48 protein-coding genes and 2 tRNA genes (2 of these 50 only partly in view) are annotated in these 57671 nt (G+C 50.6%); 30 read left to right on the forward strand and 20 right to left on the reverse strand.

Annotated elements, in window-relative coordinates; all coding sequences use genetic code 11:
• A protein-coding gene (locus ACJJIT_RS06410) for a Y-family DNA polymerase (RefSeq protein WP_444900347.1) crosses the window boundary here: on the forward strand, positions 1-1161 show its 3' portion. The gene continues 93 nt to the left of window position 1, outside the view; 1161 of the gene's 1254 nt are visible here — the last part of the coding sequence; the start codon falls outside the window, past its left edge; the stop codon is at positions 1159-1161.
• 463 nt (positions 1162-1624) lie between these two features.
• On the opposite strand, the gene ACJJIT_RS06415 is transcribed toward ACJJIT_RS06410, so the two are convergent.
• Positions 1625-2056, reverse strand: a complete 432-nt coding sequence (locus ACJJIT_RS06415; RefSeq protein ID WP_444900348.1) for a winged helix-turn-helix transcriptional regulator — start codon at positions 2054-2056, stop codon at positions 1625-1627.
• Between the two features lie 193 nt (positions 2057-2249).
• On the opposite strand from ACJJIT_RS06415, the gene ACJJIT_RS06420 reads away from it, so the two are divergent.
• The 3 genes from ACJJIT_RS06420 to ACJJIT_RS06430 all read left to right on the forward strand — a co-directional run bounded on the left by ACJJIT_RS06420 (position 2250) and on the right by ACJJIT_RS06430 (position 5222).
• The gene (locus tag ACJJIT_RS06420; protein ID WP_444900349.1) at positions 2250-2714 is read left to right on the forward strand and encodes a hypothetical protein; all 465 of its coding nucleotides are present in this window, start codon (positions 2250-2252) and stop codon (positions 2712-2714) included.
• Between the two features lie 10 nt (positions 2715-2724).
• On the forward strand, positions 2725-3105 hold the full coding sequence (locus ACJJIT_RS06425; RefSeq protein WP_444900350.1) for a hypothetical protein: 381 nt from the start codon (positions 2725-2727) through the stop codon (positions 3103-3105).
• A gap of 80 nt (positions 3106-3185) precedes the next feature.
• Entirely contained in the window at positions 3186-5222 is a 2037-nt protein-coding gene (locus ACJJIT_RS06430; RefSeq protein ID WP_444900351.1) for an acyl-CoA synthetase, read from the forward strand.
• Positions 5223-5326: 104 nt separating this feature from the next.
• Here the strand turns inward: ACJJIT_RS06430 and ACJJIT_RS06435 are convergent, their stop codons facing one another.
• From ACJJIT_RS06435 to ACJJIT_RS06460, 6 genes are all read right to left on the reverse strand, one after another.
• A complete protein-coding gene (locus ACJJIT_RS06435; RefSeq protein ID WP_444900352.1) occupies positions 5327-5731 on the reverse strand; it encodes an EamA family transporter in 405 nt (134 codons plus the stop codon).
• Positions 5732-6092: 361 nt separating this feature from the next.
• The gene (locus tag ACJJIT_RS06440) at positions 6093-7262 is read right to left on the reverse strand and encodes a patatin-like phospholipase family protein (RefSeq protein ID WP_252082251.1); all 1170 of its coding nucleotides are present in this window, start codon (positions 7260-7262) and stop codon (positions 6093-6095) included.
• 174 nt (positions 7263-7436) lie between these two features.
• Positions 7437-7513 (reverse strand) — tRNA-Arg (locus tag ACJJIT_RS06445).
• A gap of 276 nt (positions 7514-7789) precedes the next feature.
• Positions 7790-8647, reverse strand: a complete 858-nt coding sequence (locus tag ACJJIT_RS06450; protein WP_444886628.1) for a delta-class carbonic anhydrase — start codon at positions 8645-8647, stop codon at positions 7790-7792.
• 125 nt (positions 8648-8772) lie between these two features.
• On the reverse strand, positions 8773-9897 hold the full coding sequence (locus ACJJIT_RS06455; RefSeq protein ID WP_444900353.1) for an FG-GAP repeat domain-containing protein: 1125 nt from the start codon (positions 9895-9897) through the stop codon (positions 8773-8775).
• 999 nt (positions 9898-10896) lie between these two features.
• Positions 10897-11124 (reverse strand): hypothetical protein, encoded by a 228-nt coding sequence (locus ACJJIT_RS06460; protein ID WP_444900354.1) that lies wholly within the window; start codon positions 11122-11124, stop codon positions 10897-10899.
• Between the two features lie 583 nt (positions 11125-11707).
• Here ACJJIT_RS06460 and ACJJIT_RS06465 point away from each other — a divergent pair.
• The 3 genes from ACJJIT_RS06465 (at position 11708) to ACJJIT_RS06475 (ending at position 14086) form a co-directional block, all read left to right on the forward strand.
• Positions 11708-11890: a hypothetical protein gene (locus ACJJIT_RS06465; protein WP_444900355.1), complete on the forward strand. Its 183-nt coding sequence runs from the start codon at positions 11708-11710 to the stop codon at positions 11888-11890.
• Positions 11891-12187: 297 nt separating this feature from the next.
• Positions 12188-13063 (forward strand): RbmA family biofilm matrix protein, encoded by an 876-nt coding sequence (locus ACJJIT_RS06470; RefSeq protein WP_444884361.1) that lies wholly within the window; start codon positions 12188-12190, stop codon positions 13061-13063.
• Between the two features lie 315 nt (positions 13064-13378).
• Positions 13379-14086, forward strand: a complete 708-nt coding sequence (locus ACJJIT_RS06475; RefSeq protein ID WP_444900356.1) for an RbmA family biofilm matrix protein — start codon at positions 13379-13381, stop codon at positions 14084-14086.
• 1447 nt (positions 14087-15533) lie between these two features.
• Here ACJJIT_RS06475 and ACJJIT_RS06480 read toward each other — a convergent pair.
• Complete coding sequence (locus ACJJIT_RS06480) at positions 15534-15959, reverse strand: hypothetical protein (protein WP_444900357.1); 426 nt, start codon at positions 15957-15959, stop codon at positions 15534-15536.
• A 493-nt stretch (positions 15960-16452) separates the two neighbouring features.
• Between ACJJIT_RS06480 and ACJJIT_RS06485 the strand changes: the two genes are divergently transcribed.
• Complete coding sequence (locus ACJJIT_RS06485; RefSeq protein ID WP_444900358.1) at positions 16453-16827, forward strand: Y-family DNA polymerase; 375 nt, start codon at positions 16453-16455, stop codon at positions 16825-16827.
• Positions 16828-16908: 81 nt separating this feature from the next.
• Positions 16909-17013, forward strand: a complete 105-nt coding sequence (locus ACJJIT_RS06490; protein ID WP_444900900.1) for a DUF4113 domain-containing protein — start codon at positions 16909-16911, stop codon at positions 17011-17013.
• 230 nt (positions 17014-17243) lie between these two features.
• On the opposite strand, the gene ACJJIT_RS06495 is transcribed toward ACJJIT_RS06490, so the two are convergent.
• The 7 genes from ACJJIT_RS06495 to ACJJIT_RS06525 form a co-directional block, all read right to left on the reverse strand.
• Positions 17244-17582: a hypothetical protein gene (locus tag ACJJIT_RS06495; RefSeq protein ID WP_444900359.1), complete on the reverse strand. Its 339-nt coding sequence runs from the start codon at positions 17580-17582 to the stop codon at positions 17244-17246.
• Between the two features lie 469 nt (positions 17583-18051).
• A tRNA-Arg gene (locus ACJJIT_RS06500) sits at positions 18052-18128 on the reverse strand.
• Between the two features lie 106 nt (positions 18129-18234).
• A complete protein-coding gene (locus tag ACJJIT_RS06505; protein ID WP_444900360.1) occupies positions 18235-20454 on the reverse strand; it encodes an ATP-dependent helicase in 2220 nt (739 codons plus the stop codon).
• Positions 20455-20526: 72 nt separating this feature from the next.
• Positions 20527-22281, reverse strand: coding sequence for a SulP family inorganic anion transporter (locus ACJJIT_RS06510; protein WP_444900361.1), 1755 nt, complete (start codon positions 22279-22281; stop codon positions 20527-20529).
• A gap of 112 nt (positions 22282-22393) precedes the next feature.
• Positions 22394-22825, reverse strand: a complete 432-nt coding sequence (locus ACJJIT_RS06515; RefSeq protein ID WP_444900362.1) for a DUF6691 family protein — start codon at positions 22823-22825, stop codon at positions 22394-22396.
• 14 nt (positions 22826-22839) lie between these two features.
• Positions 22840-23271 (reverse strand): YeeE/YedE family protein, encoded by a 432-nt coding sequence (locus ACJJIT_RS06520; RefSeq protein WP_444900363.1) that lies wholly within the window; start codon positions 23269-23271, stop codon positions 22840-22842.
• Positions 23272-23275: 4 nt separating this feature from the next.
• Complete coding sequence (locus ACJJIT_RS06525; RefSeq protein WP_252082221.1) at positions 23276-23590, reverse strand: ArsR/SmtB family transcription factor; 315 nt, start codon at positions 23588-23590, stop codon at positions 23276-23278.
• A 97-nt stretch (positions 23591-23687) separates the two neighbouring features.
• Here ACJJIT_RS06525 and ACJJIT_RS06530 point away from each other — a divergent pair, with 97 nt between their 5' ends.
• The 6 genes from ACJJIT_RS06530 (at position 23688) to ACJJIT_RS06555 (ending at position 37357) form a co-directional block, all read left to right on the forward strand.
• A complete protein-coding gene (locus ACJJIT_RS06530) occupies positions 23688-24566 on the forward strand; it encodes an MBL fold metallo-hydrolase (protein WP_444900364.1) in 879 nt (292 codons plus the stop codon).
• Between the two features lie 65 nt (positions 24567-24631).
• Positions 24632-25045 carry a TIGR01244 family sulfur transferase gene (locus tag ACJJIT_RS06535; protein ID WP_444900365.1) on the forward strand — a complete coding sequence of 138 codons (414 nt, stop codon included), beginning with the start codon at positions 24632-24634 and terminating at the stop codon, positions 25043-25045.
• Between the two features lie 147 nt (positions 25046-25192).
• Positions 25193-26899, forward strand: a complete 1707-nt coding sequence (locus tag ACJJIT_RS06540) for a SulP family inorganic anion transporter (RefSeq protein ID WP_444900366.1) — start codon at positions 25193-25195, stop codon at positions 26897-26899.
• 813 nt (positions 26900-27712) lie between these two features.
• Complete coding sequence (locus ACJJIT_RS06545) at positions 27713-36193, forward strand: RHS repeat-associated core domain-containing protein (RefSeq protein ID WP_444900367.1); 8481 nt, start codon at positions 27713-27715, stop codon at positions 36191-36193.
• A gap of 21 nt (positions 36194-36214) precedes the next feature.
• Positions 36215-36496 (forward strand): hypothetical protein, encoded by a 282-nt coding sequence (locus tag ACJJIT_RS06550; protein WP_444900368.1) that lies wholly within the window; start codon positions 36215-36217, stop codon positions 36494-36496.
• Positions 36497-37030: 534 nt separating this feature from the next.
• On the forward strand, positions 37031-37357 hold the full coding sequence (locus tag ACJJIT_RS06555) for a hypothetical protein (protein WP_444900369.1): 327 nt from the start codon (positions 37031-37033) through the stop codon (positions 37355-37357).
• Between the two features lie 157 nt (positions 37358-37514).
• On the opposite strand, the gene ACJJIT_RS06560 is transcribed toward ACJJIT_RS06555, so the two are convergent.
• Positions 37515-37775: a hypothetical protein gene (locus tag ACJJIT_RS06560; RefSeq protein WP_444900370.1), complete on the reverse strand. Its 261-nt coding sequence runs from the start codon at positions 37773-37775 to the stop codon at positions 37515-37517.
• 274 nt (positions 37776-38049) lie between these two features.
• A complete protein-coding gene (gene csrA, locus ACJJIT_RS06565) occupies positions 38050-38238 on the reverse strand; it encodes a carbon storage regulator CsrA (RefSeq protein WP_444889909.1) in 189 nt (62 codons plus the stop codon).
• Positions 38239-38972: 734 nt separating this feature from the next.
• Between csrA and ACJJIT_RS06570 the strand changes: the two genes are divergently transcribed.
• From ACJJIT_RS06570 to ACJJIT_RS06585, 4 genes are all read left to right on the forward strand, one after another.
• Positions 38973-41795 (forward strand): RHS repeat domain-containing protein, encoded by a 2823-nt coding sequence (locus tag ACJJIT_RS06570; protein WP_444900371.1) that lies wholly within the window; start codon positions 38973-38975, stop codon positions 41793-41795.
• Between the two features lies 1 nt (position 41796).
• The gene (locus tag ACJJIT_RS06575) at positions 41797-42279 is read left to right on the forward strand and encodes a hypothetical protein (RefSeq protein ID WP_444900372.1); all 483 of its coding nucleotides are present in this window, start codon (positions 41797-41799) and stop codon (positions 42277-42279) included.
• Between the two features lie 216 nt (positions 42280-42495).
• Positions 42496-43047 carry a hypothetical protein gene (locus ACJJIT_RS06580; protein WP_444900373.1) on the forward strand — a complete coding sequence of 184 codons (552 nt, stop codon included), beginning with the start codon at positions 42496-42498 and terminating at the stop codon, positions 43045-43047.
• Positions 43044-43484 (forward strand): hypothetical protein, encoded by a 441-nt coding sequence (locus ACJJIT_RS06585; protein ID WP_444900374.1) that lies wholly within the window; start codon positions 43044-43046, stop codon positions 43482-43484. The genes ACJJIT_RS06580 and ACJJIT_RS06585 overlap by 4 nt, the downstream gene beginning before the upstream one ends.
• Before the next feature lie 67 nt (positions 43485-43551).
• Here the strand turns inward: ACJJIT_RS06585 and ACJJIT_RS06590 are convergent, their stop codons facing one another.
• Positions 43552-43941 carry a helix-turn-helix domain-containing protein gene (locus ACJJIT_RS06590; RefSeq protein WP_413662600.1) on the reverse strand — a complete coding sequence of 130 codons (390 nt, stop codon included), beginning with the start codon at positions 43939-43941 and terminating at the stop codon, positions 43552-43554.
• Between the two features lie 90 nt (positions 43942-44031).
• Between ACJJIT_RS06590 and ACJJIT_RS06595 the strand changes: the two genes are divergently transcribed.
• Together ACJJIT_RS06595 and xerC (ACJJIT_RS06600) are read left to right on the forward strand one after the other, a co-directional pair.
• The gene (locus ACJJIT_RS06595; RefSeq protein WP_444900375.1) at positions 44032-47121 is read left to right on the forward strand and encodes a CHC2 zinc finger domain-containing protein; all 3090 of its coding nucleotides are present in this window, start codon (positions 44032-44034) and stop codon (positions 47119-47121) included.
• Positions 47122-47123: 2 nt separating this feature from the next.
• Complete coding sequence (xerC, locus tag ACJJIT_RS06600) at positions 47124-48152, forward strand: site-specific tyrosine recombinase XerC (protein WP_444900376.1); 1029 nt, start codon at positions 47124-47126, stop codon at positions 48150-48152.
• Positions 48153-48168: 16 nt separating this feature from the next.
• Here the strand turns inward: xerC (ACJJIT_RS06600) and ACJJIT_RS06605 are convergent, their stop codons facing one another.
• Positions 48169-48825 carry a hypothetical protein gene (locus ACJJIT_RS06605; protein WP_444900377.1) on the reverse strand — a complete coding sequence of 219 codons (657 nt, stop codon included), beginning with the start codon at positions 48823-48825 and terminating at the stop codon, positions 48169-48171.
• Between ACJJIT_RS06605 and ACJJIT_RS06610 the strand changes: the two genes are divergently transcribed.
• From ACJJIT_RS06610 to ACJJIT_RS06630, 5 genes are all read left to right on the forward strand, one after another.
• A complete protein-coding gene (locus ACJJIT_RS06610; protein WP_444900378.1) occupies positions 48819-49109 on the forward strand; it encodes a hypothetical protein in 291 nt (96 codons plus the stop codon). The genes ACJJIT_RS06605 and ACJJIT_RS06610 overlap by 7 nt on opposite strands.
• A gap of 248 nt (positions 49110-49357) precedes the next feature.
• Positions 49358-49732 carry a type II toxin-antitoxin system RelE/ParE family toxin gene (locus tag ACJJIT_RS06615; protein ID WP_444900379.1) on the forward strand — a complete coding sequence of 125 codons (375 nt, stop codon included), beginning with the start codon at positions 49358-49360 and terminating at the stop codon, positions 49730-49732.
• A complete protein-coding gene (locus tag ACJJIT_RS06620) occupies positions 49725-50030 on the forward strand; it encodes a helix-turn-helix domain-containing protein (RefSeq protein WP_444900380.1) in 306 nt (101 codons plus the stop codon). The genes ACJJIT_RS06615 and ACJJIT_RS06620 overlap by 8 nt, the downstream gene beginning before the upstream one ends.
• 294 nt (positions 50031-50324) lie before the next feature.
• Complete coding sequence (locus ACJJIT_RS06625; protein ID WP_444900381.1) at positions 50325-50879, forward strand: hypothetical protein; 555 nt, start codon at positions 50325-50327, stop codon at positions 50877-50879.
• Entirely contained in the window at positions 50866-51261 is a 396-nt protein-coding gene (locus ACJJIT_RS06630) for a hypothetical protein (protein WP_444900382.1), read from the forward strand. Before ACJJIT_RS06625 ends, ACJJIT_RS06630 begins: the two co-directional genes overlap by 14 nt.
• A gap of 182 nt (positions 51262-51443) precedes the next feature.
• Here the strand turns inward: ACJJIT_RS06630 and ACJJIT_RS06635 are convergent, their stop codons facing one another.
• The gene (locus ACJJIT_RS06635) at positions 51444-51833 is read right to left on the reverse strand and encodes a helix-turn-helix domain-containing protein (protein WP_413662600.1); all 390 of its coding nucleotides are present in this window, start codon (positions 51831-51833) and stop codon (positions 51444-51446) included.
• A gap of 90 nt (positions 51834-51923) precedes the next feature.
• Between ACJJIT_RS06635 and ACJJIT_RS06640 the strand changes: the two genes are divergently transcribed.
• The 4 genes from ACJJIT_RS06640 to ACJJIT_RS06655 form a co-directional block, all read left to right on the forward strand.
• The gene (locus tag ACJJIT_RS06640; RefSeq protein ID WP_444900383.1) at positions 51924-54989 is read left to right on the forward strand and encodes a CHC2 zinc finger domain-containing protein; all 3066 of its coding nucleotides are present in this window, start codon (positions 51924-51926) and stop codon (positions 54987-54989) included.
• A gap of 2 nt (positions 54990-54991) precedes the next feature.
• Positions 54992-56026, forward strand: a complete 1035-nt coding sequence (gene xerC, locus ACJJIT_RS06645; protein WP_444900384.1) for a site-specific tyrosine recombinase XerC — start codon at positions 54992-54994, stop codon at positions 56024-56026.
• A gap of 771 nt (positions 56027-56797) precedes the next feature.
• Complete coding sequence (locus tag ACJJIT_RS06650) at positions 56798-57088, forward strand: hypothetical protein (protein ID WP_020415410.1); 291 nt, start codon at positions 56798-56800, stop codon at positions 57086-57088.
• Positions 57089-57336: 248 nt separating this feature from the next.
• A protein-coding gene (locus tag ACJJIT_RS06655) for a type II toxin-antitoxin system RelE/ParE family toxin (RefSeq protein ID WP_444900385.1) crosses the window boundary here: on the forward strand, positions 57337-57671 show its 5' portion. The gene runs 40 nt beyond the window's last position; the window shows 335 of its 375 coding nt (coding positions 1-335); it begins with the start codon at positions 57337-57339; the stop codon falls past the right edge of the window.

Genomic DNA, 57671 nt, shown 5'->3' on the forward strand with positions numbered 1-57671 from the left:
AATAATGATGGTTTTGTGGTGGCGCGCTCAAAAGAGGCCAAGGCACTGGGAATTGGGGATTTGCAGCCCTTCTTCAAGATTGAACATCTGTTGCGGCGGCACAATGTGGCCATCTTCTCCAGCAACTATCCACTGTACGGCGATATTTCCCACCGGGTTATGGAGACCCTGAAGGGCTTTAGCCCAGAGGTGGAGGTGTACAGTATCGATGAGATGTTTCTGAATCTGTATGGTTTACAGGAGGAGTGGTTGGATTACGGCCAGCGGATTCGCACAACCTTATGGCGCGATGTGCGTATGCCGGTGAGTGTGGGGATTGCTCCGAGTAAGACCCTGGCCAAGCTCGCCAATCGGGCAGCGAAAAAAATTGCCAAGTGCAACGGGGTTTGTGCCCTGGATACTCCACAGAAATGGCAATGGCTGCAGAAACGCATGGCGGTCGATAAAGTCTGGGGAGTCGGCAGGCGTCTTGCCAAGCGATTGGGGCGCTTGGGTATAGAGACCGCCTATGACCTGGCCCAGGCCAATCCTAAAATCTTGCGCCGACACACCAATATCAATATTGAACGAACCATTGAGGAATTAAATGGGGTGTCATGTCTGAATCTGGAGGAGCAGCCGCCGGCAAAAAAACAGATTTATTGCACGCGCTCTTTTGGCGAGAAATTGAGCGAACTACAGCCCATTCTGCAGGCAGTTAGTCTCTATGCCAGCCGGGCGGCAGAAAAGCTGCGCGGGCAGGAGTGCTTGGTGGCTTCGATACATGTCTTTCTGCACACCTCGCCCCACGAGCCCCACTATTACAGTCGCAGTACGCTGGTACAGTGTCCCTATGCCACTAATGACACCCGCTTGATTGCGAGCCTGGCCAAGGGGGCCATAACCGAGCTTTACCGCCCTGGTCATCGTTTTATGAAAGCCGGTGTGGGCTTGGTGGAGCTGGTGCCCAGCTCCCTGGGGCAGGGGGATATGTTTACCGCCGGCCAGCCGGCCCGTGCCGCGGAGATGATGCAGGCCCTCGATAGAGTCAACCAACGCTTTGGCCGCGGCACTCTTTTTCTAGGGGCTGAGGGGGTGCATAAGCACTGGAAGATGCGCCAAGCCTATCGCTCACCCGCCTACACCACACGCTGGGAGGCACTGCCATTAGTACATGTTTAAGAAGGTGTATTTTTAATAAGGGGCTCGCTGACCCTGTTTCGGAATATCGAGATTTAGTGCTCCGCAGCTGCCGCAGTTTTTGAAGAGAATTGGAATATTGTCCAGCTGAGCATTGCAAAAGAAACAGTGGCCGCTCTTTAAGGTCTTGTGGCCTGCGAATTGCTTCACCGCCATCATGGGGAGGCCAATGGTAGGTTTTAAAGTTTTGATCAGCTTTGCGCTAATTCTGCTATCGGGAAAAGCGTGGAGGATTTCCTGTATTGAAATAAGCGCTGAATCCTCGATATTCCAGAGTTGGCCGCAATGATCACAATAAAGTTGCATCGGGTGGTTAGGATTAGTTACCGATCGATAAATCTAGTCTAGCTATAAGCCGTGAGCGAGGGGAGGGAACGAGGGAGGGTAGCGAGATAAGTAAGTGTGGAGAGAGCAGGCCCCTCGGTGGGTCTTAACCCGCTGCTCTTTAGTATTTCAAATCCAGATCCAGCAGGGATACCGGCTTACCATCTTTACTCACCAAATCTATATGAACAGGCTCCCCGGTTCTTTTATCAATCACACGGGACCAGCGCACATTGGCTTTCTCAGACCAGTGTGCACTCCAGTCAATCAGAGAGACCAAAACGGGAACGAGCGCGAGGCATTTTGGGGTAGGGCTGTACAGCATACGCCGTGCTCCGGGCTTAATGGGCGCCTTAATCAGAATGCCGGCTTCTTCCAGGTTGGAGAGTCTTTGTGTAAGGATATTTCGGGAGATTTGTAAACTGTCCTGAAGTGAGTCGAACCGATTAACGCCTCTCAGTACATCGCGGACAACAAGCAGGCTCCAGCGGTCGCCGATTACAGAAAGTGCCTCTTCGATCCCACATTGAACAGCGGGTTTACTCTCGCTCATAGCAGTCCCAGGGTTGCTCAAGGCGCCATGGTCTCACAAGCCTGTTCCAAAACAAAACTTCCTGGAAGCCGCTTCGGGCCGTCATATTGCCATAGGTTATTGAGAGATCGGCCGATAGTCTGTCAATTTTAGTTGTATTTTGGAACTTAATGGCATTAAATTAGTTCCGAAATGAAACTTATTTGGAGGTGAAATGCATTTTAAACCTATTGTGTTATGCGCCCTGGTCGAGGGCTCGCAAGCAAGTTTCAGCAAGGCTGCGTTGGAGCAGGTGATACGGCAGGCTTACCGGGGTCATCTGGACCAGCCCGTCACTCCCAGGGTGGTGTGGATGGAGGTTCCGCCAGATCAGGCCTTTATGAAGGGAGAGAAATCTTCGGTGGCTACCCTGATGGCTCCCGTGCCTGATGGGACATCAAACGAACTGCGGCACCCGTTTTTATACGAACTGCTGGAGCAGTGGTGTGTCACCACTGGGATCAATAAAAACGAGGTCGTTATTACTGCACCTGACCAGTCTCTCAGCAGAGAATTTCTAAGTGCAAATCGCAAGCGTATGCCGCCGCTGCGGCAAATTGCCTACATAGCCAAAACACTGGTGCGTTTAGTGAGATCCAAAAGCACCACGGGGCACTTCAACACTCATATCAATCTATAAGAGGCCGCAAATGCCGCTTTACACGATTTCCACCCAGCGCCCACTATCCGGCTCCGAGCAGCAAGCTCTTGTCTCCGGGGTCACAGAAGCTCACTGCACAATAACTGGCGCGCCCGCGCAATTTGTACAGGTTGTATTTAGTCGAGGCATTCATTTGCGTTCAAAGAGTAGTCTTCATATTCTGGGTTCCATTCGCTCAGGCCGTAGCGATAAAATCAAGTCAGCTCTAGCTAATAGCTTTATAAAAATGGCCTCTCAGCTTTTGGGTTGTTCATCAGATCGTTGTGAGGTGGATCTTATTGATGTTCCCGCCAGTTGGGTGATTGAGGGCGGGGCAGTTATGCCGGAGCCCGGAGATGAGCAGGAGTGGCTCGTACAGCAATCCAGCTAGGTTCGCTTTGCTTTCTATATATCAAAATAAAAAATAATTTAATACAGCCACATTCTGATTGGCTATCAGGGAGTAATATTATGTCCACTTCAACTTTGAAAGATATTGAGGCTTTGGAAAATTACTTGCTAACGGGCAAGCAACCAGAGGGGGAAGATTTCTCCAACCTTAAAGCGCTTACTGAAAAGTTCAGCGGCAATACTTTTGAAGCAATAATGGCTGCGTGCAAGTGTTACTCCCAGCAAACAGCGATTTCTTTTTTTCTCTCAGGCAAAGATCATAGAAAACCAGTAAAGATCAGCTATCAAACACTGGCTGAACGTATTATTCAAACTGCTAATTTATTGAATAGTGTTGGCATTCAAGAACATGATACGGTTGCGTTTGTGTTGCCAAATTTACCAGAAACGCACTATATACTGTGGGGTGCAGAGGCGGCCGCTAAAGTATTGGCCATTAATCCGCTACTGGAGGCCAGGCAGATAGAAGAGCTGATTCGGCATAGCCAAACAAAGGCTATCGTTACCTTGAGCCCTTTCCCTGGTACCGATATCTGTGAAAAAATTGAAAGCATCTTGCCAAATTTGCCTGAGGTTAAAAATATCTTCCATGTGGACCCAGCTTATCATGCAGGTGGTTTTAAAGGTATTGCGGCTAGTGCGATACAGTATCAATATCGCAGACGGCTCCCCCCCCTGCAAGGTAAAAAGCGGATAGCCTACCAGTCGGCACTTAAGCAGCAACCATCTAGCCACTTGAATTTCAAACGCAGCATCCACAGTGATGATACCGCCTCTCTATTTTGTACCGGGGGCACAACAGGTCTACCAAAAATTGCTACCCATACACACGGGAATGAACTGGCTAATGCAAAAAGTATAGGTCTGGTAGCTGGCGACATTATGGGGCCAGGAAAAGTTATCTTGTGTGGCCTGCCACTTTTTCATGTGAATGCGGCAATTGTGACGGGGCTAGCAGCCTTTATTAATGGTTGCGAAGTGGTATTAATGACCCCTCAAGGTTACCGAGGTGAGGGTGTTTTCAGTAATTTCTGGAAAATTATTGAGTTCTACCGCGTGAACAGCTTCAGCGCTGTGCCCACAGTTTATTCCACTTTGCTGCAGCAGCCAGTAAATCAGTGCGATATCTCCTCCCTACAAATGGCTTTGTGCGGCGCGGCGCCTATGCCGGTTGAGGTTTTTAATGCTTTTGAGCGTATAACCGGTGTGCAAATCGTAGAGGGATATGGTTTAACGGAAGGTACTTGCGCTAGTAGTCTCACGCCACCACATGGCGTGAAGAAGGTGGGTTCTATCGGGCTGCGTTTACCGCTGCAAGAGATGAGAAGTGCCCAGCTGGATGAGCAAGGCAACTTCATTCGGTATAGCCAGGCCAATGAAATCGGTAATCTGCTGATTCATGGGAATAATGTATTTAATGGTTACCTTAACCCTGAGCATAACCAGGGGATATGGGTAGAAGATGCTCAAGGACGGCGCTGGTTTAACACCGGGGATTTGGGCAGGCAGGATGAAGATGGCTATTTTTGGCTCACAGGCCGAAAAAAAGAGTTGATAGTACGTGGAGGGCATAATATTGAACCCAAATTGATAGAAGAGGTGCTTTGCCAGCATCCTTCCGTTGCCATGGCCGCAGCGGTAGGTACACCAGATGCCCACGCGGGAGAGGTTCCTGTCGCCTACGTCAAGTTATCAGAGGAAGCGATTAGTCCCCTGATAATCAAAGGGCATGAGGTTGTAATGGATGATTTGGCCAAAGCCCTGCTTGAAGCAATTACTACCTATGCCAAAGAAAATATTACTGAGCGAGCGGCCATTCCCAGAAGAATTGTGCTCCGTGCCGAACTCCCTACTACAGCGGTTGGCAAGATTTTCAAGCCCGCTTTAGAAATGGAAGAGATCCGTTTGTGTGTTCAGGGGATTATTGATCAGTTGGTGAGGGGAACAGACATGGCCACTGCCAGCAACCAGGTAAAGGTGGAGCAGGATAAGGTACTTGGCACTATTGCCAGGGTTACCACAGGAGGGAACCCTAGCTTGGAGGGCGCCCTTGCGGAACAGCTTGCGCCCTACACCTTTAAATATGAAATTGTTTAATCTTTCTCTGAGGGTGCTCTCTTTGAGAGCATCGAGATCAAGTCTACTCAACCTTTGGGAGCCTGATCGGTTTGCCCAGGGGCTTTTCCAGCCCTAATAATCTATCATATAAGGAGTTGCATATAAGCCCAGCCATAATCAGCGCAAAGCCATATAATTTCTATGGTCTGTAACTTTTCGTCCAGGATAATACTAGAAGTGATAATACCTACTACTGGAATCAATAGAGCAAAAGGGGTAACCGCTGCAGCGGGATGCGATCTAAGGAGCCAGCTCCAAATTGCGAAAGCAATTAGGGTGGAGATGTAGCTGACAAAGGCAAGGGATAGCCAGGTTTTCTGATTGGCACTAATGATTAGAGTTAACGGGTCTTGGCTCTCCAGGAAATAGGAGAGAACAAAAAGTGGTATGGGAGGTATTAGGCATACCCAGATCATAAAGTGCAGTAGATTGACGCCCTGGATACGTTTCATATCTAGTAGGAATTGCCTGGGAAACTGCTCCTGCATGGTAAAGTGAAATTAAATAGTCAATCAAATAGTATTGATCTTGTGGAGCCGGGAGAGTTGGATTTGTCGGGGTGCCTTGTCTAAAAACTTAACAATACAACCTAGGATTATCTTTATCTGCCCAATCAGTCTAACAGTGAGACATTTCAAGGGGCAATGGCGTTGATGGTCGAGAAGGTCAACAAAAGGACAGGTAATATCATCATCGAGATAATCGTATTCTGTACAGTTTTTCTGAGTAACTAGGTAATCTTCAGGGCATAAAAACTGCAGGTGAACTATCGAAAGTTAAGGACAGGGGAAAATATTTAGTAATCAGCGAAAACATAGATGCTCAAATATTCGAACTTGTCATGAGCTTCTATTGAGAAGATGTTCCATCTGGCTGGCTGAGCCGCTCGATAATTCTTTGTATGTCCTGTTGATTTTCTTCAATCAAGCGGTCGGCATAAATTTTTAAATGGTGTAGCGAATCGTAGTCAAAGATATCGACGAATGGATCAGCAATTTCGATATTGAGATAATCGTATTCCAGGCGGTCGCTATCGGAGAAATGTTGGGCGAGATCAAGAGCGTATAATTGTTGAAGGTCCATATATCTCTGGATATTAGAAAAAGCATCTCGTATCCAGCGAATGCGCCCCCAGTTTTTTAGCTCGCTATAATCTACCTCGCTACTGGCCAATGGTGGTGAACCTGCCCCCAATATTAGAACGTAGTAGTTTTTATTTGGGAACTCTTTAAGGATATCAAGTAGCACCAGACTGGTGGGGTTATTCATGGCTAGACCTGCATCGGCAAAATAACGGTGCACTCTGGTTTGCTCTGGTGTTTTGAAGACTACCGGGGGAAAGGCGGTCTCGGCACTGACTGCTGCCGTGATAAGTTGGTATAAGCTGTCGGTAGGTAATTGTTTGATTGCGTCCCCACGATTTTTGAAAAGGTGTATTTCACCACTGTGAATGTCCAGTGCAGGAATAAGGACAAAGTTATTTAAGTCTGTAAAAGAAAGCGACTTTGTATAGTGGTTTTCCAGTACACGGTGGAGTCGTTCCCCCATGAAGGAGGGGGAAAAAAGCCCCCAGCCTGTCAATAGATCATGATACCAGGGTGAGGAAAACAAATAGTCACTTTCTTCTTTATAGAGTTGTATTAAGTACTCTGTGGCAGAATCATGCCCGGTGTAGTTTTTGGGAATAAATTTTTCAGGGATGTTGATGCCGCTGGCTACAATAGCACCGCTGGATACACCACTATAAACATCAAAAACTTCGCTAATAGGTTTGTTTAGTTTGTTCTCGATATAGTTGAGCACATATAAGGGGATGAGCCCCCGGACACCGCCGCCATCTACAATCAAGATTTTGATGGTGTCTTTTTCTTTGAGGTAATCCAGGCTTTCAGATCGTTCGGGCTCGGAGGGGGAGCTTTTGAAGGTGGCAGACTGAGTAAAGTGCTTGTTGTAGACGTAAGCGGCAACAATATAAATTACAAGGATACAGAGTAGGGCTAAAATCGCACGCTTAAGCATAAGACTGCAGGCCACTCTTACTTAAAGAGTTAGTGAATGCTGTCGGGCCGAAGCCGAGATTACCTTAGGCTAATGAGAAGTGTATGGTCGTATGCCTGCAATCGCTACTTGTGAATCTATCTACTGAAGAAATAAAAAAAGGGCTTGCATCCGGAGATGCAAGCCCTTTTGAAATGGCGCGCTCGGGAGGATTCGAACCTCCGACCGCCTGGTTCGTAGCCAGGTACTCTATCCAGCTGAGCTACGAGCGCGTCGTTGAGGGTGCGCACAATATAGATTTCTCCATGGGGCGTCAAGTACTTTTATGAAAAAGAGTACTTGAGGTTAAATATTGATCATCATGTAAAGGAGAGTAGTGGTCAATTCCTACTCCGGTTGACCAAGAAGCGGGGTGGTTTAGCTATGGCATTACTTGGCATCAATACATTAGTAGCCTTGAGCTGTTTGAGGGGTCGTTAGCCGCTTAGTGGCGTGTCCGTTGTTGTTGGATAGGATCACGCTGGTAGTTTTATTCTTGCCATGGGTGTTTAGTGTTTAATCTCGGAGAGAAGCTTGGGGTTCTGGATCAGATTCCTTACACCGTGAGCATGATCTTCATTAAAGATATTGTCCTTGCACCAGTTGCCCACAGAAGTAATGTTGACCTTGGCAACGTTGGGGCGGACACTCCAGGTGACTTGATAAGGGGAGCCTTGTTCATTGTAATCTGGACCAGTGGTGGAACCTGAATACTGAATTGGCTTTCCAGTATTGCTGGGAATGCCCAAGGCTTGTTGAAAACCACTTTTTTCATCATGGGCAGTTAGCTTTACAAAGTCTAAAGCAGTGGAATCATTCACCAAGACATAAACTTGCGTTTCTACACGCAATTGTGGATTCTTAATCTCTTCATTAAAGCAGGAACCCAAGGTTGGGCCCGGCTTGATTTTGGCGGATGAGTGGACGTAATGGACTTCAATGGTATCTCCCGGATAAAGACTCCCATGATCGCTTGGGCACACTTCTTGATTAAGTGGGGCTAACTCGGCCGCGGTAAGAGTGCCGGAATATTTATAGCCTGACAGAAAGCCACGTCCATCACCATTGCCCGCATACTGGGTAAATTCTCCACCTTTATGCTCAGCATTTTTATGAAAATGGATGTTGCACAAATTCATAACTGTATGAGCTGGTGCGGCAGCGAAGAAAATCGTATGGTTTCCGGAAATTGATTCAATATCTCGTGGAGATTGTGGGCCAAAGCTTTTCCCTGTGGTGCTTTTCTCTAAATTCGCTCGTTGATTTGCGATGGTCTCATCGGATACCGCGTCATTACTTTCTTGCGCAGAAGCGTTGACGGCTATAGTTGTCGTTGCAGCTAAAACAAAAAGAGATTTTATTTTCAAGGTGATAACCTTCTGCGGTTTGTTGTGGTTGAGAGGTTGGTTGTATTTATGTGGGTATGTTGCTCTGGTAATTAATTCCGGTACGCTGCAGGAGTAACTTTAGATTATATCCAATAGGGCATCTGTTACTCTATCCGGCTTATATACACAGCTGCTAAATTGCTGTTACCATCCGCAACAATAAAGTCACTTTTACCGTCTTTGTTTAAATCTAAAAGTCCGACTCCCCACGGATTGGGAGTGTTCGCATTCTTAAATTTGATCGACTTGATTGTCGAGCCTCCAATTAAAACGAGAATTTCACCTGACCAACTGCTGATTAGAGCGTCGTCAATGTCATCACCATTGATATCTCCTGTCGCAATCTGTTTGGCGCCATTAGATGCCTGGATTTCTACTTGTTTCTTTTTTAGAAAACTACCGCTACCATCTCCTGGGATTATAGTAATGATATTGCGATTGTTCGCTACAAGTAAATCCATGTTTCCGTCTCCGTTCATATCTGCCACCTCAACAGTAAATGGAGCTTCGGATTGTGCTAGGTTACTTAATCTGAAAGGATTCTTGCCCGATTTATTATTTATTAATATGCCTATATCATTCTGATTTGGAGTTACCAAATCGGAGTGTCCGTCTTTATTTAAGTCTTTGATGGCAAACCCCCGGTAGGGGTCTCCTCCCACTTTGATAGTCCTCCCTGGCAGCTTAAAATCACCATTCCCGTGTCCTTTGAGAACGAGTAAACCTTCGTGATTACGGTTGTCTACAATCAGGTCAACTTTGCTATCACCATCAAGGTCATTTAATCGGACGACATGTGGGTGAGGTGTTACGTGCACGTTTAATGGTGAATTCGGTGCAGGATAAAAACCTCCTTTGCCATTTCCTAATAGCATGGTGACGTATGAGGTTTCGTGGTTGGCTATAACAACATCAACGTTCCCATCGCCATTGATGTCAGAGGTCGATAGACCTGAAGGGCTGTCACCGGCGGGGAAATCACCCGCTAGTGTCAAAGTCCCATTGCCATTGGAAAGATAGGTTACTATGTTGTTGTCCGAATTGTTTGCAATAATTACATCTTGATTTCCGTCTGAATTAAGGTCAGTTACTGCAATTGCAGGTTGGCCGGCACCAACTTTAAGTATGGAAGCAGAGTAAGATATATTTTCTACTTTAATTGTGTCTGCGGAGCATAAAGCGCTAGACATAAAGCAGAGTGTTAGAAGAATATATTTAGCTAAGTTCATTTTCTTATGATTCTTTAAGGTTTATGTGATTGCATAATAAGTTTTAAGGGGATGCTCTGGTCTAGAGTTGACTAAGTTTAATTATCTCCGGCTTAGAACTTTATCTGGCTCTAGGCAATTAATCGAGATTGATTTGTTAACATCTGGTTGATTTGGCAGCATCTGAATTTTGTGTGGGGCTAAGTGGATGTTGTCATAACTTAATAACTTATCAATGTTATGTGCAGTGCAAAATACCCGTGACCGACCTTAAGCGTTATTCTGACTTTTCAGGGGAAATTCTTTTTTTGATGTCAGAGCTCTAAGGTGGAGGGTTTTTCAGGCTGTTCTTGATTGTGCTTGTGCAGTTAAAATAAAGCCTTGGGTTTTCCTGTATTATGGCTGCTTAAAAGAGTCAGGCTGCTCTTTGTTGGCGCTTGAAAATATCTTTTGGTCCCTAGTAGTCACTATTAACCATTTGTTGTCAAAATCTATTAAGTGCAGGCTCAGTGTACCAGGGTAGCTGCTGGTAAAGACCCCATACAGGTTGCGTGGCTCTTTTGTAAAAGAGATTTAATGTTATATTGTATTCATGTCTCCATTATGCCCGGAATTTTATGCCTGGATTGTTATAACAAATACTACCCTTGGCAATAGTAAAGGGGCCCATTGGTTGCAGGCTAGTTATTTTCAACATGGGTAAGCTGGGAATCTTACGGGAGCTGATGCCAACCAGTCGCCCTGAAAGAACGACATTAGTTGGAAGTACTCAATGGGCAGAACGAAAACACTAATTGTCTACTGAGGTACTTCCTCTTGAAAGAATTGTAAGCCGGCAAGATGCCTAAAAGTCGGGGGCGTTTATGTGTTTTTCTGGTAGGAGATCATCCCCTTACCTATAGATTGGCATGACCTAGGTTGCTAAAGCGGGCGGAAGCGGAGAGACGCAAAGCCCTAGAGCCTGCTATGGTGATACCCACTATATATGTGTAACCGGCATTAACCCGTTTTCCGTGTAAGTCACTCCGGCCTATTCAACAAATCAAACACCAGCCTGAAAACTGCTTGATCTTTTCTGGATCGGATAAAAGCTGCATTATCTGATTCTTGCTTGCACGCCTTAAAGCTATTTTCCATATTGGTGATGAGCACCGTATCACCCGCACGTTTGCTGCACTCAAACATTTCCTTGATCTGTTTATTGGCGGCTAGGGCAGATTTGCAGCGGACCTGCCAGCGCTCAACCACCGGCTTACAGATATTGTCAATCGCCGCATTGCTCTTACTCTTGATAAAAAAGGCCGCGCAGAACTGCTCTACTTCCGGCCTGGTAAAGATGCCCGCAGCTTGTCGAGCAAATCAAAAATCAGGTCCGGGTCGGTGACGTTGGCCAGCTAGTATTTCAATTGCTCGGAGTAGGGAGCTTGGGTGGCCGCGCTGTCTACGATCAAAGCCAGTTTTTTAGCGGTTATCGGTGAATGACCAGAGTGCTGACATCAACCCAGCCACGCTCACCATCCTAGGCATAGCCACTATCGCAGTCGGCTAGCTAAACAGCATCACCAGCCCAGGCCCGAAGGCACAAATCTGCGTGTTAGCAGGAATCAAACATCTTTAGCGACATACCCAATAGCGGCAAACCCTTCGCACAAGAGGACACCCTAGCGCCCGCCGTCAAGCCCGGGACACTATCGACGCACAACTGCAGCTAGAAGAGCAGGCCATACAAAACGATCCGCCGGGCACTGCCAGTAATGGCGAGCGCTACCTAGAGTCTTCAGGCAGCGGCGCCTGGGCCGACAAAGTCGACCAGCTTGCCCGCTATGTGGCAATGTCAGGCTACAGACAATTTTGCCTGGCAAAAGTGGCCCCGAATAAAGGGGACAAACTGCTGTATATGAAAGGCAACAGCGGCTGGCGTATCGCTTACCGCGGGGGCTCTGCCGAAGATCACTGGGAGTGCAAGCAGCGATTTGGCTGGGGTGCTGGGGTAGATGTTATCCGCGTTAAATAACAATTGCTGGGGTAACCAGGTTGTTTGATCGCTTTGCTTTTGACTGCTGGCTTAGTTGGTACGTATATAAAGGTGAAAATTTTGGGGCATGGGGAAAGAATGAAATAAAATACTTCGGACAGTTTTGGCCTAGTTGTTTTAGGGTTGTAGCTTTGTAAAGGTATTTTTTCACAATTTGGAGATGTCCAAGACTGCGATTAATACCGATTATCAAGCTGCAGGCCTTATTAGGGTTGGGCGTTAAAAAACTGTCCGAAGTATTTATTTGTTTCATAGTATATGTAATAGGTTGTAATTTTGGAAAAACTGGCTACAGAATCCGCTCTGCACAGGGCTGTGTTAAAAAATTCTATCGGTGGTATCACTTTTATCTGTGCATCGGCACTGGTTCATGCGGATACAATCAGTACAAAAATAGATCTAGGTGAGCCGTTTCCCTTTAGGATGGAAGATGGAGTTAGACATGAGGTGAATTTAGATATTGGTTATCAATTCGATAACATTAAGAAAATTTGCATCAATACTAAGGTTAAAAATGGAACTGCCGACGCAGCATTTTATATAACAGAAAGTGAACCTTCAGGGCCTTTCACTCTCCCTATTATTGATTCGATGGCGCAAATGCTGGTTAGGAGTATAGAGCTTCCAACACCGGAAAACCCTAACCCTGTACCACAGCTACAAGAAAGCATCAATTTCTGCGAGGAAGAAAATAGCGTATTAGCAAAAAATTTTCTTGATGGAGAAGGCAAGTTTACGTTCAATGTATCTGGTGGTTATGTAGATTTCTGGGACTTTGAGCTGGTTGTAGATGGGGATGTCTCTGATACTCAGTTGGCGATTGTGCTTGACGAACCTGTCGAATTTTCAGTTCCTGCCTATGGAGGAAGAGTCAATTACGATGCGAGTATTCGCAATTTAGATTCTTCACAATCATTGGTTACTCTTGAGCAATGGAGCGTGCTCACTCTTCCCAATGGGGATAATTACCCCATTCATAAATCACGTGATGTCGTGTTGAATTATTCTGAGGCAAAGGACTACACTCGAAATTATCTAACGATACCAGGGTGGTTTGAGGCTGGAGATTATGAGTTAACTTGGTATGTCACTGACCCAAGCACCGGGGTTCGGGTGAAAGACAGTCTGTATTTCACTAAAAGTGCTGACTAAGTTTTAAGCTTTCGACTGAGCTGGGGCGCTCTTGTATCCCAGCTCTTCCTTTATCAAACCAAGGGCTTTGCTTTTAAGGGCTGGGTTATAAAAAACTGTCCGAAGTATTGTTGTGCCTCATAATGTATGTAATGGAATATCGTTTTGAAAAAAATCACAAGTAAATTCCCTCAGTATAGGGCTGTATTAAAGAGTTCTATCGCTAGTTTCACTTTAATCTGCGCATCGACATTGGTTCAGGCAGATACGATCAGTACAAAAATAGATTTAGGTGAGCCGTTCCCCTTCAGGATGGAAGATAGAACTACACACTAGGTGGATTTAGATATTGGCTATCAATTCGATTCTATTGATAAAATTTGTATCAATACTGAAGTTAAAGATGGAGATGCTTTCTCGGTAGGTTATGGGGTTATAGAAGAATCTACCGGTGTAGGGCCTGACGATATTATTAGTGCTGTATATAAATTGGAGCTCATCAGTTATTCTGGGGACGTCTCAACTCCAGAAAATTCCAATCCTGTCCCACAGATAGCAAGCATCAGCTTTTGTGAAGGTGAAACCAGTATCTTGGCGAAAAATTTTCTCGATGGAGAAGGTAAATTTACGTTCAATGTGTCCGGTGGTTATATGGATTTCTGGGACTTTGAGCTGGTTGTTGAAGGGGACCTATCTGATATTCAGCTGGCGATTGAGCTTGATGAACCTGCCGATTTTTCAGTGCCTTCCTACGGGGGAAGAGTCAATTACGATGCAAGTATTCGCAATTTAGATTCTTCACAATCATTGGTTACTCTTGAGCAATGGAGCGTGCTCACTCTTCCCAATGGGGATAAATATCCCATTCATAAATCACGGGATGTTGTGTTGAACTATTCTGAGGCGAAGGATTACACTCGAAATTATTTAACGATACCAGAGTGGTTTGAGGCTGGAGATTACGAGCTAACTTGGTATGTCGCTGACCCAAGCACCGGGATTCGGGTGAAAGACAGTCTGCATTTCACAAAAAGTGCTGACTAAGCTTTAAACTTTCGACTGAGCTGGGATACTCTTGTGTCCCAGCTGTCCCATTCTAATCATATATGGCTCAGTCATCAAAATAAGTTTTGGATGTTAGACTGTCTTTCGATGTTAAAGCACTGTTATATATTTCTCTTACTTGCCGTAACAGCCACTTTAAACGGCTGCTACTAAACCGAGCCCGAGACTTATGATCACAAGCAGTGGCTTCCCCAGTGGTCCAATGCCGATGGTGGCTGTCAGAATACTCGCCAAGAGCTGCTGATTCACCTCTCCTTGATTCCGGTGAACCTCAGAAATGAAAAGGCCTGTACCGTTATGCCGCGCTTATGGGTGGCCCCCTATAGTTAGTGGCCAGTTTTTCCAAAAGGCTTCGGATCTGGATGTTGAGCATATAGTCCTGCTCGCTTGAATCCATAAGTATGGAGGTGCCAATTGGGCCTGCGAGCAGCGCCGCGCCTTCGGCAAAGACCCGGCCACCTGTGGCTGATGGAAGAGGGCCATAACCAGAGCAAGGGCGATAATGGCCCCGATGAGCGGCCCCCTCACTAGAACCATCTACAAGTGGCAGTTTGGGATAGTGGCTGGTAAGTATGGGCTGATGTAGCGCAAAGAAATTAGGCTCGATAAGTATGGCCTATTTTTTAGTTGCATGCTCATACCTGAGTTTGAAAAACCTTGCTCTTGCAGAAGGCTTTCAAGTTTTGTAAGCGCAGCAGCCTTGCTTCTGCGAGTGAAGGTGACGCCTACGGGTGTTCTGATTTCATAGCTAGTGGTCACAATGCCTGCGCCATCGACTTCCGTGATTTCATTAAGAGTGAAGTCGCTTTCTTGAAGTATATTGGTTTCGGTGTGTACTTCAATTTCCCTTTTTTTAGAGGTTTCAACATCTATATATTGACTACTTACTAGCCCTTTAATTCAACAAATTATTTATTAAGATAAATTTCCCTCGGTGTAATGCAGTTAATCGAAAAAATGAATTGGGAGATATACAATCATTGATCAACAACTGCTCGGTTTCGTGCGTGTATTGAGGAGGCGGACAATGCTAGGCAATAATTTGATCTGAATCGAATGCAAGCCCGATTTAATAGTTCGCAAACTCTGTGTTGAGAGGGCGAGAATAATCTAGAGAGCATTTCACTGATACTCATTGCCGGGATGACCTACAGCGAGATCATTGAAGGCATCCTGTGCATTTTGCTGGTACTCTTGCAGTGCCTAAAGTTCTCGCCTTGAGGGAGGACACCAAGGGTTCTCAAGTGTGGCAATACGCCCAGGAGGACAGACTGGTGCCGCTTCGGCCCGCCGTCCAAGGTGGTGAGGCTGGAAATTGATAGCAATATGCGGATGCGCTCTATTAAAACCCTAATGAAGGTCAGCAAGCGCCGCATACTGGAGTTTTGGCAAAACCGAAAACCGGGCTTTTAACTCTACATGGTGTTTAGTTAGTTGCGCTAGTCGACAGAGTGGAAAAGTGGTTATGTCCATCTTTGAAGATGCTTTTTGTGAGGGCGTTCAACTTCTTTTGTAGCCGCTTAAAATTTTCTTGGTCCTGAGTAAAAATTCCAATCGACTGCGAGGCAAGCTCAATTGATTTCCTCAGATCTTCAATCTGCGTTTGTACTTCTGGCTCGAAATGCGGCGCCAGTTTCCCCAGCCTTTTATCAGCTTTATTGAGGTGCGAGATGAAGGTTTTTTTGGATTTTGTAGCTTTGCAGCCTGGACCATCGTCTTTACTTATTTTCTCGAATTCAGCTAGAAGGCGGTTTAGTTTTGACTCCAGGCCACTTATCAAAAGCACGGCATTTTCGTATGCCTTCATCTTTTCATCGTAAAGGACTTTTTTCTCAGGAACTCTGTCTTCCAAGCTTTTTAGTGGCTTTATTACACGCCAGACTATAAAAGCGCTAATTAGGAAAAGGTTATCGTAACAACGGCAGTGCGAATGATCTTTGTTCCAAATTCGAGCTCGTCCATGATTTCTCCTGAGTCATTATTAAAAATAGTCATGCGATGCAGTAGCTTCTGAGTGGTTACTCCTCAGTCTTCACCGCAAATAAATCTGTCTGCTGTTTCCGTACTATCGAAAACTCCAGCCTGGTAATCAGTCGCCCTGTTGGTTGTTATGGGGCGCACCGTTATTGGGTATAAATTGATTTGCCCCATTTGTACCCCTTAACCTGCGAGAATGTAAACCAGAAATCTTTACACCTTAAAGCGGTCGCTGAAGGCTCCGGGCTTGGGGCCTGTAGGATAGCTGCTATGCCAGCAGTGTGCAGATATTCCGGCCGGACCTGCACGCCCACCGGGTGGTGATTTTCTCCAGCAATTATCCACTGTAAAGCGGTGCCTTCCAGCGGATGATGACCACCCTGCGCGAGTTCGGCCCGAATGTGGAAGCCTACAGCATTGATGAGGTGTTTATGGGCCTGCACGGGATGCAAGTGGATTGGCTGGGCTGCGGCCACAAAATCTGTAACACGCTCTGGCGCAATATCCGCATGCCTGTGGGAGTGGGTATCGACCCCAGTAAGACATTGGAGAAGCTCGCTAACCGCGGGGCCAAGCCCCCCCCCCCAAGTGCGATGGCGTCTGTGCGCTGGATACCCCACCGACAACATGTGGTGGCCGTACGGCTGGTGAGAGAGATCATTACAGATTTACACCGCACAGGCTGCAGCTTTATGAAGGCGAGCATCGGGCTAATCGAAATTAGTCCTCGTGTACTTCGTTAGGGTGATCTATTACCCCGGGGCAATCTGCTCAGGCAGTGTAGGCCATGCAGGCGATGGACCGGATCAATAAAAAGTTTGGCCGTGGGACTTGCTGAGGGCATCCAGAAGAAATGGAAGATACGGCAGGCGTTTACATCGCCTGCCTATTCTACGGGGTGGGGGGATTTGCCTAGGGTGGTGACTTGAGGTTTTACTTGCAGGCTTAAGTTTCAGAAGATTCGCATTCTCTGTTGAGTTGTTTGAAATTGTCTTGAAACCAACTGAGCGCTTCAAGGCTGACTTTGTTGTCTTGTTCGTTAATTTCAAAATCCGGCTTCGATTTTGGGTGCATTAATGAGTTTCTCAAATCAATAAATTTTCCTAGGCTTTCCCATCTGTGATCGCTCGTATTGGGGGAAAACTCTATATTGAATAGCTTAGCGAAACACTTGAATAAAAATAATATACTTGGCTGAAGCCTTTGGAATGAGTCCTTTTCTTGAATCTCGCCATTTTTTTTTAAGGATTACAGTTTTTTCCTTTAGAGCTAATATCTCACTAGGGCTATAAATGGTCGGATCATCTTCTAGGGCGGCAAGGCAAACCAGTCTTAACTGATATACAACACCTTCAATATAGGCGGCAGTAGTTCTATAGAGTGTTCTACAGGCGTAAGGTGTGGGCTTATTCAGGGCAAAATTTCTTGCTGCGCGAATATCTTCTAGTAGCAGAGTCTGAAATGTCACCATCCTTTCGTGGGCTTCTTGAACTCTCAAAATGCTTCCTCTCGCGTATATCTTGGTAGGCAATGATAACTTTTAGGGGGTGGAGTGAGTGAAGTCAGTTAGTTTCACCCACCACTTTGTATAGGCGTCAGTTGTTCTTTCAGGTAGTCATAGTGCTCATAGACTTGCCACTGGCCCAGCAATTTATACCGCGACATTATTTCAGTGATATTGGGCTCTGTCCTTTCGGAAAAATTTGCCCTTGCTATCTTGCGTAGATTATGCGCCGACCAGTGTTTCATTTTGTAGTCTTTGTGCCGGCGTAGCCACTGAATGACACTTTAAGGTACTGCCATCGATAGAGGATTGTGCTACCTCAGAAGTGGTTTAGGTGGAGCTGCTACCCCATAGAAGATACGCGGGTCATGAACTTACTATGGGGGTTGTTTTGGCGCTAGTTGATTACCAGCACCACAACAAAAAAAGGCTTACGCCCTGAGACGTAAGCCTTTGCTTTGTATGGCGCGCTCGGGAGGATTCGAACCTCCGACCGCCTGGTTCGTAGCCAGGTACTCTATCCAGCTGAGCTACGAGCGCGTTACGGGTGCGGATATTATAGAGACGCTTTACCCAAGTCAACTGTTTTCTTAAAAAATCGTTACAAATCATTGTCTTACCCCATACATATTGATCTTGCCAAGCGCTACACCAAATAGCGGGCCAGGGTGTCCCAGTCGAAGCGCCGTGTTTTGCCATCGCTGAACTGTACCTCCACACGCTGATCCTCCCATTTTAAAACCCGGCCTTGGCCGAGCTTGTTGTGGCGCAGGGCTTCGCCTTGGATGGGCTTGCGTATGGGGGCGGCGGGTGCGCTGAGTGTTGGGTTGTAGTCGCAGGCCTCTAGGTAGCGCAGGGCTTGGCGGGAGACCGGGATATCGGTATGGATATGCTCGGGGCGTTCGCGCAGGAATTGCGCCATCAGCTGGCTGAGGGGCAATTGCATTTCGTCGATAAACAGCGAGGGCTGTGCGGCCTCGGGGTCTTTGCGTTTGGCCTCCTCGGTGGGGGCCAGCAGAAACAGCTTGGACTTTGCCCGCGTCATGGCCACGTACATTAGGCGGCGCTCACTTTCCAGGGAGGCGGGAGTACTGAAATCCCGCTGGGACTGGTAGGGCATATTGTGCTGGGTGAGGGTGGGAATAATAACCTGGTCCCACTCCAGCCCTTTGGCCTGGTGCATGGTGGTAATTTGGATAGCCTCCGCCGCAGTCTGCTCGCCTTCGCGGTGTTGCCGTTGTAGTTCTTGCAGGTGCGCCAAGGCTTCTGCCGGAGGTTGCTTGAGGGTATCCAGATATTGGCAGAAGGCCAGAATAGTTTGCTGCCTCTCCTCACCCTGCTGGCGGGTGAAGGCGTCTTCGGCAATACCGCTGAGAAGTTCCAGCTCGCCAATATGCCGGCGCAGTAGCTCGCCGGCGTGGCCACGCCAGCTCTCTATTTGTATCAAAAGCTCCGCTCTTTGGCGCAGGCGCTTGGCCTGCGGTTTGCTCAGGGTCTCTGGCAGTTGCGCAAGCAGCTGTTTGCCCCAGCCTTTCTCTTGTGTGGCGAGGGTGGCACAGAGGGGTTCAAGTACTTTGCGCGGGATGCGCACATGCGGCGCGGTGAGCCATTCGTACAATCCTTGCTGGCGCCGTTTGGGAGAGAGTTCGCTAAAACGGCCCGAGGCGATATTCAGGCTCCAGAACAGTGGCCGCAGTTCACGGCGCGACAGCACTGTGTTGCGGCTGGCGGAATGGTAGGGGATGCTGTTGGCCAGCAGCGCCAGTTCCAGTGGTGCGGCAATGGACCAGAGGCGCACCAATATAGCGATACCGGCAAAAGATTGGCCCTGCTGTTGGCAGCGGCGCAAGTGTTCTACCAGCCAGTGGCCTTCCTTGTCGGTGTTTATTTGTTCAATTGGAGTTTGCCGCTCGCCATCTGCGGAAATACAAAAAATCTCGGCGCGGTCGCGGTTGTTCTCAATAAAGTGGTTAGCGGCCAGGGACAGCTGATGCCCGTAGCGAAAAGTACGGCTCAAGTGGTAAATGTGAGACGGTGGAAAATCTTGGTCGAATAATTTGAGCAGGAATTCCGGCTTGGAGCCGCGCCACTCATAAATGGTCTGGTCGGGGTCGCCAATGGCGATCACATTGCCATTGCCGCCGTGCAGCACTCGCAACAGAAAGTGCTGTATCTCATTGATGTCCTGGTACTCGTCCACCAGGATGTCTTCAAAATTTCCACCGTATTGTTGTGCCAGCTCCGGTTTTTCTTGGAGTAATTTTGCCGGGTCGTAAATTAAGTCGGCGTAGGTCACGGCTGCTTGGCTGTGGCGCCAGTCTTCAAAGGTGTGAAATACCTGTAAAAAATAACCGTATTCGTCGCCGAGTTTCAGCTCCTTGAGCGCGCTGTGTTCGCCGCAGAGAAGGGTTTTACTGTAGTCGATAAAAAACTCTGCGGCCTCGATTTCCGACTGTTTGCGCTCGCGGATTTCTTCCAGCTCATGGGTGGGAGCACACTCCTCAATGGCCTTCCAGATTTGTAGCTGTACACTGGATTGTGACAGGGGGCTGAGATTCGCTGCGGCGATATGGCCGCTGGCAATCATGCGCTGGTAGAGGCGGTAGCCGATGCTGTGAAAGGTGTGTACAGCCGGGGTATGGTTGCTGGTCAGCTGGCCCATACGGCGTTCGAAATCCTCCCGCGCGCTGCGGTTGTACATCAATACCAGCAGCTGGGCGGCAGGAGTGCCGGCATCCAGGCGATTTTTTACGTAGTGCAGCAGGGCGGTGGTTTTGCCGGAGCCGGCCACGGCAATAATTTTGGCATGGCCACCGGAGTGATCCGCAATGGCCTGCTGTTCCTGTGTCAGTGTATCGCCAGCCATGGTGTCCTTCGCCCAAATACTGGATATTTTGCCAGTGATTGGTGGTGGCAGACAAGTTTACCAAATTGTGGGTTAGCTGGGGTCGGCGGGGGAGGGTGGCGTGCTGGCTTGGCCGTCGTCATGGATATTGTGATGGCGCAGGGCCAGCTCGGCAATATAGGCGGAGAGAAAAACCCGGCCGGTTAATTCCTGTAGCAGCTTGGAGCGCCCCAACCGGTCCAGAACAGGGCCCTTTACCTCTGCCAGGTGCAGGCGGATATTGCGCTCGAGCAGATCTTGGTTGACTTGTTGCAAGCGCTCAATGGCGGTGCTGTCGATACGGTTGACCGAAGAAAGGATCAATACCAGGTCGTGCAGGCTTTTCTGCCGCTGTACTTCCGCAAACAGGCGGTCTTCAATCGCGCTGATATTGCTGAAAAACAAGTTTTCATCGATGCGCAGGAAGAGGGTATCTGGTTGGGTTTTTACCGTGTAACGCAGCACATTGCGAAAGTGCTCGGTGCCGGGAACGCGCCCCACCACGGCGATATGGGGGCGGCTAGCGCGCCAGATTAGGGTGGCGAAAGAGAGCCCCACACCCAGGCCGATACCGGCCTCAACACCAAACAATATAACGCCCAACAGGGTGCCACCCATGGCCAGACCATCGGTGCGGTCGTAGTGCCAGTGGTGCGCCAGCGCACGCAAATCGATCAGATTGGCTGCCGCGACAATAATCGTTGCAGCCAAAACGCACACCGGCAGTTCGGTGAATACCTTGGTGGCGTAAAGCAGTACCAGGGCAATAAATATTGCGGCGATAACGCCACTCAGTGGTGATCTCGCCCCAGCCTCGTCGTTCACCGCGGTGCGCGCAAAGCTGCCAGTTACCGCAAATCCACCGGAAAAAGCGCTGAGGAGATTGGCGGTGCCGAGGCCACGTAATTCTGCATTGGCGTCGAGCTTCTCCCCCCGCCGCAGGGCGATGGTATGGGCTACCGAGAGGCTTTCGACAAAGCCGATCAGGGCGATTATCAGCGCTGGCAGCAGCAGCTGATAAATCATGGTGGGGTTAAAAGCCGGCAGCGTGAAGTCCGGTAGCCCCGCGGGAATTTCGCCCACCACGGGTAAATCCTGCTCCCAGTGAAAGATGGCGGTAAGGGCGATGGAGAGCAGCACGACGAGCATGGGCGCCAGGCGCGATAGAAGCTTTGCCCGTGTGCGCTCAACGCCCAGTGTACGCAGTAACAGGGGGAGCCCGAGGCGGGCGATAACCAGGCTGAACAGGGCGATCAGCCCCATTAATGCTGCATCCGGGTCGCTCATGGGGCTGTTGTCTATGGTGCTCAGCAGTATTTCCAGGGCCGTGTGGCCCTCACTCTTGGTGCCGAGCAGGGGAGCTATTTGCCCTGCAATGATCAGCACTGCAGCGCCGGAGACGAAGCCGTTGACTACCGGCAGGCTCAGCAGGTTGGAGAGGCTGCCGAGGCCGAGAAAGCCCATCAGTAGCAGCATGATCCCGCTGAGCAGGGCCAGCAGTATGGCTCCGTTGATATATTCGGCACTGCCGGGTGTGGCGATGGGGGTGAGGGCGGATGCGGTCATCAGGGCTAGTATTGCCACGGGCCCTACAGAGAGTACCGAGCTGGAGCCAAACAGGGCATAGCCCACCAGGGGTAACAGGCCTGCGTAGAGGCCCAGGTAGGGGGGTAGGCCGGCCAGGGCCGCATAGGCCAGGGCCTGGGGAACCAGCATCATGCTGGCGAGGATTGCGGCCACGGCATCCCCTATCAGCCACTTGGGCTGGTAGTTTTTCAGCCAGGAGGGGATCAGCTGGTGCGCACGCATACCTTTATCTTTTGGGTATCGGCACCCGCTGTGCGAGCGCCCTGAAACAACAAGATAGACCGCTGCGGCGGCGCGGGTTATTCGTAGCAGTCGCCGCCCACAGTCTTTGGCCTTAACCTTGCCCCGGGACCATCTTGCGGGCACTGAGTCTGAAAATCCCCATACCGGCCAGCATAGCCAGGGTGAATATCAGAGCTTTTTCCTGCCCGGCACCACTCGCCACAATGGCCGGGCCGGGGCAGAAGCCCGCCAGCCCCCAGCCGGCACCAAACATCAGGCCGCCAAGCAGCAGGCGGCGATCAATATGATTATTTGTCGGCAGCTGTAGGGTTTGCTTCAACAGGGATTGGCTGCGGCCTTTAAATAATTGGAAGGCGGGCAGGCTCACGGCGATGGCACCAGCCATCACCAAAGCCAGGGAGGGGTCCCAAGCGCCGGCAATATCCAAAAATCCGAGGACTTTTTCCGGGTTGGCCATGCCGGATAACAGTAGCCCCAGGCCAAAGATCAAACCCGCCAGCAGTGCAGTCAAAGTGGTTTTCATAATTCGATCCTCGCTTAAGCGGCCAGCAGGTGGCGTACAACGTAAACAGTGACAAAACCCGCTGCCATAAATACCAGCGTGGCGACCAGAGAGCGCGGGGAGAGGCGGGAAAGACCGCAAACCCCGTGGCCGCTGGTGCAGCCGGAGCCCAAGCGGGTGCCAAAGCCCACCAGTAGACCGGCGGCGATCAGGGTGGGGTAGCCGGCTTCAATTTCTATGGGCGGCAGGGCAAAAAATAATTGCCAGGCCAGCGGCGCAGCCAACAATCCGATAACAAAAGCCAGGCGCCAACCGATACCGGGGTTGCCCTCCAGCAGGCCGCCCAAAACACCAGAGATACCGGCGATGCGGCCGTTAAACATCAGTAACAGAATGCTGGCTAGGCCGATAAGAGCGCCGCCGGCGAGTGCTGTGGCTGGGGTGAAAGCAGTCCAGTCGATGGTCATGGGATTACTCCGCGCAGTAGAGTTGGTAGAGGGTTTGTAAAAGGGCCATTACCCGTGGGTCGGCTACCCGGTAATAGACGTGTTTGCCCTCCCGACGGGTATCTACCAGCCCCTCGCGGCGCAGGACCCCCAACTGTTGGGAAAGACTGGGTTGGCGAAGCCCCAGACGCTCCTCAAGTTCGCCTACATTTAGTTCTTCCTGGCTGAGCTGGCACAGCAGCAGCAAGCGGTCTTGGTTGGCCAGGGAGCGCAGCATGGCCGCGGCTTGGCCGGCGGAATCACGCATCTTGTCTAAGTCGAGGTTTGTGGTATCGGGCATGAACTTGGCCTGGCAATAATTTACAGATCAATAATATATTGTTTTATATATTATCAAAATGTATATTGTTCTGGTAGTGAAATTTGGAGGGCATAAAATGTCGCAGTTAGAGCAAGGCACCCAGGTGCAGCCATTCCTGGACAAGGAGACCGAAACCTGGAGTTATGTGGTGTATGACAGGGACGGCGGCTCGGCCGCGGTGGTGGATGCCGTGCTTAACTTTAACGCGGCATCTGGGCGCACCAGCAGCAAGGGCGCTCAGGCGGTAGTGTCGTTTATCCGCGAAAAGAACCTCACCCTGGAATGGATACTGGAAACCCACGCCCATGCCGACCATCTCTCTGCGGCCCCTTTCCTACGGGAGCAATTGGGCGGGCGCATCGCCATTGGTGAGCAGATTTGCCAGGTACAGAAGATTTTTCGTGAGGTCTTTAATCTGGAGCGGGAGTTCCTTGCCGATGGCAGTCAGTTCGATCACCTATTCAAAGATGGTGAAACTTTTCAGGTGGGGGCACTAGAGGCGCGGGTGATTTATAGCCCCGGCCACACGCCGGCGGATATGGCCTGGCTGATCGGCGATGCCCTGTTTGTGGGGGACACCTTGTTTATGCCCGACGTGGGCAGTGCCCGCTGTGATTTTCCCGGTGGCGATGCCGCGCAGTTGTATTTGTCGGTGAAAAAAATATTATCCCTGCCGGACGAAACCCGCATGTTCATGTGTCACGATTATCCGCCGCAAGACGAGCGAGACTATCAGTGTGAAACCACGGTGGGTGCCCAGCGCCGCGAGAATATCCACCTGCGCGACGGCATTAGTGAAAGCGAATTTGTGGCAATCCGTAAAAAGCGCGATGCCAGTCTGCCTATGCCGCGGCTGATTATTCCCTCGGTGCAGGTCAACATCCGTGCAGGGCAACTTCCCCCGGCGGAATCCAATGGCACTGTTTATTTAAAGGTGCCGCTGAATCAGCTATAAAAAACCAGTTAATCCCAGCGCTGTAGTTCTATTTTAATGAGGACTGCTGTCATTTCGAGACGACTATGAATATTAAAAAGTTAGATGAACAGGTGAGTGTTTCTGAACATATTACCTGTGAGGCAATGGCACCGTTGGCACAGAGTGGTGTACAGGTGGTGGTTTGCAATTGCCCGGAGGGAGAGAGTGAAGTACATCCTAATTACAAAGCTATGGAGCGGGCCGCCCAGGACGCGGGCTTGCGTTTTATTGCGATCCCTTTTACCCGTGGGCGAATGACGCGGGAACACTGTGAGGCCTTTCTTGATGTATTGCAGGGTGGTGAAAAAATCCATGCATTTTGTCTTACTGGCAATCGTTCCAGCCAGGTGTGGGCTGGCGCCAAAGTTTTAATGGGCGCAGATAAAAAACATTTGTTCGGCCAAGCGCAGATGGCCGGTTTCGATGTTAGTGCCGCGCTGGTTGCTATTGAGCCCTAATAAAGACATTTCAATGGCTAGTTAGGTCATACCCAGAATTGCGGCACAGTTGTGAAAGTGTGCCGCAGTTAAATACCCGTGGTGTGCCGTGATAAAGCGGGAGATACCGGCGTTGTTAAACAACAGAGTGGAAGGTGAACCAAGGTTATGCAGCAACTCTCCCGATGGTTTCCCATCCTCACTACTTTTCAATCCTATAACCGCCGCACCTTAAACCGCGATCTGATTGCCGCCGCAATTGTTACAGTGCTACTGATTCCTCAATCTCTTGCCTATGCCCTATTGGCGGGTCTACCGGCGGAAGTCGGCCTCTATGCGAGCATGGTACCGCTGGTGGTTTACGGTATTTTTGGTTCCAGTAGTACGTTGTCTGTGGGGCCGGTCGCGGTGATCTCACTGATGAGCGCCGCCGCGCTGGGAGAGGTCACCGCCACGGGCGAGGTGGACTACCTGAGCGCCGCCGCTGCGCTGGCACTGCTTTCCGGGGGAATACTTTTTCTGTTGGGTACATTACGCCTCGGTATGCTGGCTAACTTTCTCTCCCACCCGGTGATCTCTGGTTTTATTACTGCTTCGGCCTTACTGATTGCTCTCAGCCAGTTGCGGCATTTATTGGGGGTGGCCGCCGAGGGTGATACCGCACCGGAGCTGCTGCTATCACTATGGCAGAGCCTGAACAGTATCAATAGCCTTGCTTTGATCACCGGGGTAGGGGTGCTGATTTTTCTCTACTGGAGTAGGGCCCTTGCTGCAAAATGGCTAGAGAAAATGGGCTTGTCTAGCAGCAATGCCGAACTGTTTGCCAAGGCGGCCCCAGTAGTGGGTGTACTGGTAACTATCGTCTTATCCATCTCCATAAATTTTGAAGCACATCAAGTGGCCTTGGTAGGCGCTATTCCTGCTGGGTTACCGCCCCTATCACTGCCGCACCTCTCACTGCCGCTGCTGCAATCTTTATTTGTGCCCGCACTAATGATTGCCATTATTGGCTATGTAGAATCTATATCGGTGGCCAAAACCTTGGCCGCCAAGCGCAGGCAAAGAATTGATAGCAACCAGGAATTGGTTGCCCTAGGGATGGCCAATATAAGCTCAGGCATTTCTGGCGGTTTCCCGGTGAGCGGTGGTTTCTCCCGCTCGGTGGTGAATGATGCAGCGGGGGCGCAGACACAATTTGCCAGCCTGTTTACCGCATTGGGTATCGCCCTGGCTGCACTCTTTTTAACTCCTTTTCTATATTACTTACCGAAAACCACATTAGCCGCCACCATTATTGTTGCGGTTCTCTCCTTGGTGGATTTCTCCATCCTGCGTAAAACCTGGCACTTTGCTAAAGCAGACTTTATTGCCGTTACCCTGACCATCGCCGTTACCCTGCTAATGGGCGTCGAACCCGGTGTGGCCTGTGGTGTTGGCGCATCCTTATTATTATTTATTTATCGTGCTTCCAAGCCCCATATCGCCGAAGTGGGCCTGGTGGAGGGTACCGAGCACTTCCGTAATATTCACCGGCACCAGGTAAAAACCGTTCCCGAGATTCTCACCTTCCGCGTAGATGGCCGCTTAATCTTCTCCAATATTGGCGTATTGGAAGAGCGCATTTATACAGGCCTTGCCAATAACTCACAGGTAAAACATGTCATTCTGATGTGCAGCGCAGTGAATGAAATAGATTGGAGTGCCTTGGAGGTTCTGGAGTCTATGAATGCGAACCTGGCTGATAGAGGGGTTCGTTTTCATCTCTCCGAAGTTAAAGGGCCGGTGATGGATTGTCTGGAGAGAAGTAGTTTTTTACAGAAGCTCTCCGGGGGGGTGTTTTTGAGTCAGTATCAGGCGTTTGTGCAATTGGGCTAGGGTATGATTCAGGTAAGATTATTGAGTGTGAAGCCGATGATTTAAGTTAACCCCTTTGAAGACTGATTTTCTCCTTGCCTCTTTGTAATGTATATGCCCGTGCAGGAAGTCAGCTCTGCAAATGTTCAAGGTTTGGATGGTTATCCCCTCATGGATAAGCGTCCGTAAGAGTTGGTTGTCTTTTAATCTGATACCGTTTGATTGCCCGCTTAGTCGGTGTGCTGACTTATTGCGAGAAAATCGCTCATTTGAATAAATTAATATAGAAAGCGATGGGTAAACTTTTACGAGTTAGGTTCCTGGGCAATTTATTGTAACCTGTCTTTTTAGTATCGAAAAAACCATATTTTTTAATGTGATTGGCTAAGTGTTAATGCATGGATATACTCGTGCGCTCTGCTTCTGGTGGCACAGGCAGTGAATCATTTTTTTTGTGGTTTTATATTGAGTTGAGGAATTTTAGTGCTCAGGTTTTTTGGATTGATTTTGGGGCTCTCGATTTCCTTGCAAACTTTGGCCTCGGTATCTGGACCCAGTACCAATTCCACAGGACAATTCACGGTCAACTATAGTGCGGCACCAAGCTCCCACAATCAGGCGGAGTTGCGGATAACACAAAACGGCATTGAAAAAAGGTCCTATAGCATAGGTACTTCTAAGGGAAGCAAAGTAGTTACTGTCAGTTCACCGGGGACTTATACCGTAACGCACTGGACCATGAAGGAAGCCGAATGCCTACAGCAGGGTAGGTTTGGGTGTACGGAACCAGGGTTCGGGGAGCCATGGGGAGCGAGGGGCGGTTTTTCTATAGTCGTGTCTATCCCAAAACCTGGAAATATTTCTCTTTCCACAAAAAATACAACGGGTAGTTACACCATTAGTTGGGGGGCAGCTTCAGGGGCTCCAAGTAAGTATCAACTTCAGCAGCGTAAAGATAGTGGAGGGTGGAGCACTATTTATGATGGTTCCGCACGTAGTAAATCCCTGTCTGCTCAAAGCACAGGTATCTATCGTTATCGTATTAGGGCTTGTTACACCGCTTGTAGTTATTACACAGCGGAGAAAGCTATCACAGTTGTTCGCACACCGGGGGCTATAACTGTCCCAAGCACCTCTACTAATGGCAGCATAGCTATTTCCTGGCCCTCTGTTTCTGGCGCGGCCAGTTATGTGGTACAGGAACAAAAAAATAGTGGATCCTGGTACCAGGTTTATGCGGGCACACAACGCAGCAAAACTATCACAGGGCGGGGAAACGGCGTTTATCGCTATCGGGTTGCCGCAGTAGAAAATGGTCATACCGGTAGTTATCGCAATTCGAGCAATGTCACTGTTTCCCGTGCGCCGTCTGTACCGAGTGGACTCTCTTTGCCGGCTACAACTACCAGTGGTTCTTATACTATCAGTTGGAAAAGTACACCCGGTGCACAAAAGTATGTGATAGAGGAAACGGGCACCAGAAGTGGTAGTTGGACGCTATCGGGAACTTCGAAGAGTTTTAGTAAGGCATTAAACGGCTCATATTTATATCGTGTACGCGCTTGTAGTACGTATCAGGGGGTTAATGCCTGTAGCGGCTACACGGCTAAGAAAACCGTGCAGGTAAGTCACCCACCTTTGAAAGTGAAATCCATCTCTCCATATGGATCGGTAAGCTTGTTATTTAATACCGGTTGGGGAAAGGCCGAATATTGTGAGCTCAAGCGGGGCAACACCACCCTCGCCCGAAACATTATGAATGACGGAGCTATTTTTGTTGACACGGTGATTGGTGGTGGAACCTATCGTTATGACTACCATTGCGAAGAATGCTTAATTGGTAGTTTCCCAGATTGTTCAGAACCGGAAACGGTTGGCTGGACAGGTGTTAGTGCAAATGTTGTTATTGTGCCCAGTCAGCCCCGCTTGTCAGTGAGTGGCAATACTCACTCCAAAAATGGTTCTGCTGCGTTTACTTCTGTAAGTACAGGCCCTATTCAAAAGGTGCGTTGGCAGAAGCGAGTTAGTAGCAGCGCTTGGCCTGCAGACACCAGCTTTACCGAATACGTGACAACGGATGGTAACTTCCAGGTAACCGGTCTGGCAGATGGAAACTGGGAAATCCGCAGTAAAAATTGCAATAGTGCCGGGTGTAGTGATAACTGGAGCAATGGTGCCATTGTATCGGTATTGCACAGCCCGCAGGCAAGTTTCAGTATTTCCTTTACCGGTGATTTTGATGAAGGAAGCTACAGTGTCAATTGGTCCCCTGCCAGCGGCACAGTTGACCACTATTACCTAAGAGAAAGTAAGAATGGTTTCTGGGGTGAATGGTTGGATAGGGGGACCTCTCAGAACTACAAGCCAGATCCGCAACCAGATGGCAGCTACGAGTATGAAGTCAAAGCGTGCAACAGCAGTGGCTGCAGTAATTCAGTTAGATCGGAAAAGCTGACCATCGAGCATCCGGCACCAGCCGCTCCGAGTAATCTTGTCGCTACGCGGGTCAATCAGGAAATACAGTTGGCTTGGGATAAGGTAACAGGTGGTTTTGATGATGAATATGAATTTCGTTTGAATGGGGAAGGCTGGCGCTCGGCAAATACTTCATTAACAGCTACCCAGCCTATAGGTAGCTACGGCCCTTATACTTTTGATGTTCGCGCATGTAACCATACCCCTGGTGATCGCAAGTGCTCTAGCTTTACAACCACCACTTATACGGTTCCCGACCCAGATCCTACTGCACCTGGTTGGGCCAAGACGATTGGCAGCCTGGCTCTGCTAGACGCTGGCTATTCCCCGGTACAGTTAAGTACACATCAAGAAACGCTGGGTGTAATCAAGGGTGCTGGTGGCTCATCTGGTGGGGCTGCTTCTTATCAGCTGCCCATCGAGTTGCCACCGGGCCGTGCTGGTATGCAGCCAGAAATCTCCCTAAGTTATTCTAGCCGTGCGGGGAATGGTGTGCTTGGTAAAGGCTGGTCACTCGCTGCCGGCTCTCAAATAACGCGCTGTCCACAAACTTTTGCGCAGGATGGTCAGGCGATACCTGTCCTTTACAAAAACACAGACCGGCTTTGTTTAGATGGCCAGAGGCTGGTTGTGATCTCTGGAAGCTATGGGGCTTCAGGGGCTGTCTATCAAACTGAGCAAGATACACAAACAAGGGTTAGGCAATACGGTGGCATTAATGGTGGGAGCACTTGGTTTGAAGTTGAGCTAAAAAATGGCCGAATTCGCCGGTATGGAGACAATGCGGATTCTCGCCATATTGCTCAGGGCGTAAACACCATTAAATCGTGGGGTATCTCTTTCGAGCAGGACCGCGCCGCTCCAAATAGCAATTCCATTAACTATGTATATAAGAATTTCGGGCGAGGGGAATATCACCTCTCCGATATCTATTACACTGGTGCCGCTCAGCAGAATGGTGATCGCCGTGTCAGTTTTGAGTATGGCAATGGCGTAAGACCAGATATTGAATCTGGTTATTTGGCTGGAGGACTAACACGCTTATCAAAGCGCCTTAGTGAGATAACTGTTTACTCTCAGGGTGATAAGGTGCGTGAATACCGTTTTGACTACCAATTGAGTGACGCTACAAAGAGTAGTTTGCTAAAAACCATAACTCTCTGTTCTGGGGATGGAATTTGTTTTGCCCCTACCGCTCTTGAGTGGGCTGATACCGAAGAGAGTAAGCAAACTGAAATTTTAGGGGCTGCCGCTTATAGTGGGGCCAACCACTTGAATACTGACAGAACGATTAGTGCGCTCTTCCCGGAGGCGAAGAGTATTGATCGACTAGCTCCGAGGGGAGACTTTAATGGGGATGGTGTTAGGGACTGGCCTGGGCATTTTATCAGCGCCGAAGGGCAGTTGACTGGCAGCTTTAATGCCAACACAGAGGGTTGTACGCCATATCCTGGGAGTCTTCGTTGCGTAGAGCTGGATGCAAACAATGACGGTAGAAGTGATACCTGGAGAATAGCTTCAGGAAAACTGCAAATTGGTATCAGTGATGGAGATGGTAGCTTTTCCTGGGTTGCAACTCCGATTGCCTTGCCCGGTTTGGACCACATCCTCGATGCCAGAGATTACAACGGAGATGGCTGGGTAGACTTGCAAATTCGCCGGGGTGAATCTCTAACAAATAATGAGCTGTACCTATACATTCATACAGGCAATGTTCAAGCTCCCTATAAAGATAGCGGCCAATATGTAACCTCATTTTTATATGATAAAACGAAATGGACCCATCGTAACTCCGTAGAGTTTGTAGGAGATATCACGGGTAATGGATTACCAGATATCTTGCTTTACAGCACTACCGTTCAAGTGGGTGATGTTGGTGAGGTTACATCACCCCAGCCTGTACCCTCCCTCTTTCTATTTGCTACTCGTAGCGGCAATGGGGTTAGCTTCGTACCATCTTTGACCAGTTTTTCAAAATATAGCTCTAATAATTTCCACTCTTATCATCTTCTAGATATCAATGGAGATGGTTTGCAAGATTGGGTGAGTTGGCAAGGGGACCAGCAAGGCTTCCACTACCGTTTAAATAAAGGTGGTATTTTTACAGATTGGGATTTTGCGTCATTGCAAGATTCTATTGCCACTAGAACTTATCGTTACAATTTGAAAGGTGATGGTGATAGAAGTTATCAGGATCTAACAGGCCTGAAATATGTCAATGCCTTCAAAAGATTTGATCGAGGATCTGATGGAAAAATTACCCTTATTTACCCCGGAAAGAGATTGGTAGAAAGCTGCATTAAGGCTCGAGACGGAGGTAGCTTAAGGCAGTTCTGTGGTGGTGAGCTCTACGGAGCTTACAATTCTATGACTCCAGGTAACCCCATTTATGAAAATTTTGATGTCTCCAAAGTAGATAATAGTCTCTACGCTTTTGAAGGTCTACAATTTGTTGAGCAGGCAGATGGCAGCTTCAAAGTAGAACAATTTGATCCAAATATCGTAGGCACAGCTTATAACTCTGCGGTCATAGATGCATTCGGCAATGGGTTGCAGGACTTTGTCTATTCCTACGGTTGTGTCAATTATCCTGATAGTTGCTCTGTCCCCAATGCCCAAGGGCATTCGGAAGGGGTATATATTCAAAGGAACCGGGGATCAGCACAAGCGAATGAGCTATATGAACCTACCGATATGCTGACCGCCGTAGAAAATGGATTCGGGGTTCGCGATGAATGGCACTACCGCCCCTTATCCTCCCGCGATGACCGCTATCACTCCAGCGCAAAACCTTTCTACGAGCGCGGAGGTTACCTTGATAGCTTATCCTCCTCTGTACAGGATGATCACTTTGAATTTACCTCCAGCATGTACGTGGTGGCAGAGCATCGCCAATCCAATGGTGTGGGCGGCCTAAACAAAAAGCAATACCGATATAAGGGAGCGGTATTTAATAATAAAGGCCGTGGTTTCCAGGGTTTCCATACCATTATTGAGGAAGACCTGGCCGCAGATATCGAAACCCAGTCTGACTTCCACCAAATATTCCCACTCGCCGGTAAGCTGCATAAACAGCGTAAATGGGAGCTGGGGGATCGCTCTTCTGATACCAGTGGTGTGAATGCCTTTGAAGAATCCAGTTTTCACTGGCAGTTCTGGGCGAAGGGTGGGCATTCATCACCGAAAGTGGTAGATGCCCTTACGGATTCGTGGAGTGTTTCAGCCAATGACCCCTATTTTGTTGGCCCTAAAAAGCAGAGTTCGATTCATCGGACTTTAAATAGGTCAGGCAATAGCCGCACGCATCTGTACACCCAGAGCCAAACCACAAGCTTTGATGCCTGGGGCAATGTGTTACTGGCGGAAAACCGCTATGAGGAGGCGAACAGTTCTCATATTGTGGTTTCCACTACCAACACCCAGTATGCCGCTGCGGATCAAACTAACTGGTGGATCAATAAACCCTCAAAGCAGACGGTGACCAAAAAATCCATCCAAAGCCGCAAAGGGGTTTCTATTGCCGCGAATACCGATACCCAGCAATCGGTAGTAGTGGATTTCCTGCAGTGGGATAGCAATGTTCGTAAACCCAAGCGAGTAAAAACCACGCCCTCCGATGGTAAGTGGACCCAGGTGGATACCGTTTACAACAGTCACGGCCTGCCCACCAAGGTCACCACGTCAGCAGAAGGGGAGGCAAAGACACGGGTAGTAGAAACTACTGCATTTAGTGGCGATGGATACTTCCCTAAAACGGTTAAAAATGTTTTGGGCCATACGGTAACTACCGAGACCAACGCCAAGTTCGGCCAACCGGACTCCATTACTGATGGCAATGGCCTAACCACCCGCTTTAGTTACGACGCCTTTGGTCGCACAACTAAAGTGACAGCCCCCTCTGCGCTGGGCCTTAAGGCTGCACCTGATAGCTTTACTGCTTTACAGTGGTGTAATTCCGGCTGTAGCCGCGCACCCGGTGCAGTGTTTAAAACCATTCAGCAGCAGGCTGGTATGCCAGAGCAGGTTACCTACCATGATCAGCTCGGCCGCGTGATTCGCACTGAAGTTCAAGCCTTCGATGGCAGCGACTGGATTGCACAAACGGTAACCTATAACGCTCTGGGCCAGACCACCTTCGAATCAGTACCGCACTATGCCAGCAGCGGCACCAGTTACGGTACCCGCTACCTGGATTACGATACCTTCGGCCGCGCCCTGCACAAGACGGTGAATCAGACCAATGGCCAACAACTGGATGTAACCTACACCCACGAACAGGACAGTGGATTTACTACCGATATCCTGGTGAACGGCCGCACCATGAGCCGCACCTACAACGGCCTGCAACAGCTCACTGAAACTGTCGATGCCTTAAGTGGCACCACCCGCTATGCCTATGACGGTGCCGGTAACCCCATTGTTCTGAGGGATGCCAGCAGCAATCGCATCACCGCCAAGTACAACGCCCTCGGTCAAAAGGAATGGGTGGACGATCCCAATATGGGGTCCAAGTCGTTTACCTATACCGGTTTTGGCGAAGTGGAAACTGAGATTGACGGCAACCTGGATATCACCAGCTTTACCTATGATCGCCTTGGCCGCATGGAAAGCCGCAGTGTCAACGGCACAGAGGAAGCCAGCTGGAAATATGACAGCGCCGCCAACGGCAAGGGCCTACTTGCACGAGAGAGCCGCAGTGACACCAGCTATACACGCAACTACAGCTACGATGCCCTCAGCCGCCCCTACAAAGTCACCACGGCAATTGACGGCGAAGACTTTGTTACACAAAGTCATTTCGATAGCAACTACGGCCGTTTAAAAGGCCTTAGCTACCCCTCCGGGCTGACCCTGCAATACAGCTATAACAGCAGCGGCTACCAGTTCCGCACCAGTAATGCCGCCAGTGGTTACACCTATCGGGAAATCACCCAGATGGATGCCTGGGGTGAATGGGAGTTTGCCAGTGTCGCCGCCGGCAATTACACCATCGGCCGCAGCTTCTATTCAGAAACCGGGCAAATGGCCGGCACCACCTTTGACAGCCTGGTGCAAAACCACCAGGGCATTGCCTACAGCTACGATAGCTTCGGCAACTTGACAGAACAGGTAGTGCAGCTGCCCTCAAAAACTCCGGCACTCAATGTAGAAAATCACTACTACGATGCCTTAAACCGCCTGGACTACAGCACCCGCACCGATGGCCCCAATATCGATTACGACTACGATGCGATTGGCAATCTGCTGAAGAAAGACGACTTCGCCAGCAGCTACAGCTACACCGGCGGCAGTAATGGCGGCCCCAGTGCAGTGAAGAGCGTGCGGCTGATTGACGGCGGCACCAAAACTTATGGCTACGACCAGAACGGCAACCGCACCCATGAAAATGGTGCGCAGCAGATCTGGTACAACGCCTTTAACAAACCCACCCGCATTAACCGCAAAGGCGCCAACCTGTATTTCTACTACGGCGCCGACCAGATGCGCTACAAGCAGGTGAACCAAACCAGCGGCAAGACCACCCTGTATATCGACAAGCTATTCGAAAAAATTACAGGCGGTGGTGAAACCCAATACCGCCACTTTATCGGCGATATAGCCGTGCTAACCAGCACTGATAACGGCAGTGAACTCACCCACAAGATCGGCTTCAGCCACCGCGACCGCCTCGGCTCTGCCGCTGCCGTGGGTGATGAAGCCGGCAACTTAAAAGAAAGCCACAGCTTTGATCCCTTCGGCAAACCGCGGCAGGGCAATATCCTCGATAAAGATACCCCTATCTTAGAGAGCGTTTATAGCACCCGGGGCTTTACCGATCATGAGCATCTGGACGATGTAGAACTGATCCATATGAATGGGCGGGCTTATGATTATAATCTTGGGCGTTTCCTGAGTGTGGATCCGATCATACAAAGCCCAGGTAACTCACAGTCTCTGAATCCCTATTCATATATTATGAATAACCCATTGGCTGGAACTGATCCTAGCGGGTATGCGGCCTCCTGCACAGGCAGTGAAGATGGGGCGACCACTTGTACCGAAACGGTAGAGGTTGCTAAAACTGGTTCTCGCATAAAGCGGTCGGAAACTCGCTCCGTAACCATGCATGCTAATGGGATGGTTTCAGGTAGTATCACCAGTAATGGAGTAACACAGAACTATGCGCTGACCCAAAATGGTTGGCAGGAAATGTACTCTCCATCAGATATTGGGAGTCAATCCTCCAGGGGGAATATTGATCAGTCCTATGGTGATGATTCCAATGAGCCGGGTCTCCTGTCAAAAGCTATTTCTAATACAGTTGGTGTCTTAGCGGGGCCGGCAATTGAAGGGATGCAACGAGATTATGTCTCAGTAGATGGTACAACATCTGGAGTAGTCACAGGGGAGGAAGCTCAGCTTTATAGTCAGGTACTGGAGCTAATTCCCGGTGAGGGCGTAGCAGCAAAATTTATTGTTGGTAAAGCTGCTACATCTATTCTTTTGATAAGGAATGCAGATCCCGGGTATACGAATAAAGGAGTATTAGAGTTACTTTCAGATCCTAGCTTTCAGAAAATGCTGAGAGATGTTGACTGTATAGATTGTGACGATATTGCTCGAAAACTCTATAAAGCTTCAGGTGAGCGGGGAAGTATATTGGACTTAACTGTTCCTGGAGGAAGTATCAGAGTAAGAGAATTCGGAAAAATTGAAGAGTTTGTAGATCATAGAGTTTTCGTGGATGGAAAATATGTTATAGATCCACGTTATTCAAAATTCCCAGTTCCTATAAATCGATATATGAGAGAGCTAAAAAAATTAAATCCTAATCTTGTTGTTGAAGATGTCACCCCGTAAAAATTGTCAATGAGGCACTAGATGATTGCTGATATAGAAAAGATACAAAAGTCTATTAATTCGAAAGGTGTGTGTCCGAAAAAAGGGTTTAGGAGAGATGTAGCAATTTATGAGTTGGTTTGCTATGTAAACAATATTACTGGGTGCTATTTATCTGGAAATCTTGATCCCATAGGAGTATTTATTTGCCGTGCAAGGGATTTTATTCATGATAATAAGGAGGACAAAGAAAATAGAGAATATTTTCAGTTAGTTGAAAAATATTTGCTCTTGATGGAAGGCTGCTTGAGAGGGGGAGCTTAGAATATATTTTAACGTGTAGATTGGATTGGAGTGTAATTAATTGTGGATACCCATAGATTGAATGGTACATAAAAAGCAGTTAAACGATTATATTTCTACTTGTTTGTAGTCAAAAGAAAGTTGGTAAGGGAGGTTTGTACTGAATGTTCGAACAAATAAGGGTGCCCAAAGTTTAAATAGAAGTGCAAGCAATAATGCATATGTTTCACTAGCGATCATTACTCTTGACTTGATGCTAGTGTGGTGTAACAAATAGAGCTTCAGAACTGGACAGCCATTCGATGTTGGCCGTGTCAGTGATTTTGATATTGCACTTGCTAGTCCGCAAATTCTTGCTCAAGCTAAGCAGTTGGGCATTAGGCTGAGGTCGGGTGGGACTAGAACCGGACCACTTACTGCCGCTCAAGTTCGAAAATTAGGGTTGGGAGATATGCAGACTAAGTTATCAAACCAAGCTGGTCGTCCTGTGAACTTTATGATATATGGCGATGCTGGAGCAGCAGCCAGCAGAGCGCCAAGTATAGGATTTTAATTGTGATTAAAAAATCATATGATCTTTATGGTATTGATTGTAACGGTTTGGATAATGCTAAAGCGTTAATTCAGAATCTTTTAGGTGTGACTTTGTTGGCTCATGAGAGTGGATTTCGCTGTGGAGAGTACTACCGTCTTCATGATGTAGGTCAAGAGCATTTTATTCTGCAGAAAAATTATGATGATATTGATGAGGAGTGGATAGAAGAGGAATTTTTGCGTAGTCCTTTAATCTTCTACGTAAATGAAACTGATAGATCGAGTGTTTTGCAAGCAGTTTTACTCAAGGATAAAAGAATTACTTTGTTAAGGCATGAAGAGCTTTAAGGAGGTAAATTCAAGACGGTCAAGGTGCAATTCCGGACCCTCATAGATTGAATGGTAGAGAAAAAGCGGTTAAACGATTATATTTCTACTTATTTGTGGTCAAAAGAAAGTGGGCAGGAGATGTTTGTACTGAATATCTAAGTGATCTTAGATCTATTTAGTATTCAGGAGGGGTAGAAGTCGGTGCGTAGCTTTGAGAAGCTTCAAGTTGACTGAGATTAGGAGAAAGAAATTGCTGGTAATCGCGCAAACCGTGTGCCCAGTGTTTATTCAGCCGAGTGCAGGCTTGCCGTACCGTCTCTACTGACCCTGCCAAATCTTTAAAGCAGCTTTCAAAATTTCGATTGAGATAAAGCCTGTGTTTAGATGATACGCCCAGCAGTTGGAGGATAGGTGGGGTATTTTCGGCAATAACCACGGCCTGCTCACCAAGATTACGACCTCAGCAGAAGGGGGAGGCAAAGACACGGGTAGTAGAAACTACTGCATTTAGTGGCGATGGTTACTTCCCTAAAACGGTTAAAAATGCTCTAGGCCATACGGTAACTGCTGAGATCAATGCCAAGTTCGGCCAACCGGACTCGGTCACCGATGCCTAAGGCGTTCGCCGCCGATAAGCGGTAGCAGGTCTTTCGGTTGCTCGCCGGAAATCGCAGCACGAAAGGATAGGTAGAGCACCTTCGACTATACTTTCAACGATTTCCAGTGCTCACTTCCTGTTTCTTTTTGATACGCACATAAATCTCTTCGCGGTGAACGGATAGAGATTTGGGTGCATTTATTCCTATCTTTACTTGATTGCCCTTAACCTCTAATACTGTAACTGAGATATTTTTTCCAATTCTTAAGTTTTCGCCCGTCCGGCGCTTTAAAATCAACATACAGATTTCCTACTAATGCTCAAACTGTGGGGCTTTCGCGATGATGAGAAAGCTTGGAAGATTACGTTTGCAGGAATGTGGGGTGGGGCACGAGAACGGTAGGCGTAGAAGAAGAAAAGACGGACGCAACACTTCCAGAGCTTGAAGAATCTCATCAAGCCTCTGAATCTACTCCACTTTATTGAAGACGAGCGGGTTTCTAGCGTATTATCCACTGAGCCACTTTGATAGTTGAGTTATCAATTTGGTTAGCTGACTCCTGGTGTTGGTAGCACCTTGGGTCAGCGCCTTTTACTTACTCTTACGTCACGCTACCGTTCTCCTTTGAGGGGATGGGTCTTTTAGAAAATTCTTGGTTCTCTTGGTCTTTTTGTTCTTCAGCCTACTCAGGCTTACTCTATTGCGACCAGGATATCGATAAATATCTACCAATTTTACGCAGCTTTGACATGAAAACAAACTTAATAAAATCCAATAAGATTATTTTCGTGCCTATATTTTTATGCGTTGCTACTTAGAAAATCCCCAGTTGCCTATTAAGAGTTGCAGTTCAAATTGGTGCGTTTCTGTGATTTTTACAGCTAAGTTTTAAATAAAGACTTTTTAAAGCTAACCTTCCTAAGGGCCTCTGTATACAGATTAAAATAATTTTCCAGTAACCTAAATATCCCATCAACTTTGGAAAACCTGCCGAGATTTTTATATCCATTACCTATCACGATCAGCTCGGCCGGGTGATTCGCACTGAAGTGCAAGCCTTCGACGGCAGCGATTGGATTGCCCGCACCGTAACCTATAACGCTCTGGGTCAGACCACTTTCGAATCGGTGCCGCACTATGCCAGCAGCGGCACCAGTTACGGTACCCGCTACCTGGATTACGATACCTTCGGCCGTGCCCTGCACAAGACGGTGAATCAGACCAATGGCCAACAACTGGATGTAACCTACACCCACGAACAGGCCAGTGGATTTACTACCGATATCCTGGTGAACGGCCGCACCATGAGCCGCACCTACAACGGCCTGCAACAGCTCACTGAAACTGTCGATGCCTTAAGTGGTACTACCCGCTATGCCTATGACGGTGCCGGTAATCCCATTGTTCTGAGGGATGCCAGCAGCAATCGCATCACCGCCAAGTACAACGCCCTCGGTCAAAAGGAATGGGTGGACGATCCCAATATGGGTTCCAAGTCGTTTACCTATACCGGTTTTGGCGAAGTGGAAACTGAGATTGACGGCAACCTGGATATCACCAGCTTTACCTATGATCGCCTCGGTCGTATGGAAAGCCGCAGTGTCAACGGCACAGAGGAAGCCAGCTGGAAATATGACAGCGCCGCCAACGGCAAGGGCCTACTTGCACGGGAGAGCCGCAGTGACACCAGCTATACACGCAACTACAGCTACGATGCCCTCAGCCGCCCCTACAAAGTCACCACGGCAATTGACGGCGAAGACTTTGTTACGCAAAGTCATTTCGATAGCAACTACGGCCGTTTAAAAGGCCTTAGCTTCCCCTCCGGGCTGACTCTGCAATACGGCTATAACAGTAGCGGTTACCAGTTCCGCACCAGTAATGCCGCCAGTGGTTACACCTATCGGGAAATCACCCAGATGGATGCCTGGGGCGAATGGGAGTTTGCCAGTGTCGCCGCCGGCAATTACACCATTGGCCGCAGCTTCTATTCAGAAACCGGGCAAATGGCCGGCACCACCTTTGACAGCCTGGTGCAAAACCACCAGGGCATTGCCTACAGCTACGACAGCTTCGGCAACTTGACAGAACAGGTAGTGCAGCTGCCCTCAAAAACTCCGGCACTCAATGTAGAAAATCACTACTACGATGCCTTAAACCGCCTGGACTACAGCACCCGCACCGATGGCCCCAATATCGATTACGACTACGATGCCATCGGCAACCTGCTGAAGAAAGACGACTTCGCCAGCAGCTACAGCTACACCGGTGGCAGTAATGGCGGCCCCAGTGCAGTGAAGAGCGTCAGCCTGATCGGCGGCGGCACCAAGACCTATGGCTACGACCAGAACGGCAACCGCACTCATGAGAACGGTACTCAGCAGATCTGGTACAACGCCTTTAACAAACCCTCCCGCATCAAGCGCAACGGCGCCAACCTGTACTTCTACTACGGCGCTGATCAAATGCGCTACAAGCAGGTCAACCAAACCAGCGGCAAGACCACCCTGTATATCGACAAGCTGTTCGAAAAGATTACCGGCGGCGGTGAAACCCAGTACCGCCACTTTATCGGCGATATCGCCGTGCTCACTACCACCGATAACGGCAGTGAGACCACCCACAAAATCGGCTTCAGCCACCGCGACCGCCTCGGCTCTGCTGCTGCCGTGGGAGAAGAAGCCGGTAACCTTAAGGAAAGCCACAGCTTCGATCCTTTTGGAAAGCCGCGCCAGGGCAATATCCTCGATAAAGACACTGCGATTCTGGAGAGCGCCTACAGCACCCGCGGCTTTACCGATCATGAGCATCTGGATGATGTAGAGTTGATCCATATGAATGGCCGGGCCTATGATTACAATCTTGGGCGGTTCCTGAGTGTTGATCCAATAATCCAGAGTCCAGGCAACAGCCAGAGTCTGAATCCCTACAGCTATATCATGAATAATCCGCTAGCGGGGACTGATCCGAGTGGGTATGCGGCATGTGAAGAAAGTTGTACGGAAAGGGTTTTTAGAGTTACACAAACTGGAAGCCGGATTGTTCATAAGGTAAAGGCGACAACTAGTGCTTCAGGTAATACCACTACGGTTCATCTGACTGGAAAAAGTGCTGCGGCTCGGCAGACTGTAGCTGGAATGATCACCGATACTTTGAAAAGCGCAGGCTTCCAGGCGGCGGATATTGGGAGTCAGGCCAGTCGGGGTAGTGTGCAGGGGGCAGGTCAGAGTACTTTTGGCTCTGGGCAGAGTAATGAAGCCAATCAAGCAAATGCTGGAGTTGCGATTGCTGCTGGCGCCGCGGGAACAGCAGCAAGAGGGGTTTTAGGTGAGCTATTGAGTGGCGCTATAGCTGGTTTAGGTAGCGCTGCGGGTGTAATTGTTGGTGTTGCAACACCAAACACAGGGATGATAAGTGAAGAAGAGGAGCAAGCACAGCTCAATGCTTTTAGACTTGGAGTTGAGTTGGGGCTTGCGCAGGCTGAAGAACACACAAGAAAAGGAAATGGACTAGCGATAATTGGTGAGCAACAAAGTAGAGTTGAAAGGGAGGCTAGACGACTTGGTGCTTTAACAATCCAACCGGGATGGCCTGAATCACTTACTTTTAAACGTCCAATTAATGCTACGCAAGAAGCGATTTCAATTGCTTATAATATGGGGTGGGTTACGGGCGTTATGAGGCAAGGGATGCAGATAGTTGATATAGGTAGATCTAGACAATATGCATTAGAGGGAAGACCTGTTACACGTTTTTATAAAGAAGAGGTTAGGCTGATAACTAGCAGAATGTACAAAAATTATAAACGTGAAATAGTGCGTGATACACATAGTTTCCTCTCATTTGGTGGCCAGTGATATGATGATAAATGACATAGAATGTTTTGACTTGGAAAAGTTAAAATGGATTATGAGCAGTTTTGGTTATCGCGTAGCCTCGGAGGAGTATCAAAGGTGGGGCTGGAAGCTACGATTTGAAGATGAAAGAGATATATGTCTGCTGATATTGTGGGAATCTATGGATGATTTTTTACAGATCTCATATGGACGAAAATATCTGTCAAAAGGTTACTCAAACTTTGAGGATAGTCTAGTTATTCCTGCGAGATACCAAGATTTTTTGGGCGAGCTTCAAATTAATCAGATAGTCCCTAGTCCAAAGCAGCAAATGAATTCTGAAGATATATCTTCTTATTTTAATAAGATTTTAGATTTTCTATTGCAGACGTTACCCATTGTTAGCTCCAGATGTCTCGAAGTAATAAATAGAGTGGAAGAAGTTTCCCTTAAAACATATAGATTACCGCTGGTGCGTTTCGATAAAACGTCTGGGGTTGAGTGAAATATTAATAAATGGGGCTTAAGTTAAGGGAAAAAGTACCTTGGGGGCTGTAACCTGATAATCTTTACGCGCCTTGGCGCAAACGCTCTTTAACTCATTGATTGCATTGGGGTTGTAGGGAAAATAACGACGGTTCCGCGTCGGTACAACTCTGCTGGGCAGAGTGGTAAAGGAGCAACCAATCAAGCAAGTATTGGTGGGGTTGCTTCCGCTGGTTTGGCACTAACTGCGACTGATAGCCCAGCAGGTGCAGCAGCTAGGGGAATTTTAGGGCGCATTGGCCAAGCGCTTTTTGGAACCCCTGTTGGCGCTGGCGTAGTAGCAGCGATATTTCCAACCCAGATGGGAAATGGAGAGCTAACTGAGGAGGATCATATCCTTGGTGATGCCTATAGTGCCGGTATGTCCCGCGCCGAAACTCAAGCGAAAAATCTCAGGAATAAAAATCCAGTGGCAGTTATTGGCGAGGGTCAAGAGGATAGGGTTATACCTTATGCTCGAGCTGTAAATGGCATCTCCTTTTCAATATCGGAAAGATATAAATATGAGTCGGCCTATATGCAGGGTTTTGATGATGCATTTAAAGAAAGAATATCTGTAACCTTTAACAAAGGGTGGATACATGGGGTTATGAATGCAGGCCTAGAAATTCATGATATTGGTGCGCACCCAGCGAGAGGGGGTATTCCTACTAGCCCTTGGTATCTGGCAGAAAGGGAAGCGATTGCAATAAGAGAATATCCAACGTATAGAGTAAAATTCAAATGAGTAGCTATGTTCCTGAGATTGGCAGCTTGCTGCATGAAAAATTTGCTAACCTTTTTTGGGTTTTTAAATCTGAAGGTATCACAGAGCAGTTTTCAGTTTTTCAAGATTTTACTTCTTCTGGTGTTAGCAAAAAAATAATAGTGATAACGGATGACTTGTTATTTTGCTTAGTGTCTAGGGAGTTGGAAAGAACGGGAACATTGTTGATAACTATAAATGATAGACGGTGCCAGCCAGAGCAGTGTTTTATCGGTAAATCAAGTTATTTGTCTGATGTGTTAAGTAAGGCTGGGATGGACCTTGAGTGGAAAGAGCTTGAGGTCGATATCGGTAAGTTAGATAGGTATCTCGATAGCTTTATTCAAGCCTTCATTTTTTATTTAGAGAATAACAGTGCTGGGTATGTATATGAGGAAATGATTAATGCCCTAAAATGAATCGATGGGGACAGCCCCAATTGTTCTGAATTGCCTCAAAGCCCAGCTAAGCGCTGGGCTTTTGTTTTTATTGCCTTCCCGTCGGCTTCAAATCATCCGCAAAGGCACGCCGGGCATTGTGCTTGAGAATCAAGCTTTCCAATAATGCCTTGGCGATCTTCCGTTCCTCTTCATCAAACTGGCTCAGCGCCTCGAACTGCAAGCGCAGGTCGTCGCTCGGGCTGCGGTGATCCTCGCCAAACACTAGGTCATCAAGGGTGGTGTGCAGTTCCTTGGCGAGCCTGACCAAGGTATCCAGGGTAGGCTGGGCTGTCCCTGCCTCGTACCGTTTAATCTGATTGACGTGCAAGTCGATGGCGTTGGCCAGGGCTTGCTGAGTCAGACCGCGCTCTTTACGCAGGGTGGTTAGGCGTTTGACAAATTCCATGGTGAGCAACCAAAAGATTGTGGTGCCCATACTGTACCCCCGGGGTAGCTTCTGCTGTTGACATTGGCACAGTATAGTGTGCCAAAATAAACAGAACAAGATACTTGACGGGGTTTGGCTATGGCACGCATCGCAGACGAAGTGATCGAGCGGATCAAGGCGGAGGTGTCCCTGGAGCGGCTGGTGGAGGGCTTTGGTGTGGCGCTTGCGAAGCACGGCAAGGACAAGGTGGGCCGCTGCCCCTTCCACGACGACCGCACCCCGTCGCTGGTGGTGAGCCCCAAGACCAATCTCTGGCACTGCCTGGGCGCCTGCGGTACCGGCGGTTCGGTGATCGACTGGGTGATAAAAACCCAGGGCGTCAGCTTCCGCCATGCGGTGGAGTTACTGCGCGATGATGTCTCTGTCTTAGCCGCCGACCATCCTGTGCATGGCAGCGTACCGGTGAAACACCGCACCGTGCCCAAGCTGGAAAACCCGCTGTCCCTGGATGCCGCCGATCAGGCGGTACTGGATCAGGTGATCGACTTCTACCACCAGACCCTGCTGGAATCCCCCGAAGCCCAGGACTATCTCAAGAAGCGCGGCCTCGACGATCCGGCCCTGATCCGCGCCTTCAAACTGGGCCACGCCAACAGAACCCTCGGCCTGCGCTTGCCAGAAAAGAATCGCAAGGCCGGCAAACAGCTGCGCGAACAGTTGCAGCACATCGGCCTCTACCGCGACACCGGCCGCGAGCACTTCAATGGCTCGCTGGTGATCCCAGTGATGGATCAGCAGGGCCGGGTAACCGAAGTCTACGGCCGCAAGCTGCTGGACAATCTCAGGAAAGGCACACCCAAACATCTGTATCTGCCGGGCCCGCATTGGGGTGTGTTCAACCTGTCCGGCCTGGAAAATACCGAAGAGGTGATCCTGTGCGAATCCCTCCTGGACGCGCTGACGTTTTACCGCTGGGGCTTTACCCACGTCACCAGCAGTTACGGCACCAACGGTTTTACCGATGAAATATTGCAAGCGCTGCTCGACCACAAAATCCAGCGCGTGCTAATCGCCTACGACCGCGATGCCGCCGGCGATAAAGCGGCCGCAGAAGTGGCGAAAAAACTCCAGTCCCACGGCCTCGGCTGCTTCCGCATCCAGTTCCCAAAAAGCATGGATGCCAATGAATACGCAAGGCAGATGCAGCCACCGCAAAAAGCGCTGGCACTGGTCATCCGCCAGGCAGAGTGGATGGGCAAGGGCAATGACAAAAGCAGGCCGGCCATTACCAGTGCAGCGACCGTGTCGGAAGTTGAAAAGGTTGAGAGAGAAAAAGTTGAGGGAGAAAAGGTCGAGAAAACTACGCACAGCGCGCAGGCACCTGTACAGGTTCCCGCCTTAGCCGCCGACCCGGAACCCGCCGCCAGCGCGGACTCTGAACCGCCCGCCGAAGAGCAAATCGAACTCGACCTGTCGGCTTCTCCGGTGCCCAGCCTGCCGTGTAGTGATGCTGAAATCAGCGGCGCAGATAACGAATTGTTTATCACCCTGGGCGACCGGGTTTACCGGGTGCGCGGCCTCGACAAGAACCCGGCCGGTGAACTGAAAATCCAGCTGTTGGCGAAGCGTGAGGTGCCCACAGCGCGAGGTGTCGAAGCAGCCTTCCATATGGATAAACTGGATCTCACTAGCGCCAAGCAACGCCAGGTGTTTATCAACCAGTCCAGCCTGGAGCTGGGCGTCAAAGATGAAGTGATCAAGAAAGACCTGGGCAAGGTGCTGCTGGCGCTGGAAGAACAGCAGCAGCGCCAGCAGCAACCGGAAACAACTTCGACCACAGAACTGAACGACCGGGAGCGAGAGGAAGCCCTGGCGCTGTTGCAGGACAAAGACCTGCTAAACCGTATCCTCAACGACTTTAACCGGGCCGGCGTGGTGGGCGAGGAAACCAATAAACTCACCGGCTACCTGGCCTGTGTCAGCCGCAAGCTGGAGCGACCGCTGGCGGTAATCATCCAGAGCAGCAGCGCCGCCGGCAAAAGCTCGCTGATGGAATCCATCCTCGCCCTGATGCCGGAAGACGAGCGGGTGCAGTACTCGGCCATGACCGGGCAATCGTTGTTTTACATGGGCGAAACCAACCTGAAGCACAAGATACTGGCCATCGCCGAAGAGGAAGGCGCGGCCAATGCCAGCTACGCGCTCAAACTGCTGCAATCGGAAGGCGAAGTGACCATCGCCAGCACCGGCAAAGACGACAACACCGGCCAGCTGGTAACGCGGGAATACCGGGTGGAAGGCCCGGTGATGCTGTTCCTCACCACCACCGCCATCGATATCGATGAAGAACTGATGAACCGCTGTCTGGTTCTCTCCGTCAACGAAGGCCGCGAACAAACCCGAGCCATCCACCAGGCGCAACGGGCGAGAAGAACCCTGCACGGCCTGCAACACAAACTGGAGAAAACCCGCATCCTGCAACTGCACAGAAACGCCCAGCGCCTGTTAAAACCGCTCGCCGTAATCAACCCCTACGCCGACCAACTCACCTTCCTCGACGACAAAACCCGCACCCGCCGCGACCATGAAAAGTACCTCACCCTGATCGACAGCATCGCGCTGCTGCACCAGCAGCAGAGGCCGATCAAAAGCATCGAATACCAGGGCCAGCAACTCGACTATGTGGAAGTGACCCTGGCCGATATCGAAACGGCGAACCGCCTCGCCAGCGAAGTGCTGGGCCGCACGCTCGATGAGTTACCGCCGCAGACGCGCAAACTGCTAAAAGCCATCCAGGGTATGGTGCAGCAGGAATGCCAGGCACAGAGGATCGAGCAGCGCGACTATCGCTTTAGCCGCAAACACATCCGCGACTTTACCCAGTGGAGCGACGGCCAATTAAAAATCCACTGCAAGCGTCTGGAGGAAATGGAATATCTGTTGGTGCACCGCGGCGGCCGCGGCCAGTCGCTGGAATACGAACTGCTCTACAGCGGCAACGGCGACAGCAACCGGCCCCAGTTAATGGGGCTGCTGGATACTGAAAGACTGCGTAAAACATCCAGTTACGATGCGGAAAAGTCAGGGCAAAAAGTACAAAAGGCAGGGCCAAGTCAGGCCCAAGTTAGCCCCAAGTCAGGGCCGGTAAAAAGCGCAAAATCCAGAGTTGGCGGGGCTTCTGCGCAAAGTAGTCAGGGTAACGTCAAAAGTGCATTACAGGCTGTGTAACCGTGAGCAGTCGTAACCGCAGCGATCGTAGAAGCAAAACCCGTCCCCCCATTGCCCACAACAACCTGTCCACGTACATGCACCACTTCCTGGAATGGTGTGCCGCCAAAGGATTAAGCCCGCGCACCCTTGAAGGCCGCGATACCGCCCTGCATCGCTTTATTGTCTGGTGCGACGAGCGCGACATCGATCACCCGGCGACGATTACCTTGCCGATCCTGGAGCGCTACCAAAAGCACCTTTACTACTACCGCAAACCCAACGGCGAACCCCTCGGCTACAGCAGCCAGCACGCACTGCTGACCCCATTGAAAGCCTGGTTTAAATGGCTCACCCGCGACCGACACATCCTCTACAACCCGGCCAGCGAACTGGAACTGCCCAAGGTGCCGAAAGGCTTGCCGCGTGTGGTGCTCAGTGTGGAGGAAGTGGAGCGTATCCTGACCGCTCCCAACACCGAAGATCCCAGCGGTGTGCGCGACCGAGCCATACTCGAACTGTTTTACGGCACCGGCATCCGCCGCATGGAAATGGCGAATCTCAGTCTCTACGACCTCAACCCCAGCCGCAAAACCCTGCTGGTGCGCGAAGGCAAAGGCAGAAAGGACAGACTCTTGCCGGTGGGCGACCGAGCCCTGCACTGGGCCGAACGCTACCGCCGCGAAGTGCGCCCGGAACTGGTCAGTGGCAAAGACAGCGGCCACCTGTTCCTCACCGACCAGGGCCAACCCTGGGCCATGGGTTATCTCACCACACTGGTCAGAAAATACCTGCGGCAAACCGGCCTGAAAAAGAGCGGCGCCTGCCACCTGTTCCGCCACGCCATGGCCACCCACATGCTGGATAACGGCGCCGACATCCGCTACATCCAAACCATGCTCGGCCACGCCGAGCTATCGACCACACAGATCTACACCCAGGTGAGTATCGAGAAACTGCGTGAAGTGCATCGGGCCACGCACCCGGCGAAGTTGGAAGACGAGCGGGCCGCGCTGCTGGAGGCCCTGGACCTGGAAGCCGACGACGACTGAAGCACCAAACCGCCTGTCACATGGCTTGCAAAAAAAACACAGCAAGCCAAAGCGCCAGGCTCGCCCCCTGCCAACGGAAAATACCCAGCGTCCGTTCCACCTCCGCCACAAACAACGTGGCTCCGGGCAGCGCTTGCGCACTGCACAGGCAAAAAGGGGGCTGCAAAGGCAAGCTCGCGTCTGTCACCCCGCTTGCAGAAAAAGCGCAAGCAAGCCGCCAGCGACCATCTTCCCTTAGCGGCTGCTGTCTAAGCCATGCCTCCCCCGGCTCACAAAAGCCGTTCGCCTCCCCGCCCGAAAAACGCCTGCCCGCCGGCACGGGCAAGCCCTGTGCCGGCTGGGTGAACGGTGCCGTCAACAAACACTGTGCCAACGTCAGGTCTTTAAGGCGGGCAGACCGGGCTGGTCGCAGGGTTTTACCCCCCTGGCCCCCCAAGGGGGGAATCCATAAGGCCGCGGCAAGCCGCGAAAGCTCTTTACCTGGGGGCCAGTGCCACCCGGAAAGACCGTGTCTGCTGTGTGCCTCCTCAGCATAACCCCGTGCTCGCCCCCTCAAGGCCAAGCCGCTGCGCGGTGCTCCGCAAAAAAACGCTGCGCAGCCTTGACCGGCCTGCGCGCGGGGTTCTGCGCGTTCGCCACACAACATCCACTCAAGGAGGCATGGCCATGCCATCGCAAAAAGAGATCCAAGAACAAATAAACCAACTGTCGTATCCACTCGACAAAATCCTCAACACCGCCAGCAGTCTGCTCAAAACCGGTACTACCAGTGCCAGCACCGGCGAACAGATCGCCGCTGCGTTCGTGCTGGAGCGTATGGAATATCTGCCGCAGGGCTGGAGTGTTATCGAAGCCTGGGAGCGGCTTGATACCGAATGGCAGTACTACGTGAAGCTACTGCAGCAGGAATGCCGGCACCTGATCGAAGCCATCGAAGAAGCGGCACCGCCGTTCTAGCCGGCAATCAGGAGGGGCAAACGCCCCTCTGCTTTAGCTGCCTGCTACTCCTGGGCGCTGTCAGATAAAAAGGCGTGAGCGGGGGTTGTATAGGGGGCGCTGGGCGCCATGGTGGGCTCTGGAAGTGTGGACAATAACGCTGCTCGGTGCGGCAAAACGCCCGAAACGCTACAGGCCAGCGGGTCACAAACACCCGTGGCCGTCTGTAGCACTTAGTGCTACACTCCAAATAACTCAAAAGGGCAGCTATGCGGATTTATAAAAATAAGGCCTTCAGCAAGTGGGCGGGCAAGGAAGGCGTCAGCGATAGCGCCCTGGAAGCCGCCGTTGAGGAAATGGCCAACGGCCTGATCGACGCCGACTTGGGCGGCCATGTGTATAAGAAGCGCGTGGCCGTGGGTGGCAAGGGCAAAAGCGGCGGGGTGCGCACCCTGCTGGCCTACAAGGTCGATGACAAAGCCTTCTTCGTCTACGGCTTCGCCAAGAACGCCCGCTCCAACATCAAGGACGACGAGTTAAAAGCGCTGAAGCTGTACGCAAAGAATCTGTTTGGCTACAGCGACAGAGAGTTAGCCAAGGCCGTGAAAGCCGGCATACTGATCGAGGTGAAAGGCAATGGATAAATCCATCCTGGAAATGGTGCATGAAAGTGCGCAGGAGCTGCACAAGGCTGGGGTGATGGATGAGGTCACCCTGAAAGAGTTCGATGCGCTGTGCCTACCGCCGGTGAAGCAATACAGCCCGGCACAGATCCAGCGCATCCGCAAAAAAACCAAGGCCAGCCAAAGCGTCTTCGCCCTTTACTTGAACACCAACAAGTCCACGGTGCAAAAGTGGGAGCAAGGAGCCAAGAAGCCCAACGGACCGTCCCTGAAGCTACTGAATCTTGTGGATCGCAAGGGGTTAGAGGTTCTCGCCTAGCCCTATCGTAATCACTACAAATACCGCCCCTGAGTGCACCACACTCAGGGGCTTTTTTATGATCAAAAAAACTCTGTATCTGCTGGCTCGTTTGGGAGCATTATCCAAGCAAGCCAAAGTCGTTTGGGGTGCGTCGAAGTTAAGCGAAAAAGTGCCTTGGGGGTTGTGACCTGATAATCTGGGGTTCGCCTTGGCGCGAGTGCTCTTTAAGTCTTTGATTGCATTGGGGTTGTAGCGGAAATAGCGGCGGGTTCGCGTCGGAACAACTCTTCTGGGCAGAGTGTTGGTGGTGCCATGGGGGAGACTTCAGGGGCAACTGGCAGTAAAAATTCCAAATCAATCACAAGGAAGCTTACTGAGGGGGAAGTTTCTCTAGCCAAAACTGTTTTTGGTGATGAAATAGATATGACCAAAGTGCGGATTACAAATCGAAACTTCCCATTTTCAGAGGACAATGTTTCGGTCACTCCTAGCAATACTATTTGGTTGGGTCAAAATTACCGAGGTGATTTTTCAAGTGAAGATTTAAAAATGATGGGGCATTTTATTCATGAAATGGGGCATGTGTGGCAACACCAAAATAAAGTTTGGTTAAAGTGGGCGGCCACCAAGCTAAGCATGAACGGGAAGCCTTATGAGGAAAATTATCACTATAAACTTGGTGGTGCTTTCAAAGCATATAATATTGAGCAGCAAGCAACTATTTTTGAGCATCAGTTTTACAGGAATACATATGGAAACCCTCATGGGGACTTGCTTATTCGAGATTTTAATGGGCGACCAATTCCGAAGTCATCTGAAGCAATTCAGGATTTATATTTGGAGGGGTTAAAATATGGACCTAAATAAATTTTTTTCATCATTGACCCTTTTGCTGTTCTTGTTTGTAAGTGTTCAGGTTCAAGCGGATGCAGAATCAATTTTGGGCAAAGCAAATCGGCTGATGAGTGAAGGGAAATTCTCTGAGGCAGTAAAATTGCTTGAGAGCCCCGACTTGATTCGGAATAGTGAAGCTCAATTTAGTTTATATGTGGCATACGAATATGGTAAGGGGGTGGATGTTGATAAAAGTCAAGCTCTGCACCGTCTGCTTATTTCAGCCTATCTTGGATACCCACCTGCAATTGAGACTATGTCATTATTCGCTGACCGTGGAGCCTTGAATGTACAAAGAAGTGAAGCTGCGAAAAGGTTCTGGGAGGATGAATATTATCGGCTGGTAGATCAGTGAAATCGGACGCTGGTGCTAGGCTTTACTAATTTACATTGAATAATAATCACCAAAGCCCCGGCAGAGTTATCTGTCGGGGCTTTGTGTTATGGACTATCAAGCCTGCTTCTTCAGCTTGGCATTCTTGATAAACGTATTGATCATCTGAATCATCTATCGCTTGGTGGTGGCGTCCAGCTTCTTTACTGCCTTCCCGTCGGCTTCAAATCATCCGCAAAGGCGCGCCGGGCATTGTGCTTGAGAATCAAGCTTTCCAATAATGCCTTGGCGATCTTCCGTTCCTCTTCATCAAACTGGCTCAGCGCCTCGAACTGCAAGCGCAGGTCGTCGCTCGGGCTGCGGTGATCCTCACCAAACACTAGGTCATCAAGGGTGGTGTGCAGTTCCTTGGCGAGCCTGACCAAGGTGTCCAGGGTAGGCTGGGCTGTCCCTGCCTCGTACCGTTTAATCTGATTGACGTGCAAGTCGATGGCGTTGGCCAGGGCTTGCTGAGTCAGACCGCGCTCTTTACGCAGGGTGGTTAGGCGTTTGACAAATTCCATGGTGAGCAACCAAAAGATTGTGGTGCCCATACTGTACCCCCGGGGTAGTTTCTGCTGTTGACATTAGCACAGTATAGTGTGCCAAAATAAACAGAACAAGATACTTGACGGGGTTTGGCTATGGCACGCATCGCAGACGAGGTGATCGAGCGGATCAAGGCGGAGGTGTCCCTGGAGCGGCTGGTAGAGGGCTTTGGTGTTGAGCTGAAAAAGCACGGTAAGGACAAGGTGGGCCGCTGCCCCTTCCACGACGACCGCACTCCGTCACTGGTGGTGAGCCCCAGCACCAATCTCTGGCACTGCCTGGGCGCCTGCGGTACCGGCGGTTCGGTGATCGACTGGGTGATAAAAACCCAGGGTGTCAGCTTCCGCCATGCGGTGGAGTTGCTGCGCGATGATGTCTCTGTCTTAGCCGCCGACCATCCTGTGAGTGGGAGCGTGCCGGTGAAACACCGCACCGTGCCCAAGCTGGAAAACCCATTGTCCCTGGATACTGCCGATCAGGCGGTACTCGACCAGGTGAGCGACTTCTATCACCAGACCCTGCTGGAATCCCCCGAAGCCCAGGACTATCTCAAGAAGCGCGGCCTCGACGATCCCGCCCTGATCCGCGCCTTCAAACTGGGCCACGCCAACAGAACCCTCGGCCTGCGCCTGCCGGCAAAAAACCGCAAGGCCGGTGCCCAGCTGCGCGAACAGTTGCAGCACATCGGCCTCTACCGCGACACCGGCCGCGAGCACTTCAACGGCTCGCTGGTGATCCCGGTGATGGATAAACAGGGCCGGGTGACCGAGGTCTACGGTCGCAAGCTGCTGGATAATCTGCGCAAGGGCACACCCAAACACCTGTATCTGCCGGGCCCGCATCGGGGTGTGTTCAATCTGTCCGGCCTGGAAAATACCGAAGAAGTGATCCTGTGCGAATCCCTGATCGATGCACTGACGTTTTACCGCTGGGGTTTTACCCACGCCACCAGCAGCTACGGCACCAACGGTTTTACCGATGAAATATTGCAAGCCTTTATCGAGCACAAAATCCAGCGCGTGCTAATCGCCTACGACCGCGATGCCGCCGGCGATAAAGCGGCCACAGAAGTGGCGAAAAAACTCCAGTCCCACGGCCTCGGCTGCTTCCGCATCCAGTTCCCAAAAAGCATGGATGCCAATGAATACGCAAAGCAGATGCAGCCACCGCAAAAAGCCCTGGCGCTGGTCATCCGCCAGGCGGAATGGATGGGCAAGGGCAATGACAAAAGCAGGCCGGCCATCACCAGTGCAGCCACGGTGCCGGAAGTTGAAAAGGTTGAGAGAGAAAAAGTTGAGGGAGAAAAGGTCGAGAAAAATACTCGCAGCGCGCAGACGCCCGCCGAGGTTCCCGCCTTAGCCGCCAACCCGGAACCCGCCGCCAGCGCGGACTCCGAACCGCCCGCCGAAGAGCAGATCGAACTCGACCTGGCCGCTTCACCAGTGCCCAGCCTGTCGCGCACCGATACCGAAATCAGCGGCAGCGAGAAAGCGCTGTTTATCACTCTGGGCGACCGGGTTTACCGAGTGCGCGGCCTCGACAAGAACCCGGCCGGTGAACTGAAAATCCAGTTGTTGGCGAAGCGCAACGACCACTTCCACATGGACAAACTGGATCTCACCAGCGCAAAGCAACGCCAGGTGTTTATCAACCAGGCCAGCCTGGAGCTGGGTGTCAAAGACGAAGTGATCAAGAAAGACCTGGGCAAGGTGCTGCTGGCGCTGGAGGAACAGCAGCACCGCCAGCAGCAACCGGAAACAACGCCGACCACAGAGCTGAACGACCGGGAGCGGGAAGAGGCCCTGGCGTTGTTGCAGGACAAAGACCTGCTAAACCGTATCCTCAACGACTTTAACCGGGCCGGCGTGGTGGGCGAGGAAACCAACAAGCTCACCGGCTATCTGGCCTGCGTCTCCAGAAAACTGGAGCGACCGCTGGCGGTAATCATCCAGTCTTCCTCCGCCGCCGGCAAAAGCTCGCTGATGGAATCCATCCTCGCGCTGATGCCGGAAGACGAGCGGGTGCAGTACTCGGCCATGACCGGGCAATCGTTGTTCTACATGGGCGAAACCAATCTCAAACACAAGATACTGGCCATCGCCGAAGAGGAGGGCGCGGCCAATGCCAGCTACGCGCTCAAGCTGCTGCAATCGGAAGGCGAAGTGACCATCGCCAGCACCGGCAAAGACGACAACACCGGCCAGCTGGTAACGCGGGAATACCGGGTGGAAGGCCCGGTGATGCTGTTCCTCACCACCACCGCCATCGATATCGATGAAGAACTGATGAACCGCTGTCTGGTTCTCTCCGTCAACGAAGGCCGCGAACAAACCCGAGCCATCCACCAGGCGCAACGGGCGAGAAGAACCCTGCACGGCCTGCAACACAAACTGGAGAAAACCCGCATCCTGCAACTGCACAGAAACGCCCAGCGCCTGTTAAAACCGCTCGCCGTAATCAACCCCTACGCCGACCAACTCACCTTCCTCGACGACAAAACCCGCACCCGCCGCGACCATGAAAAGTACCTCACCCTGATCGACAGCATCGCGCTGCTGCACCAGCAGCAGAGGCCGATCAAAAGCATCGAATACCAGGGCCAGCAACTCGACTATGTGGAAGTGACCCTGGCCGATATCGAAACGGCGAACCGCCTCGCCAGCGAAGTGCTGGGCCGCACGCTCGATGAGTTACCGCCGCAGACGCGCAAACTGCTAAAAGCCATCCAGGGTATGGTGCAGCAGGAATGCCAGGCACAGAGGATCGAGCAGCGCGACTATCGCTTTAGCCGCAAACACATCCGCGACTTTACCCAGTGGAGCGACGGCCAATTAAAAATCCACTGCAAGCGTCTGGAGGAAATGGAATATCTGTTGGTGCACCGCGGCGGCCGCGGCCAGTCGCTGGAATACGAACTGCTCTACAGCGGCAACGGCGACAGCAACCGGCCCCAGTTAATGGGGCTGCTGGATACTGAAAGACTGCGTAAAACATCCAGTTACGATGCGGAAAAGTCAGGGCAAAAAGTACAAAAGGCAGGGCCAAGTCAGGCCCAAGTTAGCCCCAAGTCAGGGCCGGTAAAAAGCGCAAAATCCAGAGTTGGCGGGGCTTCTGCGCAAAGTAGTCAGGGTAACGTCAAAAGTGCATTACAGGCTGTGTAACCGTGAGCAGTCGTAACCGCAGCGATCGTAGAAGCAAAACCCGTCCCCCCATTGCCCACAACAACCTGTCCACGTACATGCACCACTTCCTGGAATGGTGTGCCGCCAAAGGATTAAGCCCGCGCACCCTTGAAGGCCGCGATACCGCCCTGCATCGCTTTATTGTCTGGTGCGACGAGCGCGACATCGATCACCCGGCGACGATTACCTTGCCGATCCTGGAGCGCTACCAAAAGCACCTTTACTACTACCGCAAACCCAACGGCGAACCCCTCGGCTACAGCAGCCAGCACGCACTGCTGACCCCATTGAAAGCCTGGTTTAAATGGCTCACCCGCGACCGACACATCCTCTACAACCCGGCCAGCGAACTGGAACTGCCCAAGGTGCCGAAAGGCTTGCCGCGTGTGGTGCTCAGTGTGGAGGAAGTGGAGCGTATCCTGACCGCTCCCAACACCGAAGACCCCGGCGGCGTGCGCGACCGGGCCATACTCGAACTGTTTTACGGCACCGGCATCCGCCGTATGGAAATGGCGAATCTCAGCCTCTACGACCTCAACCCCAGCCGCAAAACCCTGCTGGTGCGCGAAGGCAAAGGCAGAAAGGACAGGCTCTTGCCGGTGGGCGAGCGAGCCCTGCACTGGGCCGAACGCTACCGCCGCGAAGTGCGCCCGGAACTGGTGAGCGGTAAAGACAGCGGCCACCTGTTCCTCACCGACCAGGGCCAACCCTGGGCAATGGGTTATCTCACTACACTGGTCAGAAAATACCTGCGGCAAACCGGCCTGAAAAAGAGCGGCGCCTGCCACCTGTTCCGCCACGCCATGGCCACGCACATGTTGGATAACGGCGCCGACATCCGCTACATCCAGACCATGCTCGGCCACGCCGAACTCTCGACCACCCAGATCTACACCCAGGTGAGCATCGAGAAACTGCGCGAAGTACACCGGGCCACCCACCCGGCAAAGCTGGAACAAGAGCGGGCCGCGCTGCTGGAAATGCTGGACAGCGAATACGAGGCCGACGACGAGTAGCGCAGCGGCTTTGTGAAAACAGTTTCTACGTAGAAATTTTTACGGACGAAAGCAGAGGAGAGTCTGGGGGCAAGATACGTGGTCTGTGGTACAAAACGGTCCCCGACACTGTGGCACCAATCCGCCTGTCACATGGCTTGCGAAAAACGCCAGCAAGCCAAAGCGCCAGGCTCGCCCCCTGCCAGCAGTAAATACCCAGCGTCCGTTCCACCTCCGCCACAAACAACGTGGCTCCGGGCAGCGCTTGCGCACTGCACAGGAAAAAAGGTGGCTGCAAAGGCAAGCTTGCGTCTGTCACCCCGCTTGCAGAAAAAGCGCAAGCAAGCCGCCAGCCACCAGCTTCCCTTAGCGGCTGCTGTTCTAGCCATGCCTCCCCCGGCGCGCCAGCGCGCCTCCCCGCCCGAAAAACACCTGCCCGCCGGCACGGGCAAGCCCTGTGCCGGCTGGGTGAACGGTGCCGTCAACAAACACTGTGCCAACGTCAGGTCTTTAAGGCGGGCAGACCGGGCTGGTCGCAGGGTTTTACCCCCCTGGCCCCCAAGGGGGGAATCAATAAGGCCGCGGCAAGCCGCGAAAACTCTTTACCTAGTGGCCAGTGCCACCCGGAAAGTCCGTGTCTGCTGTGTGTCTTCTCAGCATAACCCCGTGCTCGCCCCCTCAAGGCCAAGCCGCTGCGCGGTGCTCCGCAAAAAAACGCTGCGCAGCCTTGACCGGCCTGCGCGCAGGGTTCTGCACGTTCGCCACACAACATCCACTCAAGGAGGCATGGCCATGCCATCGCAAAAAGAGATCCAAGAACAAATAAACCAACTGTCGTATCCGCTCGATAAAATCCTCAACACCGCCAATAGCCTGCTCAAAACCGGCACCACCGGTGCCAGCACCGGTGAACAGATCGCCGCTGCGTTCGTGCTGGAGCGCATGGAATATCTGCCGCAAGGCTGGAGCGTTATCGAAGCCTGGGAGCGGCTTGATACCGAATGGCAGTACTACGTGAAGCTGCTGCAGCAGGAATGCCGGCACCTGATCGAAGCCATCGAAGAAGCCGCACCACCGTTCTAGCCGGCAATCAGGAGGGGCAAACGCCCCTCTGCTTTAGCTGCCTGCTACTCCTGGGCGCTGTCAGATAAAAAGGCGTGAGCGGGGGTTGTATAAGGGGCGCTGGGCGCCATGGTGGACTCTGGAAGTGTGGACAATAACGCTGCTCGGGGCATCAAAACACCCGAAACGCTACAGGCTAGTGGGTCACAAACACCCGTGGCCACCTATAGCACTTAGTGCTACACTCTAGATAACTCAAAAGGGCAGCTATGCGGATTTATAAAAATAAGGCCTTCAGCAAGTGGGCGGGCAAGGAAGGCGTCAGCGATAGCGCCCTGGAAGCCGCCGTTGAGGAAATGGCCAGCGGCCTGATTGACGCCGACCTGGGGGGCCATGTGTATAAGAAGCGCGTGGCCGTGGGTGGCAAGGGCAAAAGCGGCGGGGTGCGCACCCTGCTGGCCTACAAGGTCGATGACAAAGCCTTCTTCGTCTACGGCTTCGCCAAGAACGCCCGCTCCAACATCAAGGACGACGAGTTAAAAGCGCTGAAGCTGTACGCAAAGAATCTGTTTGGCTACAGCGACAGAGAGTTAGCCAAGGCCGT

Source organism: Microbulbifer mixtoriginis (SeqCode), from assembly GCF_052467515.1.

Excerpts from the sequence above, each read along its gene's own strand:
- ACJJIT_RS06635 (WP_413662600.1), bottom strand. The coding sequence starts at position 51,833 with ATGGGCACCACAATCTTTTGGTTGCTCACCATGGAATTTGTCAAACGC.
- ACJJIT_RS06595 (WP_444900375.1), top strand. The coding sequence starts at position 44,032 with ATGGCACGCATCGCAGACGAAGTGATCGAGCGGATCAAGGCGGAGGTG.
- ACJJIT_RS06620 (WP_444900380.1), top strand. The coding sequence starts at position 49,725 with ATGGATAAATCCATCCTGGAAATGGTGCATGAAAGTGCGCAGGAGCTG.
- ACJJIT_RS06455 (WP_444900353.1), bottom strand. The coding sequence starts at position 9,897 with ATGAACTTAGCTAAATATATTCTTCTAACACTCTGCTTTATGTCTAGC.
- csrA (WP_444889909.1), bottom strand. The coding sequence starts at position 38,238 with ATGTTGATTTTAAAGCGCCGGACGGGCGAAAACTTAAGAATTGGAAAA.
- ACJJIT_RS06585 (WP_444900374.1), top strand. The coding sequence starts at position 43,044 with ATGAGTAGCTATGTTCCTGAGATTGGCAGCTTGCTGCATGAAAAATTT.
- ACJJIT_RS06420 (WP_444900349.1), top strand. The coding sequence starts at position 2,250 with ATGCATTTTAAACCTATTGTGTTATGCGCCCTGGTCGAGGGCTCGCAA.
- ACJJIT_RS06575 (WP_444900372.1), top strand. The coding sequence starts at position 41,797 with ATGATGATAAATGACATAGAATGTTTTGACTTGGAAAAGTTAAAATGG.
- ACJJIT_RS06630 (WP_444900382.1), top strand. The coding sequence starts at position 50,866 with ATGGACCTAAATAAATTTTTTTCATCATTGACCCTTTTGCTGTTCTTG.
- ACJJIT_RS06510 (WP_444900361.1), bottom strand. The coding sequence starts at position 22,281 with ATGCGTGCGCACCAGCTGATCCCCTCCTGGCTGAAAAACTACCAGCCC.
- ACJJIT_RS06435 (WP_444900352.1), bottom strand. The coding sequence starts at position 5,731 with ATGCAGGAGCAGTTTCCCAGGCAATTCCTACTAGATATGAAACGTATC.
- ACJJIT_RS06650 (WP_020415410.1), top strand. The coding sequence starts at position 56,798 with ATGCCATCGCAAAAAGAGATCCAAGAACAAATAAACCAACTGTCGTAT.
- ACJJIT_RS06520 (WP_444900363.1), bottom strand. The coding sequence starts at position 23,271 with ATGACCATCGACTGGACTGCTTTCACCCCAGCCACAGCACTCGCCGGC.
- ACJJIT_RS06415 (WP_444900348.1), bottom strand. The coding sequence starts at position 2,056 with ATGAGCGAGAGTAAACCCGCTGTTCAATGTGGGATCGAAGAGGCACTT.
- ACJJIT_RS06465 (WP_444900355.1), top strand. The coding sequence starts at position 11,708 with ATGTCAGGCTACAGACAATTTTGCCTGGCAAAAGTGGCCCCGAATAAA.
- ACJJIT_RS06625 (WP_444900381.1), top strand. The coding sequence starts at position 50,325 with ATGGGGGAGACTTCAGGGGCAACTGGCAGTAAAAATTCCAAATCAATC.
- ACJJIT_RS06430 (WP_444900351.1), top strand. The coding sequence starts at position 3,186 with ATGTCCACTTCAACTTTGAAAGATATTGAGGCTTTGGAAAATTACTTG.
- ACJJIT_RS06505 (WP_444900360.1), bottom strand. The coding sequence starts at position 20,454 with ATGGCTGGCGATACACTGACACAGGAACAGCAGGCCATTGCGGATCAC.
- ACJJIT_RS06525 (WP_252082221.1), bottom strand. The coding sequence starts at position 23,590 with ATGCCCGATACCACAAACCTCGACTTAGACAAGATGCGTGATTCCGCC.
- ACJJIT_RS06535 (WP_444900365.1), top strand. The coding sequence starts at position 24,632 with ATGAATATTAAAAAGTTAGATGAACAGGTGAGTGTTTCTGAACATATT.
- ACJJIT_RS06530 (WP_444900364.1), top strand. The coding sequence starts at position 23,688 with ATGTCGCAGTTAGAGCAAGGCACCCAGGTGCAGCCATTCCTGGACAAG.
- ACJJIT_RS06590 (WP_413662600.1), bottom strand. The coding sequence starts at position 43,941 with ATGGGCACCACAATCTTTTGGTTGCTCACCATGGAATTTGTCAAACGC.
- ACJJIT_RS06440 (WP_252082251.1), bottom strand. The coding sequence starts at position 7,262 with ATGCTTAAGCGTGCGATTTTAGCCCTACTCTGTATCCTTGTAATTTAT.
- ACJJIT_RS06615 (WP_444900379.1), top strand. The coding sequence starts at position 49,358 with ATGCGGATTTATAAAAATAAGGCCTTCAGCAAGTGGGCGGGCAAGGAA.
- ACJJIT_RS06550 (WP_444900368.1), top strand. The coding sequence starts at position 36,215 with ATGATTGCTGATATAGAAAAGATACAAAAGTCTATTAATTCGAAAGGT.
- ACJJIT_RS06605 (WP_444900377.1), bottom strand. The coding sequence starts at position 48,825 with ATGGCATGGCCATGCCTCCTTGAGTGGATGTTGTGTGGCGAACGCGCA.
- ACJJIT_RS06640 (WP_444900383.1), top strand. The coding sequence starts at position 51,924 with ATGGCACGCATCGCAGACGAGGTGATCGAGCGGATCAAGGCGGAGGTG.
- ACJJIT_RS06485 (WP_444900358.1), top strand. The coding sequence starts at position 16,453 with ATGATGACCACCCTGCGCGAGTTCGGCCCGAATGTGGAAGCCTACAGC.
- ACJJIT_RS06425 (WP_444900350.1), top strand. The coding sequence starts at position 2,725 with ATGCCGCTTTACACGATTTCCACCCAGCGCCCACTATCCGGCTCCGAG.
- ACJJIT_RS06540 (WP_444900366.1), top strand. The coding sequence starts at position 25,193 with ATGCAGCAACTCTCCCGATGGTTTCCCATCCTCACTACTTTTCAATCC.
- ACJJIT_RS06610 (WP_444900378.1), top strand. The coding sequence starts at position 48,819 with ATGCCATCGCAAAAAGAGATCCAAGAACAAATAAACCAACTGTCGTAT.
- ACJJIT_RS06515 (WP_444900362.1), bottom strand. The coding sequence starts at position 22,825 with ATGAAAACCACTTTGACTGCACTGCTGGCGGGTTTGATCTTTGGCCTG.